This is a genomic window from Pseudomonas sp. P4795 (assembly GCF_048822895.1).
Classification (GTDB): domain Bacteria; phylum Pseudomonadota; class Gammaproteobacteria; order Pseudomonadales; family Pseudomonadaceae; genus Aquipseudomonas.
Map to the genome: position 1 here is coordinate 169428 of NZ_JBMFBT010000007.1, position 57671 is coordinate 227098.

General features: G+C 60.6%; 47 protein-coding genes (2 of these 47 cut by a window edge). 24 read left to right on the top strand and 23 right to left on the bottom strand.

Going from position 1 to position 57671, the window contains the following annotated elements:
• Both gmd and ACOI8A_RS20995 read right to left on the bottom strand, forming a co-directional pair.
• On the bottom strand, positions 1 to 236 hold the beginning of the coding sequence (gene gmd / locus ACOI8A_RS20990; RefSeq protein ID WP_420649372.1) for a GDP-mannose 4,6-dehydratase. The gene continues 736 nt to the left of window position 1, outside the view; the window shows 236 of its 972 coding nt (coding positions 1-236); it begins with the start codon at positions 234 to 236; the stop codon falls past the left edge of the window.
• Positions 233 to 1147: a GDP-mannose 4,6-dehydratase gene (locus ACOI8A_RS20995; RefSeq protein WP_420649371.1), complete on the bottom strand. Its 915-nt coding sequence runs from the start codon at positions 1145 to 1147 to the stop codon at positions 233 to 235. Before ACOI8A_RS20995 ends, gmd begins: the two co-directional genes overlap by 4 nt.
• Before the next feature lie 427 nt (positions 1148 to 1574).
• Here ACOI8A_RS20995 and ACOI8A_RS21000 point away from each other — a divergent pair, with 427 nt between their 5' ends.
• The 6 genes from ACOI8A_RS21000 to ACOI8A_RS21025 are packed head-to-tail and all read left to right on the top strand — an operon-like array spanning position 1575 to position 9504.
• On the top strand, positions 1575 to 3134 hold the full coding sequence (locus ACOI8A_RS21000) for a glycosyltransferase (protein WP_420649370.1): 1560 nt from the start codon (positions 1575 to 1577) through the stop codon (positions 3132 to 3134).
• Positions 3128 to 4432, top strand: coding sequence for a glycosyltransferase (locus tag ACOI8A_RS21005; protein ID WP_420649369.1), 1305 nt, complete (start codon positions 3128 to 3130; stop codon positions 4430 to 4432). The genes ACOI8A_RS21000 and ACOI8A_RS21005 overlap by 7 nt, the downstream gene beginning before the upstream one ends.
• On the top strand, positions 4429 to 5340 hold the full coding sequence (locus ACOI8A_RS21010; protein WP_420651326.1) for a class I SAM-dependent methyltransferase: 912 nt from the start codon (positions 4429 to 4431) through the stop codon (positions 5338 to 5340). Before ACOI8A_RS21005 ends, ACOI8A_RS21010 begins: the two co-directional genes overlap by 4 nt.
• The gene (locus tag ACOI8A_RS21015; protein ID WP_420649367.1) at positions 5334 to 6149 is read left to right on the top strand and encodes a class I SAM-dependent methyltransferase; all 816 of its coding nucleotides are present in this window, start codon (positions 5334 to 5336) and stop codon (positions 6147 to 6149) included. The genes ACOI8A_RS21010 and ACOI8A_RS21015 overlap by 7 nt, the downstream gene beginning before the upstream one ends.
• A 51-nt stretch (positions 6150 to 6200) precedes the next feature.
• Positions 6201 to 7397, top strand: a complete 1197-nt coding sequence (locus ACOI8A_RS21020; RefSeq protein WP_420649366.1) for a DUF3142 domain-containing protein — start codon at positions 6201 to 6203, stop codon at positions 7395 to 7397.
• The gene (locus ACOI8A_RS21025) at positions 7384 to 9504 is read left to right on the top strand and encodes a hypothetical protein (RefSeq protein ID WP_420649365.1); all 2121 of its coding nucleotides are present in this window, start codon (positions 7384 to 7386) and stop codon (positions 9502 to 9504) included. Before ACOI8A_RS21020 ends, ACOI8A_RS21025 begins: the two co-directional genes overlap by 14 nt.
• Here ACOI8A_RS21025 and ACOI8A_RS21030 read toward each other — a convergent pair.
• Complete coding sequence (locus tag ACOI8A_RS21030; RefSeq protein ID WP_420649364.1) at positions 9501 to 10130, bottom strand: LysE family translocator; 630 nt, start codon at positions 10128 to 10130, stop codon at positions 9501 to 9503. The two genes, ACOI8A_RS21025 and ACOI8A_RS21030, sit on opposite strands and share 4 nt — an antisense overlap.
• A 144-nt stretch (positions 10131 to 10274) precedes the next feature.
• Between ACOI8A_RS21030 and ACOI8A_RS21035 the strand changes: the two genes are divergently transcribed.
• The 6 genes from ACOI8A_RS21035 to cfaB all read left to right on the top strand — a co-directional run bounded on the left by ACOI8A_RS21035 (position 10275) and on the right by cfaB (position 18186).
• Positions 10275 to 10748, top strand: coding sequence for an Lrp/AsnC family transcriptional regulator (locus ACOI8A_RS21035; RefSeq protein WP_420649363.1), 474 nt, complete (start codon positions 10275 to 10277; stop codon positions 10746 to 10748).
• A 151-nt stretch (positions 10749 to 10899) separates the two neighbouring features.
• Positions 10900 to 12858, top strand: coding sequence for an SPFH domain-containing protein (locus ACOI8A_RS21040; RefSeq protein ID WP_420649362.1), 1959 nt, complete (start codon positions 10900 to 10902; stop codon positions 12856 to 12858).
• Positions 12855 to 13895 (top strand): protease modulator HflC, encoded by a 1041-nt coding sequence (gene hflC / locus ACOI8A_RS21045; protein WP_420649361.1) that lies wholly within the window; start codon positions 12855 to 12857, stop codon positions 13893 to 13895. Before ACOI8A_RS21040 ends, hflC begins: the two co-directional genes overlap by 4 nt.
• Entirely contained in the window at positions 13892 to 14950 is a 1059-nt protein-coding gene (gene hflK, locus ACOI8A_RS21050) for a protease modulator HflK (RefSeq protein ID WP_420649360.1), read from the top strand. The genes hflC and hflK overlap by 4 nt, the downstream gene beginning before the upstream one ends.
• Positions 14947 to 16854: a heavy metal translocating P-type ATPase gene (locus tag ACOI8A_RS21055; RefSeq protein ID WP_420649359.1), complete on the top strand. Its 1908-nt coding sequence runs from the start codon at positions 14947 to 14949 to the stop codon at positions 16852 to 16854. The genes hflK and ACOI8A_RS21055 overlap by 4 nt, the downstream gene beginning before the upstream one ends.
• Before the next feature lie 144 nt (positions 16855 to 16998).
• The gene (gene cfaB, locus ACOI8A_RS21060; protein WP_420649358.1) at positions 16999 to 18186 is read left to right on the top strand and encodes a C17 cyclopropane fatty acid synthase CfaB; all 1188 of its coding nucleotides are present in this window, start codon (positions 16999 to 17001) and stop codon (positions 18184 to 18186) included.
• Positions 18187 to 18188: 2 nt separating this feature from the next.
• Here the strand turns inward: cfaB and cls are convergent, their stop codons facing one another.
• On the bottom strand, positions 18189 to 19628 hold the full coding sequence (gene cls / locus ACOI8A_RS21065; RefSeq protein WP_420651325.1) for a cardiolipin synthase: 1440 nt from the start codon (positions 19626 to 19628) through the stop codon (positions 18189 to 18191).
• A 145-nt stretch (positions 19629 to 19773) separates the two neighbouring features.
• Here cls and ACOI8A_RS21070 point away from each other — a divergent pair, with 145 nt between their 5' ends.
• Positions 19774 to 20292, top strand: coding sequence for a DUF3617 domain-containing protein (locus ACOI8A_RS21070; protein WP_420649356.1), 519 nt, complete (start codon positions 19774 to 19776; stop codon positions 20290 to 20292).
• A 64-nt stretch (positions 20293 to 20356) separates the two neighbouring features.
• On the opposite strand, the gene ACOI8A_RS21075 is transcribed toward ACOI8A_RS21070, so the two are convergent.
• The 6 genes from ACOI8A_RS21075 to folE2 are packed head-to-tail and all read right to left on the bottom strand — an operon-like array spanning position 20357 to position 25563.
• Complete coding sequence (locus ACOI8A_RS21075) at positions 20357 to 21688, bottom strand: dihydroorotase (RefSeq protein WP_420649355.1); 1332 nt, start codon at positions 21686 to 21688, stop codon at positions 20357 to 20359.
• 3 nt (positions 21689 to 21691) lie between these two features.
• Positions 21692 to 22252 carry a carbonate dehydratase gene (locus ACOI8A_RS21080; protein WP_420649354.1) on the bottom strand — a complete coding sequence of 187 codons (561 nt, stop codon included), beginning with the start codon at positions 22250 to 22252 and terminating at the stop codon, positions 21692 to 21694.
• Entirely contained in the window at positions 22249 to 23124 is an 876-nt protein-coding gene (locus ACOI8A_RS21085; RefSeq protein WP_420649353.1) for a metal ABC transporter substrate-binding protein, read from the bottom strand. The genes ACOI8A_RS21080 and ACOI8A_RS21085 overlap by 4 nt, the downstream gene beginning before the upstream one ends.
• Positions 23125 to 23135: 11 nt before the next feature.
• On the bottom strand, positions 23136 to 24002 hold the full coding sequence (locus ACOI8A_RS21090; RefSeq protein ID WP_420649352.1) for a metal ABC transporter permease: 867 nt from the start codon (positions 24000 to 24002) through the stop codon (positions 23136 to 23138).
• On the bottom strand, positions 24002 to 24670 hold the full coding sequence (locus ACOI8A_RS21095) for a metal ABC transporter ATP-binding protein (protein ID WP_420649351.1): 669 nt from the start codon (positions 24668 to 24670) through the stop codon (positions 24002 to 24004). The genes ACOI8A_RS21090 and ACOI8A_RS21095 overlap by 1 nt, the downstream gene beginning before the upstream one ends.
• A complete protein-coding gene (gene folE2 / locus ACOI8A_RS21100; RefSeq protein WP_420649350.1) occupies positions 24667 to 25563 on the bottom strand; it encodes a GTP cyclohydrolase FolE2 in 897 nt (298 codons plus the stop codon). The genes ACOI8A_RS21095 and folE2 overlap by 4 nt, the downstream gene beginning before the upstream one ends.
• Positions 25564 to 25707: 144 nt before the next feature.
• On the opposite strand from folE2, the gene zigA reads away from it, so the two are divergent.
• Together zigA and ACOI8A_RS21110 are read left to right on the top strand one after the other, a co-directional pair.
• Complete coding sequence (gene zigA / locus ACOI8A_RS21105; protein ID WP_420649349.1) at positions 25708 to 26913, top strand: zinc metallochaperone GTPase ZigA; 1206 nt, start codon at positions 25708 to 25710, stop codon at positions 26911 to 26913.
• On the top strand, positions 26913 to 27563 hold the full coding sequence (locus tag ACOI8A_RS21110) for a DUF1826 domain-containing protein (protein WP_420649348.1): 651 nt from the start codon (positions 26913 to 26915) through the stop codon (positions 27561 to 27563). The genes zigA and ACOI8A_RS21110 overlap by 1 nt, the downstream gene beginning before the upstream one ends.
• Positions 27564 to 27567: 4 nt before the next feature.
• Here ACOI8A_RS21110 and ACOI8A_RS21115 read toward each other — a convergent pair whose 3' ends face one another.
• Positions 27568 to 27924 (bottom strand): NADH:ubiquinone oxidoreductase, encoded by a 357-nt coding sequence (locus ACOI8A_RS21115; RefSeq protein WP_420649347.1) that lies wholly within the window; start codon positions 27922 to 27924, stop codon positions 27568 to 27570.
• A 25-nt stretch (positions 27925 to 27949) separates the two neighbouring features.
• Here ACOI8A_RS21115 and ACOI8A_RS21120 point away from each other — a divergent pair, with 25 nt between their 5' ends.
• Positions 27950 to 28921 carry a CobW family GTP-binding protein gene (locus ACOI8A_RS21120; RefSeq protein ID WP_420649346.1) on the top strand — a complete coding sequence of 324 codons (972 nt, stop codon included), beginning with the start codon at positions 27950 to 27952 and terminating at the stop codon, positions 28919 to 28921.
• A gap of 1 nt (position 28922) precedes the next feature.
• Here ACOI8A_RS21120 and ACOI8A_RS21125 read toward each other — a convergent pair whose 3' ends face one another.
• A complete protein-coding gene (locus ACOI8A_RS21125) occupies positions 28923 to 29336 on the bottom strand; it encodes a DUF3301 domain-containing protein (protein ID WP_420649345.1) in 414 nt (137 codons plus the stop codon).
• 117 nt (positions 29337 to 29453) lie between these two features.
• Here ACOI8A_RS21125 and pdxY point away from each other — a divergent pair, with 117 nt between their 5' ends.
• Positions 29454 to 30326 carry a pyridoxal kinase PdxY gene (gene pdxY / locus ACOI8A_RS21130; protein ID WP_420651323.1) on the top strand — a complete coding sequence of 291 codons (873 nt, stop codon included), beginning with the start codon at positions 29454 to 29456 and terminating at the stop codon, positions 30324 to 30326.
• Positions 30327 to 30417: 91 nt separating this feature from the next.
• On the opposite strand, the gene ACOI8A_RS21135 is transcribed toward pdxY, so the two are convergent.
• The gene (locus tag ACOI8A_RS21135; protein ID WP_420649343.1) at positions 30418 to 30900 is read right to left on the bottom strand and encodes an acyl-CoA thioesterase; all 483 of its coding nucleotides are present in this window, start codon (positions 30898 to 30900) and stop codon (positions 30418 to 30420) included.
• A gap of 282 nt (positions 30901 to 31182) precedes the next feature.
• Between ACOI8A_RS21135 and ACOI8A_RS21140 the strand changes: the two genes are divergently transcribed.
• Complete coding sequence (locus ACOI8A_RS21140) at positions 31183 to 32946, top strand: cation:proton antiporter (RefSeq protein ID WP_420649342.1); 1764 nt, start codon at positions 31183 to 31185, stop codon at positions 32944 to 32946.
• Positions 32947 to 32968: 22 nt separating this feature from the next.
• Here ACOI8A_RS21140 and ACOI8A_RS21145 read toward each other — a convergent pair whose 3' ends face one another.
• From ACOI8A_RS21145 to uvrD, 3 genes are all read right to left on the bottom strand, one after another.
• Positions 32969 to 33376, bottom strand: coding sequence for an SMI1/KNR4 family protein (locus ACOI8A_RS21145; protein ID WP_003187120.1), 408 nt, complete (start codon positions 33374 to 33376; stop codon positions 32969 to 32971).
• A gap of 137 nt (positions 33377 to 33513) precedes the next feature.
• On the bottom strand, positions 33514 to 34386 hold the full coding sequence (locus ACOI8A_RS21150; protein ID WP_420649341.1) for a Tim44 domain-containing protein: 873 nt from the start codon (positions 34384 to 34386) through the stop codon (positions 33514 to 33516).
• A gap of 212 nt (positions 34387 to 34598) precedes the next feature.
• Positions 34599 to 36782: a DNA helicase II gene (gene uvrD, locus ACOI8A_RS21155; protein ID WP_420649340.1), complete on the bottom strand. Its 2184-nt coding sequence runs from the start codon at positions 36780 to 36782 to the stop codon at positions 34599 to 34601.
• Between the two features lie 259 nt (positions 36783 to 37041).
• On the opposite strand from uvrD, the gene ACOI8A_RS21160 reads away from it, so the two are divergent.
• The 3 genes from ACOI8A_RS21160 (at position 37042) to ACOI8A_RS21170 (ending at position 41357) form a co-directional block, all read left to right on the top strand.
• Entirely contained in the window at positions 37042 to 39915 is a 2874-nt protein-coding gene (locus ACOI8A_RS21160; protein ID WP_420649339.1) for a putative bifunctional diguanylate cyclase/phosphodiesterase, read from the top strand.
• 136 nt (positions 39916 to 40051) lie between these two features.
• Positions 40052 to 40918 carry a transcriptional regulator HexR gene (hexR, locus tag ACOI8A_RS21165; RefSeq protein WP_007954250.1) on the top strand — a complete coding sequence of 289 codons (867 nt, stop codon included), beginning with the start codon at positions 40052 to 40054 and terminating at the stop codon, positions 40916 to 40918.
• A gap of 235 nt (positions 40919 to 41153) precedes the next feature.
• On the top strand, positions 41154 to 41357 hold the full coding sequence (locus ACOI8A_RS21170; protein ID WP_420649338.1) for a PA3496 family putative envelope integrity protein: 204 nt from the start codon (positions 41154 to 41156) through the stop codon (positions 41355 to 41357).
• On the opposite strand, the gene ACOI8A_RS21175 is transcribed toward ACOI8A_RS21170, so the two are convergent.
• Positions 41299 to 42261: a LysR family transcriptional regulator gene (locus ACOI8A_RS21175; protein ID WP_420649337.1), complete on the bottom strand. Its 963-nt coding sequence runs from the start codon at positions 42259 to 42261 to the stop codon at positions 41299 to 41301. The genes ACOI8A_RS21170 and ACOI8A_RS21175 overlap by 59 nt on opposite strands.
• 190 nt (positions 42262 to 42451) lie before the next feature.
• Here ACOI8A_RS21175 and ACOI8A_RS21180 point away from each other — a divergent pair, with 190 nt between their 5' ends.
• Together ACOI8A_RS21180 and oadA are read left to right on the top strand one after the other, a co-directional pair.
• Positions 42452 to 43867 carry an acetyl-CoA carboxylase biotin carboxylase subunit gene (locus ACOI8A_RS21180; protein ID WP_420649336.1) on the top strand — a complete coding sequence of 472 codons (1416 nt, stop codon included), beginning with the start codon at positions 42452 to 42454 and terminating at the stop codon, positions 43865 to 43867.
• Between the two features lie 11 nt (positions 43868 to 43878).
• A complete protein-coding gene (oadA, locus tag ACOI8A_RS21185) occupies positions 43879 to 45687 on the top strand; it encodes a sodium-extruding oxaloacetate decarboxylase subunit alpha (RefSeq protein ID WP_420649335.1) in 1809 nt (602 codons plus the stop codon).
• Positions 45688 to 45793: 106 nt separating this feature from the next.
• Here the strand turns inward: oadA and ACOI8A_RS21190 are convergent, their stop codons facing one another.
• From ACOI8A_RS21190 to ACOI8A_RS21205, 4 genes are all read right to left on the bottom strand, one after another.
• Positions 45794 to 47728 carry an autotransporter outer membrane beta-barrel domain-containing protein gene (locus tag ACOI8A_RS21190; protein WP_420649334.1) on the bottom strand — a complete coding sequence of 645 codons (1935 nt, stop codon included), beginning with the start codon at positions 47726 to 47728 and terminating at the stop codon, positions 45794 to 45796.
• Between the two features lie 564 nt (positions 47729 to 48292).
• The gene (locus ACOI8A_RS21195) at positions 48293 to 48964 is read right to left on the bottom strand and encodes a GNAT family N-acetyltransferase (RefSeq protein ID WP_420649333.1); all 672 of its coding nucleotides are present in this window, start codon (positions 48962 to 48964) and stop codon (positions 48293 to 48295) included.
• Positions 48965 to 48976: 12 nt separating this feature from the next.
• Complete coding sequence (locus ACOI8A_RS21200; protein ID WP_420649332.1) at positions 48977 to 49423, bottom strand: GNAT family N-acetyltransferase; 447 nt, start codon at positions 49421 to 49423, stop codon at positions 48977 to 48979.
• 10 nt (positions 49424 to 49433) lie between these two features.
• A complete protein-coding gene (locus ACOI8A_RS21205; RefSeq protein WP_420649331.1) occupies positions 49434 to 50057 on the bottom strand; it encodes an FMN-binding negative transcriptional regulator in 624 nt (207 codons plus the stop codon).
• A gap of 92 nt (positions 50058 to 50149) precedes the next feature.
• Between ACOI8A_RS21205 and ACOI8A_RS21210 the strand changes: the two genes are divergently transcribed.
• A complete protein-coding gene (locus ACOI8A_RS21210) occupies positions 50150 to 51703 on the top strand; it encodes a PLP-dependent aminotransferase family protein (protein ID WP_420649330.1) in 1554 nt (517 codons plus the stop codon).
• On the opposite strand, the gene ACOI8A_RS21215 is transcribed toward ACOI8A_RS21210, so the two are convergent.
• Together ACOI8A_RS21215 and ACOI8A_RS21220 are read right to left on the bottom strand one after the other, a co-directional pair.
• A complete protein-coding gene (locus ACOI8A_RS21215; protein ID WP_420649329.1) occupies positions 51704 to 56281 on the bottom strand; it encodes a dermonecrotic toxin domain-containing protein in 4578 nt (1525 codons plus the stop codon).
• Positions 56278 to 57671, bottom strand: the end of a protein-coding gene (locus ACOI8A_RS21220; protein ID WP_420651322.1) for a hypothetical protein. 3193 nt of this gene lie beyond the right edge of the window; 1394 of the gene's 4587 nt are visible here — the last part of the coding sequence; the start codon falls outside the window, past its right edge — the gene reads right to left on this strand; the stop codon is at positions 56278 to 56280. The genes ACOI8A_RS21215 and ACOI8A_RS21220 overlap by 4 nt, the downstream gene beginning before the upstream one ends.

Sequence of the window (57671 nt, forward strand, 5' to 3'; positions counted from 1 at the left end):
TACACCTCGTCCGGCGCCGATTTGATTACCGCGCGCTGCACCGAGCAGGCATCGGCCATGTCGCCATCGAGGTAGGCGATATCGGCTTCAACGCCCATCTCGCGCAGGCGCCAGCGCGAATCGCTGCTGCGCCGTGCGACCAGACCGTGAACCTTATAGCCCTTGTCCAGCAGCAGTTTGGCCAGATACGCGCCGTCCTGACCGGTGATCCCTGTGATCAATGCACTTTTTGTCATTCTTGTAATACTCGCTTCTCCCAGTCGGACAGGATCGCCCGCAGGGATTGTTGTGTTGTGATTTCAGGCGTCCATCCTGTGGTTTCGCTGAGTTTTTGATGGCTTGCGCAAACGCGACGCTGATCCGCGCGCCGCATGCGCGCCGGATCCTGAACCAGTTTCATCTCGACCTCTGCCAGGTCGCCCATCTGTTCGATCAGGCTGCGAATGCTCTGCTCGCGCCCGGAACAGATGTTGTAGATCTGCCCTGGCATGCCGTTTTCCAGCAGCGCGAAATAAGCTGAGATCACGTCGCTGACATCGAGGAAGTCGCGCGTCACGTCAATGTCGCCAACTTCCAGCTGCGGCGCTTGCAGACCGTGCTTGATGCGGTTGATCTGCCGTGCGGCGCTGGCGATGACGAAGCTGTCTTTCTGCCCCGGGCCGATATGGTTGAACGGCCGCGCCACCAAGGCCCGCAACCCTTCGCTCAAACCCCATTGCAGACAGAGGAATTCGGCCGACAGTTTGCTCACCGCGTACGGGTTGCGCGGGCAGGGTGGTTGGTGTTCGGTGATGGGCAACGCGGATTCCGCGACCTGACCGTAGACATCGCCAGAGCTGACGTACAGGAACGTTCCCTTGAAGCCACGCGCCTTGAGCGCTTGCAACAGATTGAGGGTGCCGAGCAGGTTGATGTCGAAGGTGCGCGCCGGATCACGGAAGGCTTCGGGGACGAATGTCTGGCCGGCCAGGTGAATGACGGCATCAAGCAGTTGTGGCCATAGGTCGATGAGGCTGTCCGGTTTTGTCAGGTCGTAGGCTGATGCGGCAGGCAGCAGTTGCCACGACGCGTCTTGCGCGTTGAGACGTGACTGGATGTGTTGTCCCACGAACCCACTGAGGCCCGTGATGAACAGACTTTTTTTCAAACAGCGACCCCTTGGTCTTTGACTTTCACCTATTCCCACAGGCTTACCAGAAATGTCTGACAGAACGTAGGAAAAACCGGGCAGAACGGCAGGTGAAGTCTTTGTTGTAGTTGTTTGGCTGCCAATCTGTGCCAATTGCGCAGCAATTTCAACAGGACAAATCGTGACTGGTCAGTTCTCGTCAGAGTAGCTGGATTTTTCTCGTCGGGCGGTTCACGGAACCGCAACGGATGTGTTTAGAATGCCCCTCGTCGCGATTCTTCAAGGTTCTGCAGAGGAATCGCACGACAGGGTAAAACCGACCACTAAAACAAGAACAGAGACGTGCCCCGAAGACGCAGGACGAGCACCGCTGATGGCGGTTCGATCCGACGCTCGGCCGTCATAGCGTGAGGCTGCCGGGATGGCGGTTTCAGCGTGGGATGCCATGAACTTCATTCTTTATTCGGACGTCAACGACCGTTCCATCAGCCAGAGTCTCGGACGTCCGGAATACAGTTACTACTTCGTGCTCAAGGCCTATCGGCCGGTGCTGGAAAGCCTCGGGCGCGTGCACGTTGTGTCGTCTGCTGGCGAGGTTGATCCGCTCTATCGGCAACTGGTCGCTGCTGGCGAAGACAGCGTATTCCTGTCGTTCACCCCGCCGCAGAATACCCCTTCCGCTCTCGAGTGCCCGACGATCTGCGTGATTGCCTGGGAATTCGATTCGATCCCCGATGAGTCCTGGGACAACGATCCGCGTCACGACTGGACGCAGATGCTCGCGCGCCAGGGCCGGGCCATCACGCTGTCGAGCCATACCGCACGCGCCATTCGCCGAGCCATGGGTGAAGATTTTCCGGTGCTGGTGTTGCCCACTCCATTGTGGGAAAACTTCGCCGCCATTCGCGAGCAACACCTCAGTATGCCGATCAATTCCGGCGCGGCCCTGGCGATCAAGGGCTGCATTTTCGACAGTCGCACGTTGGGGCTGTGCGCCGATGACCTGCTGCCCAAACCGCTGACGCCCGAGCAACTGGCCGAAATCGAAGCGCAACGACCGCCGCCGCTTACCCTCAAGCGTCGCTGGGTGATTGCCCGTCATTATTTGCGCCTGTGGGCGCTGAATCCTCCTCAGGCTGAGCCGGTTGAGCGGGTGACTTTTCTGCATCACTGGTACTGGGAAGGACTGCGCGATCTGTTCCCGGACAAGGCCCACGCCTGGCTCGAACAACGGCTGCCAGCCATCGCCGGGCCGCATGCCGTGACCGTGGCCGAGCCGGCTCCGCTGGATTTGCCGGACACTTCTGCGGTGGTCGAAACCACGGTCGACGGTGTGGTCTACGTCAGCGTGTTCAACCCCAGGGATGGCCGCAAGAACTGGCACCATCTGGTCACCGCGTTCTGCTGGGCCTTTCGCGAAACGCCTGATGCGACGCTGGTGCTGAAAATCACCCAAAGCGATTTGTCCTCGTATTACAGCGAGCTGATGACGCTGCTCGCGCAGTTGTCGCCGTTCGCCTGCCGGGTGCTGGTGTTGCACGGTTATCTGGACGATGCGCAATACGCCCGGCTCTACGCCGCCGCCAGTTTCTACGTGAACGCCTCGCGCTGCGAAGGGCTGTGCCTGCCATTGATGGAGTTCATGTCCAGCGGCAAACCGGTGATCGCCCCCAATCACACGGCGATGGAAGACTACATTGACGACTCGGTGGCGTTCGTCGTCGAGTCCAGCGAAGAACTGACCATCTGGCCGCAGGACACGCGCATCATTTACCGCACCTTGCGTCACCGGCCGGACTGGAACTCGCTGAAAAACGCCTACGAAAACAGCTACCACATGGCCAAAGACCAGCCGCAGGATTACCGGCGCATGTCCATCGCGGCTGTCGAACGCATGCACGAATACTGCGCGTTTGCCCCAGTGCAGCGGCGCATGGCAGATTTTTTCGGCCTCGTGCCTGAGGGCGTCGACGTCGGCCCCGTGACGGATACCACCGCATGCTGATCATCATTCATTCGGAAACCAACCAGCACACCATCGCGCAGAATCTCGGGCGCTCGGAGTACAGCTATTACTTCGTGCTCAAGGAATATCGACCGGTGCTCGAACGTCTCGGCCGGGTGATCGAAGTGACTGATCCGGCGCGTGAGGTCGACACGCTGTATCTGGAGTGTCTGGCGCGCGGCGAGCCGTGCGTGTTCCTGTCGTTCTCGCCGCCGCACCGCACGCCGATCCATCTGGCCTGCCCGACACTGCCGGTGTTCGCCTGGGAGTTCAGCACGATTCCCAACGAGCCATTTGCCGGCGAGCCGCGCAATGATTGGCGCGCGGTGTTGCAGGCCTGCGGAGCGGCGATCACCCATTCCAGTTACACGGTCAACGCGGTGCGCGCGGCGATGGGCGCGGATTATCCGATTGTCGCGGTGCCGGCGCCGGTGTGGGATCGCTTCGCGGCGCGTGGTGCGCAGTTGCAAGGCCAGCCTTCGACGGGGTCGGTGCGTTTGAAGATCAAAGGACTGGTGGCTGACAGTCGCCAGCTCGACCTCGACGCCTTCGGCCCAGAGCATTTGCGACGTGGCACAGGCATTGATTTCGAGGCACCGGTCAGTGAGCAGGAGTTGGTATTGGACGGCGTGGTGTACACCTCGGTGTTCAATCCGGGTGATGGCCGCAAGAACTGGGAAGACATGCTCAGCGCGTTTTGCGTGACCTTTCGTGACGTCGAGGACGCCACGCTGGTACTCAAGCTCACTCATCACGATGCTGAAGAAGCGCTTGGCGACATTCTTCATCATCTGTACAAAAATCAGTCTTACCGCTGCCGCATCGTGCTGATTTACGGCTATCTCGCCGACGCCGATTACGAGCGGCTGGTGCAGGCCACGCGGTACGTGGTCAACACGTCCTATGGTGAAGGTCAGTGTCTGCCGCTGATGGAATTCATGTCCTGCGGCAAGCCGGCGGTGGCGCCGCGTACTACGGCGATGATCGATTATCTGAGCGCAGGCAATGCGTTCGTGGTCGATTCCTCCGATGAACTCACGGCCTGGCCGCACGACCCGCGCAAGGCGTTTCGCACGCTGCGCTACATGACCAATTGGGCGTCGGTGTGCAGCGCTTATCGCGCCAGCTACGAGGTCGCGAAAAACCAGCCGCAACGCTATGCGCAGATGTCTGAGCAAGCGGTGTCGAGCCTGCAAGCATTTTGCAGTCAGGCCGTGGCTGAGCAGCGTCTGGGTGATTTTTTCGCGCAACTGTTCGAGCACCGTGCGTTGAGTGCCGCGCAAGTGCCTGCCTCATGATCCGCGCTTTGCTCCGACGCCTGTTGCCCGCTGCGCCACCTGCGCCGACGCCGACTCCTGAGCCGCTAACCGAGCGCGTTTCGCCGCGGGATATCGGCCTGCTCGACGCCGTCCTTGATGGCTGGTTTCGCGGCGATACAGGTGAGTTACTCAAGGGTTTTGCCATCGGCGCCGACGACACTTTGCTTGATGTCGGTTGCGGCGAAGGCGTGGCCACACTGTTTGCCGTACGTCAGGGCGCTTCGGTGATTTTTACCGACAGCGAACTCGACAAAGTGCGCGAACTCGCCCGGCAGGTTGATGCGCAATCGACCAAGGCCAATCTCGGGTTAGTCAGCAACAGCCTGCCGTTGCCGCTGGCCGATGGCTGCGCGAGCAAAGTGGTGTGCATGGAAGTGCTCGAGCACATCGATGATCCCGAACCGTTCATGGCCGAGCTGGTGCGCATGGGCCAGCCCGGTGCGCAGTATCTGCTGAGCGTGCCGGCACCGGTCGGCGAGCATTTGCAAAAGGGCATCGCCCCGGCCAGTTATTACCAGTCACCCAATCATGTGCAGATTTTCACGGCGGAGCGCTTCGCGGCGCTGGTCGAGGACGCGGGTCTGGTGATCGAGCATCGTCAGGTCAACGGCTTCTTCTGGGTGATGGGGATGATTTTTTTCTGGGCCAGCGAGCGTGCGGCCGGACGTGATCTGGACGGTGCGGTACGCGACCGGATTCAGGCGCCGTATCCGCCATTGATGGAAAGTTGGGCGCGCACCTGGCACGACCTGCTGTCGCAACCCGACGGCCCGGCAATCAAGCAGGTGCTCGACCAACTGATGCCCAAGAGTCAGGTGATCATCGCTCGCAAACCGCATGCTGCTTCGCCATCCGCCGAGCCTATTTCTGGAGCCACCCCATGCTGAGACTGTTGAAGAAACTCACGGCGCCGACGCCTGCACCGGCAGCCGCGCCGGTAGCGCCCGCAATCAACGCGTTCGACCTCGGTTTGCGCGACGCGATGCTCAGCGGCTGGTTCAACCATGCCACCGGCGAGCTATACAAAGGCTTCCCGGTGACGGCCGAGGACACGGTGCTGGACGTTGGCTGCGGTGACGGCGGCAACATGCAGTTCTGCGGCATGCGCGGCGCGAAGCTGATCGTCGCCGATATCGACGCCAGCAAAATCGATGCGGCCCGCCAGCGGTTGGGCGAAACCACGGCGCAAAGTGTCGAGTGCCATGTGACGGACGGCAACCCACTGCCGATCGCCGATGCCACGGCGACGCGGGTGGTGTCCACCGAAGTCCTCGAACACGTCGATGATCCGGCGCAGTTCCTTGCCGAGCTGGTACGCGTCGGGCAACCGGGCGCGTTGTACTTGCTGAGCGTGCCGCATCCAAGTTCCGAGGATCTGCAAAAGGGCATCGCTGCGCCGGCGTATTTCGAGAAGCCGAATCACATCCGCGTGATCACTGAAGAACAGTTCAAGGCGCTGGTCAGCGAGTCCGGTCTGGAGATCATCAGCCACAGCCAGTACGGGTTTTACTGGTCGATGTGGATGTTGCTGTTCTGGGATGCCAAGGTCGATCTGCACAACCCGGATCACCCGCTGCTCAACCATTGGGCCGAGACCTGGCAGGCAGTGCTCGACTCGCCGCGTGGGGCGCAGATCAAAGAAGCGCTGGACGGGGTGGTGGCGAAAAGTCAGGTGATTATCGCGCGCAAGCCGTAACAACTTTTTTGTGTACCCTTGCAGCCTTGTGATGACGGGGTTGGCAAAGGTATGCGCTTTCTCGTGGGTTTTTCGGGCCTGCTGGCAGCTGTGTTTCTGCTGGTTGGTTGCGAGCGGCAGGACGCAGCGCCGCTCGACCAGCAACTCTACATCTGGCAACGCCAGTGGACGCCGGCCCACGAGCCTGCGCTCAAGGACAGCCGCGGCGATTTTTCGACGTTGCGCGTGTTGGCGTTGCAGGCCTTCCCGCGTGCCGGATGGAGCCGTGCGCGAATCAATGCGCAACTGCTCAAGGACGATGGCCGCCCGCTGATTGCAGTGATCCGTCTCGACGGTCAGCTCAAGTCATTGGATCAGGATCAGGTTACTGCGCAGATCCTTCAGGTTATTGATGACTGGCAACAGCAGGGCCTGACCCTGGCCGGGGTGGAGATTGACCACGATGCCGGGAATGCGCGGCTGCCGGCCTACAGCGAATTCCTTGCACATCTGCGTTCTGCGTTGCCCGCATCGTTGCCGTTGAGCATCACCGCACTGCCGGCGTGGCTCGACAGTGCGCAACTGCCAGCCTTGTTGGCCACGGTCGACAGCAGCGTGCTGCAGGTGCACGCGGTCAGTGATCCACGGCGCGGACTGTTCGATCCGCAGCAAGCGCAGCGTTGGGCAAAAGCCTGGGCGCGAGTCACGCAAAAACCCTTTTATCTCGCTTTGCCCGCGTATGGCGTGGCGCTGCTGCCGGACGACGGCGGGGCGCCCGTGGTGGAAAGTGAAGTGCCGGTCGGGCAGGGCGGGGAGCGGCGGGAGTTGCTTGCCGATCCGTTGCAACTGAGCCAACTCGCCCAGGCGTTGCGTGACGATCGTCCGTCGCATCTGGCGGGGCTGATCTGGTTCCGCCTGCCGCTGGCGCATGATCGCCGGGCGTGGAGTCTGACCACGTTGCGCGCGGTGTCCAGAGGCGATGCGTTGACCAGCCATTTCGCTGTGACGATCACCGCGCAAGGCGATCTGTACGACATCAGCCTGGGCAATCAGGGCAATCTCGACGCGCCCTGGCCCGCGCGATTGAGCGTGGCAGTCAGTGGCTGTGAGGGGGCGGATGCACTGGCCGGTTATACGTTGCAACAAAGCCCGGATCTGCTTACCTTCACGCGCCTGAACGACGGTCGGTTGCCGGCGGGTAAGCAGCGCGCCATCGGTTGGGCGCGTTGTGCACATATTGATCAAGGAGCTTCGCATGTTGACCCGTAACTGGCCCCGCCATCTGCTTTGTCTGAGCCTCAGCCTGCCGCTGGGTTCGGCGCTGGCCTGCGGCCCGGATTTCCCGGCGCGCCTGCTCGATAACCGTGGGCAGACCATGTCGGAGCTGCCTGCGGGCAATTTCAACTTCGAGATCAATCGTCTCGGCAAGTCCATCGCAGGGCTGAAGAATCTGACTCCCGACGCTGACAGTCCGGGTACGCTCTACGCCGAACCGAGCGACCCCGCCGAGCAACGCGACAAAGCGGAAATGTCCGGCCTGAGCGGGCCGCAGCAAGCGTTGGTCCAGAGCCTGCGCGGCTTGAGCGATGCGCGGGAAGCCTTTGCTCAGGGCAGCAATCTGCCAGCGGAAATCCGTCTGTACGTGGCCGGTGCGGTGGCGTTCAACGCAGGCGATCAGCAACTGGCGGTCGAGTATTTCCGCCAACTGCTGGCGCTGCCGGCCGAACAGCGACCACTGCGCAGCACATGGGCGGCGTATTCCGCAGGGCGCGCGCTGTATGCCATGAGTGCCGAGGCGAACGATCGGCTGGAACCGCTGGAAGAGGCTATTGCTGCGTTCCGTCAGGCACGGCAACTGAGCATCGACGGTTTCAGCGATCCGTTGGGGCTGGGCGTTGCCAGCCTCGGTGAAGAAGCGCGGGCAGAGCGCTTCGCCGGGGGCTGGGATCGCGCCATCGAACTGTATGCGGCGCAGAGCGTGCATGGCTCGATGGTCGGATATACCTCGTTGAAGCAGTTGGCCAACGAATTGGCAGAAATGCCCGAGCCAGAATTGGCGAAGTTGATGCAGCATGAAGGCGTGCAGAAACTGTTGACGGCGTACTTGGTCAGTCGGCTGGGCTGGTCATATGGCGAAGAACCGCCGAGCGAGAAAAAACTCGTCAAGCTGCTGCAAAACAGCACGCGCGGCAGCCTCGACAATGCCGATCGCCTGGCCGCGATGAATTATCGCCAAGGCGATTACGCCAGTGCCAAGGGCTTTCTCGAGCACGCCGGGGACAGCGGCCTGGCGTGGTGGCTGCGCGCCAAACTGGCAGTGCGTGACGGCGACAAAAGCGCTGCCGCAGCGGCCTACGCCAAGGCAGCGCAGGCGTTCCCGCAGGGTGAATCCTGGGGTGAGCAACGCACTTCCAACTGGGAGTTGGAGTCGGTCCGGCCCAAATGCCGGGTTGAGGCGGAGAGCGCCATTCTTGCGCTGCAACGAGGCGAGTACATACAAGCCTTCGATCAGCTTTATCGCAGCCAGAGCATGTACTGGCTCGACGCGGCGACAGTCGCCGAGCGCGTGCTGACCCTTGATGAGCTCAAGCAGTACGTCGATACGCGGGTGCCAGCGGTACGGACTGAGGAAGCAGAGGCTGTGCAATCGGCAACCAGGCTGCGCAATCTGCTCGGCCGCCGTTTGCTGCGCGAAGGGCAGTATGCCGAGGCGGTCGGTTATTTCGACAGTGAAGGCCTGCAGAGCACAGCCAGGCAGTACGGCGACTTGCGTCGCGCGGCGGACAACGCATGGTGGCCGACCAAACGTGCCAGCGCATTGTTCAACGCGGCGGTCATTGCGCGGGAGTCGGGCATCGATATTCTCAGTTACGAGATGGACCCGGATTACGCGCTTCTGGGCGGCAGCTATCAGCTGCAAACCACGGAGCTGGAAGTCGGGCCGCTAGTCAGCGAAGCCGAAGTACAACGGCAGAAAGCCAGTGAAGCGCAGCCGGATCAGCGTTATCACTATCGATTTGTCGCCACGGCGCTGGCCAATCGTGCGGCCGATAACTTGCCGCATTCCAGCCAGGCGTTCGCCGCCGTGCTGTGCACGGCTGTCAGCTGGAACAGCAGCCTTGAGGATCAGAGCGCGCTGTATCGCCGTTACGTCAACGAAGGTGCCTTCGTCTGGTGGGCTGAAGATTTCGGCCGGCAGTGCGAAAGTCCCGACTTCGCCAACGCCGACAAACGCTACGTGACGCAAGTGACGGACTCGGTACGCTCGACACTGCGTCCGTACAAGTGGCCAGTGCAGATCGCAGCCTTCGTCGTTGTGGCCGGCATTGCCTTCATGCTGTTCAACCGTCGCCAGCGCAAGCTCCGCAAAGCCTAAGCCTGCTGCACAAAAGTCAGGCGAACTGCGAAGCCGATCAACAAACTGCCGAACAGCCATTGCTGCAGGCGCTGGGCGGTCGGGTTGTGATGCAACCAGCGACCCAGCGCCGCGCCGGTCACGGCGTAGGCGCTGTCGAACAACAGCCCGATGCCGACCAGCATGGCGCCGAGCACAGCGAACTGCGTCAGCACCGGCGCGCCGTCGGCGACGATGAATTGCGGCAGCAACACCGAGCAGAACAGCAGCGGTTTGGGATTCAGCAGGTTGGTCAGCAAACCTCGGCGAATCGCCTCGCGCCATTGCGCGTTACGCTCAGGTACGGCGCTGGCGTTGATTTCCGGCACCAGCGTGCTGCGCAGGCACTGAATGCCGATCCACAACAGATACGCCGCACCCGCCAGACGCACCACATCAAATGTCCACGGCGCAGCCTTGAACAGCGCCGCCAGCCCCAACGCCGCCAACGCCACATGACACGCCCGCGCCACCGCCAAGCCTGTCGCGGTGGCCAATGCCGCGCCTCGACCCTCGCGGGCGCCGGTCTGCAACAGCAGGATCATGTCCGGGCCGGGCAACAGATAAACCACCGCCAATGCCAGGAAAAACAGCCAGAGATTTGTCATGTTGCGCGCCTTTCGTTGTCGATTCGGTCGTTTCAGTCTATGGCCGAAGGGCGGGGCAGGTGCGTGCGTAGTCAGCTTCAAAAAGCCTTCAGGTTGGCATAATCTGCTGATTTTCTCCTTTGTCACCATCAGGATCTGCCAAGCATGAAACTCGACGCCTTCGACCGCAAGATTCTCGCCGCACTGCAACGTGACGGCCGCCTGAGCAACGTGCAACTGGCGGACGAGATCGGCTTGTCTGCCTCGCCGTGCCTGCGCCGGGTACGCATGCTGGAGGAGGCGGGAGTGATTCGCGGCTATCAGGCTAATCTGGATCGCGATGAAGTCGGGCTGGGGCTGACGGTGTTTGTCGGGGTGAAAGTCGAACGGCACAACGATGAACAGGCCGAGGCGTTTTACCGCGCGGTGACGGCGCTGCCGGAAGTGATCTCGGCGTTTCTGGTGTCTGGCGAATCGGATTTTCTGCTGCAAGTGGTGGTGCCGGATCTGCGCGCGTATGACCGCTTTCTCAGCGGTTGTCTGTTGAAGCTGCCGGGCGTGAGTGACATCCGCAGCAACTTCGCGATTCACACGGTGAAAGCGCCGGGTGCGTTGCCGCTGGAGCATCTGCCGACCTGAAGCTGTTCTGCCCCCGCCCCGAATATTCGCGCAACGCTTCAGGCAAGCGACAGGTTTCGCGTCCCTGAATAGCGCAAATGAATACAAATATTTCACGACTTTCGTTATATCGTAACGCTATGTGCGATGTACCAAGGGTTGTCGGGGGAATATGCAAGTCGATCTGGAGCTGGAAGGCACGCAAGTGACCGGTCTGCCGCGCTTTCAACAAGCAGCGGCGCAGGGCCGCTGGTTGCGGCGATGGGTTCTCGGGCTGGGTGGATCGGCCGGGGCCGGGTGGGTGCTGGCGTTTTTTGCCGGGCTGTTTGCGCCGCAGTCGCTGTGGCCTGCGCTGCTGGTCAACCAGAGTGCAGCGTTGCTGATACTGGTTGCCGGAATGCAGTCTGCTCGATGGGTAACCGAGTGGCGCGCGCGGGTGCTCAATCCGGTGGCGGCGGTGCTGGTTGCGCAAGAGCCATCTGCGCCGCAGGGTTGGTACGAACGGCTGCTCGATCGCATGAGTCAGCGCACTCTGCATCTGCTCGGGCAGATTGGCGCGGCGACGTTGTGGCTGGGTGCCTGGGCACTGTTGATCCTCTTCAGTATCGAGCAGGTATGGAATCTTGCGCTGCCAGCTGCTGCCGTGGGTTTGTCGGCGACGGTGGGTGCTGCGATTGCGCTGTTGCTGGCGTTCGGTTTGCTGGTGCTGGAGCGGCAACTGGCGCAGGAAAATCCGACGCAGTGGCCCGAAGCCGGAACGCTGGCGCAACTCACGCGCGTGGCAATCATCAGTCTGGTGCTCGGCGCGGTGTGTCTGCTGTTCGCCAGTGACAGCGCTGTTTGGCCAGTGCGCCTTGCGGTATTGATCGGCATATTGCCGGGGTTGGTCGCGCTGGAGTTTCTGCTGCGCGCTGTGCTGTCGCTGTTCAGTCCACGCCGTGATCAACTTGAACCAACCTTGCTGGCGCGTAGTTTCGTCGCCGATTTGCTGCGTTGGCCGCCACAGCCGTTGCTCGCTTTACAGCACGAATTGCACAACCGCTTCGGCATCGATCTACGGCAGATCTGGGCCTTCAGCTATATGCGCCGGGCGTTTTTGCCGGTGCTGGCGTTGGTGGCGGCGGTCGGTTGGCTGCTCACCGGCATTCACGAAATTTCGCTGCAAAGCCGGGGTATTTACGAGCGCTTCGGCAAACCGGTGCAAGTGTTCGGCCCGGGTTTGCACGCCGGTCTGCCGTGGCCGTTAGGGCGCGTACTTAACGTGGAAAACGGCGTGGTGCATGAACTCGCGACCAGCGTTGGCGAGAACCCTGCGCCGGTGCAACTCGACCCTGCGGAAGGTCCCGCGCCGCTGAGCGCCAACCGCTTGTGGGATGCCAGCCACGTCAACGATAAATCCCAGGTAATCGCCAGCAGCCGCGGCGATCAGCAGAGTTTCCAGATCGTGAACATGGATGTGCGCTTCGTTTACCGCATCGGCCTGACCGATCAGGCCGCACTGGCGGCGACTTACAACACTGCCGATGTGCCGACGTTGATCCGCAGTACTGCGAGCCGAATCCTGGTGCACGACTTTGCCTCGCGCACCCTCGACGGTTTGCTCGGTCAGGACCGGGTAGGGTTGGGCGAAGAGATCGGCCGGGCAGTGCAAAGTGATCTGCAAAAACTCGACAGCGGCGTGGAAATTCTTGCCACCGTGGTCGAAGCGATTCATCCGCCGGCCGGTGCGGCCAATGCCTATCACAGCGTGCAAGCGGCGCAGATTGGCGCACAAGCGCTGATCTCGCGTGAGCGCGGCGCGGCTGCGCAAGCCAGTAATCAGGCACTACTGCAAGCCCGCCTCGCGCAGGATCAGGCCAGCGCCAACGCTCGTGAAACCAAGGCCACGGCGCGCGCGGCGGATCTGAAATTCAGCGCCGAGCAAAAGGCCTATGCGAGCGCCGGTCAGGCGTTTGTGCTGGAGCAATATCTCAGTCAGCTCAGCCAAGGCTTGAGCAACGCCAAGTTGCTGATACTCGACCATCGACTCGGCGGCAGCAGCAATGCGCCGACCATCGACCTGCGTACGTTCACGCTGCCGGCTGACCCGACGCCGGCGCGCACCACCGCTCAACCAGGAGTCGCCCATTGAGCCAGTCGCACACTCACGATCACCATGACCACAGCGGCCACGATCATGCTCATGGCGGCGCACATCACGGCCATCATCATCACCATCACGGCGCGCCGGAAGAAGCCGGGCCGTTTCCTTGGCGGCGCATGGGTTGGGCCGCGTTGCTGGTCGCGTTCGCTATCGCCGCGGCCAGTCTGGTGCAAGTGCGATCCGGAGAAGCAACCGTCATCACGCGTTTCGGTAATCCGTCGCGCGTACTGCTCGAACCAGGTTTGAGCTGGCGCTGGCCAGCGCCGTTCGAAGCGGCGATCCCGGTTGATCTGCGCCTGCGCACCACCTCAAGCGGTTTGCAGGATGTCGGCACCCGCGACGGTTTGCGCATCATCGTTCAGGCTTACGTGGCGTGGCAGGTGCAGGGCGATCCGCAGAATGTGCAGCGCTTCATGCGTGCGGTGCAGAATCAACCGGATGAAGCAGCGCGGCAGATTCGCACCTTTGTTGGCTCGGCACTGGAAACCACCGCCAGCAGTTTTGATCTGGCGAATCTGGTGAACACCGATGCCAGTAAAGTGCTCATTGCCGATTTCGAAGCGCAGCTGCGTGAGCAAATCGATCAGCAATTGCTCGCCACTTACGGCGTGCGCGTGGTGCAAGTTGGCATAGAACGATTGACCTTGCCGTCGGTGACGCTCACTGCAACGGTCGACCGGATGCGCGCCGAGCGTGAAACCATTGCCACCGAACGCACCGCCATCGGCAAACGTGAAGCAGCGCAAATCCGTTCTGCTGCCGAGCGCGATGCGCGAATTGTGCAGGCGGATGCCACAGTGAAAGCGGCGGAAATCGAAGCGCAATCACGAGTCGAAGCTGCGCAAATTTACGGTCGCGCTTACGCCGGTTCGCCGCAGCTGTATAACTTGCTGCGCTCGCTGGATACGCTCGGCACCATCGTTACTCCGGATACCAAATTGATCTTGCGCACCGACGCCGCACCGTTCCGCGTGCTGGTCGATGGTCCGCCGAATCTCGACAGCAAACCCGGATCGCAGCCATGAGTGAAGTTCCACGTGGAACAAACTCGCTAAATAGTCCGTGGATTCAGGCCGGACGTCTGGCGTTTTGGGCGTTGTACGCGGTGACGATTCTGGCGGCATTGGCCTGGGCATTCTCCAATGTTCGGCAAATCGACCCGCAGAATCGCGCGGTGGTTTTGCACTTCGGCGCACTGGATCGCATTCAAAACGCCGGTCTGTTACTGGCATGGCCACAGCCGTTCGAACAAGTGGTTCTGCTACCAGCGGCAGACCGCGTCATCGAACGCCGAGTGGAAAACCTGCTGCGCAGCGACGTCGCTTTGCAGGCTGATCGCGTTGCAACTTTCGCCACTCCGCTGGGCGATGCATTGGCCGGATCTGGTTATTTATTAACCGGCGATGCTGGAGTGGTAGAGCTGGATGTGCGGGTGTTTTACAAGGTCACCGACCCGTACGACTTCGTGCTGCAAAGCGATCACGTGTTGCCGGCGCTGGATCGACTGGTCACGCGCAGTGCGGTTGCCCTGACCGCCGCGCGCGATCTGGACACCATTCTCGTCGCGCGACCAGAACTGATCGGCACTGACAATCAGGCTGCCGAACGACGCGAGCGACTGCGCGGTGATCTGGTGCAAGGCATCAACAAACGTCTGGCCGAATTGAAGGCCAGCGGGCAAGGCATCGGCATCGAAGTGGCGCGAGTCGATGTGCAATCGAGCCTGCCGGAAGCGGCGATCAGCGCTTTCAATGCGGTGCTCACCGCCAGTCAACAAGCCGACAAAGCGGTGGCCAATGCCCGTACGGATGCCGAAAAAGCCACTCAATCTGCCAACGAACGAGCTGACCGCACGCTGCAAGTCGCCCACGCGCAGGCAGGTGAACGCTTAGCCCAAGCCTCGGCTGACACGGCCACAGTGCTGGGACTGGCCAAGGCGCAACAGCAAGGCACCGATCCGCAAATGCTCCTGCGTTTGTACCGCGAGCGTATGCCGAAGATTCTCGGCCAGGCCGGATCGGTAACTACGGTCAATCCGAAAGACGATTCCCGCCTGATCATTCAGGGAGCCAGTAAATGAGCGCGACCACCGCTGCACCGAGCCTGTTGTCCTCGGCCGAACAACGCCGCGCCGCGCGCCAGTTGACGTTGGCCATGCTCGCTCTCGGCTTGCTCGGTTTGGGATTGATCTGGCGTTGGCTGGTGCCCGAGCAAACCGGCGTCAGTCAGTTACTGCTGGGCTGTGCTTCCTTATTAGTCGCGGTACCGGTGATGCGCTCGGCGTGGTACAGCCTGCGTTATCCGAGTTTGCATGGCATCACCGATCAGTTGATCGCGCTGGCCATGCTCGGGGCTTGGGCGACCGGCGATCTGCTGACGGCGGCGCTGCTGCCGATCATCATGATCTTCGGCCATGTGCTGGAAGAGCGCAGTGTGATCGGCTCGCAGGAGGCGATTCACGCACTGGGCCAATTGACCCGCAGCCACGCGCGTAAAGTTCAGGCCGACGGCTCGATCATCGAAGTCGACAACGGCACGCTCAAGGCTGGCGACAAGGTTGAAGTCCGCGCCGGTGATCGCGTACCCGCCGACGGTCGCGTGCTCTCGGGTCAGGCGAGTCTCGACACGGCTTCGATTACCGGCGAGTCGGTGCCGGTCGAGGCGGGCGTCGGCATGGCGGTGTTCGGCGGGGCGATCAATCTTGATGGTTTGTTGCGCATTGAAGTGACGCGCACCGGCGATGAGTCGACGCTGGGTAAAGTCATCGCGCTGATGCAGAACGCTGAGCGCTCGAAGCCACCAATCACTCGGCTGCTTGAGCGTTATGCCGGCAGCTACATGGTGCTGGTGTTGCTGCTGGCGGCGGTCACCTGGTTCATTACCAATGACGCGCAAGCGATGCTCGCGGTGTTGGTGGCGGCATGTCCATGCGCGTTGGTGTTATCGGCGCCGGCCACGGCGATTGCCGGCGTTGCGGTTGCGGCGCGGCATGGAATCCTGATCCGCAGCTCGGCGTTTCTGGAAGAGCTGGCCGACCTGACTTCACTGGTGGTCGACAAGACCGGGACCCTGACTTACGGGACTTTGCGTTTGCAGTCGATCGACGCCGCGGGTGCGGATGAACATTCGGTGAAGGCGCTGGCCGCCAGTCTCGGTGCCGCCAGCAGTCATCCGGTCAGCCGGTCGCTGGCGGGATTAGTCAGCGCCGAAGAGGTTCTGCCGCTGACTGATATTCACGAACGCCAGGGCCTCGGTGTAGTGGCGATGACTGCACAGGGTGAAGCGGCTTTGGGCCGTCCCGAGTTGTTCGCGCAACTCGGCATTGTCACCACAGCAGTTCCCGAACACGACGGACCGATTGCCGGTCTGGCGCTGAACGGCGAATTCCTTGCGTGGCTATTGCTGGCCGACACGGTAAAACCGGAAGCCAGATTTGCCTTGAACGAGTTGCGCGAACTGGGCCTTGGGCGGCAACTGCTGTTGACCGGCGACCGCCAGAGCGTCGCGCAGACACTGGCCCGGGATGTCGGCCTGCATGAAGTCGAAGCCCAAGCGTTGCCTGAAGACAAACTCAACCGCGTACTCAAGGAAATCGATAACGGCTTCCGGCCGATGGTGGTCGGTGACGGCATCAACGATTCGCTGGCGCTCAAGGCCGGCGTAGTCGGCGTGGCCATGGGTGCGGGCGGTGCGGATATCGCGCTGGCGTCGGCCGACATCGTGTTGATCGGCAGCGACCTGCGCCGGCTCGGTACGTGTGTGCGCCTCAGTCGCCAGTGCCGACGTACTTTGCAGGTCAACGTGATCATCGGTCTTGGCTGGACGCTGGCCATCGTTGTGTTCGCTGCGTTCGGCTGGCTCGGCGCTGCGGGGGCGATGATCGCGGCGTTGTTGCACAACCTGAGCACGCTGCTGGTGCTGGGCAATGCCGGGCGTTTGTTGCGTTTTCAGGAACCGCTGCTAAAGCTTAAACAGCAGAACTGATCGTTTCGTGCACCCTGATGCAAGGATCCGGAGGCTGTTGCAGCCTGCGCGGCTGATCGATCGCGGCGATCAAATCGATAGCCAGCTATTTTTCAAGGATGGTCTACCCTCAGATCAGACGTCTGAAACAAGGGGGGATATTCCATGCTCGCGCAACTTCCACCGGCCTTGCAGAATCTGCAGCTACCGCTTCGCCTGCGACTCTGGGACGGCCACGAATTCAATCTGGGGCCGGCGCCCAGCGTCACCATCGTGGTCAAGGATCCACAGATGGTCAGCCAACTCACCCGTCCAAGTCTGGACGCGCTGGGGGCAGCGTTCGTCGAGGGTAAGCTCGAACTTGAGGGTTCGATCAGCGAAGTCATTCGGGTCTGTGACGAGTTGAGCCAAGTGCTGCTCGGCACCGATGATGGCAGCCAGCCTGTGCGCGCGGCGCACGACAAGGAAACCGACGCCAAAGCCATTTCCTATCACTACGACCTGTCCAACGCGTTTTATCAACTGTGGCTGGACAGCGACATGGCGTATTCCTGCGCGTATTTTGAAACCGGCAGCGAATCCCTTGAACAGGCGCAGCAGGCCAAATTTCGCCACCTGTGCCGCAAGCTGCGCTTGCAGCCAGGCGAGTATCTGCTGGATGTCGGTTGTGGCTGGGGCGGACTGGCGCGCTATGCCGCGCGCGAATTCGGCGCCAAAGTGTTCGGTATCACCCTGAGCAAAGAGCAACTGGAACTGGCGCGTGAGCGGGTCAAGGAAGAAGGTCTGGACGATCTGGTCGAGCTGCAACTGCTCGATTATCGCGATCTGCCGCAGGACGGACGCTTCGACAAAGTGGTCAGCGTCGGTATGTTCGAACACGTCGGCCACGCCAATCTTGCCGAGTACTGCAAAACCCTGTTCGGCGCGGTGAAGGAGGGTGGCCTGGTGATGAACCACGGCATCACCGCCAAGCACATTGATGGCCGCCCGGTCGGACGGGGCGCCGGGGAGTTCATCGAGAAATACGTGTTCCCCAATGGCGAGCTGCCGCACCTGTCGATGATCTCGGCTGAGATCAGTGATGCAGGCCTGGAGATTGTCGACGTCGAAAGCCTGCGCCTGCATTACGCGCGCACGCTGGATCACTGGAGCGAGCGGCTGGAGGACAATCTCGAAGCCGCCGGCAAGTTGGTTCCCGATCAGGCGCTGCGCATCTGGCGTTTGTACCTGGCCGGTTGTGCGTATGCATTTGCTCGCGGCTGGATCAATCTGCACCAGATTCTCGCGGTCAAAGCGCACGCCGACGGTAGCCACGAACTGCCGTGGACCCGCGACGATATCTATAACCCTTAGCGTCAGAGAATCGGTGAAATCAACCGGGCGATCCGCATTCCGAGTTGTTGCAGGCGGTGCAGTTCCCGGCTTTCGTCTTTGGCAATTTCGCAGGCCTGGTCAAAGTCGGCGTTGAGCATTTGTTCCACGCTGGCGGCGAACTCGCTGTCGACCGTCAACAGCATCACTTCGAAATTCAGCCGGAATGAGCGGTTGTCCAGATTGGCGCTGCCGATGGCGCTGATTTCGCTGTCGATCAACACCACCTTCTGATGCAGGAAACCTGGCTCGTAGCGAAACACCCGCACGCCGGCGCGCACGGCTTCGAACGCATACAGGCTGGACGCCGCGTAGACAATGCGGTGATCGGGCCGCGACGGCAGCAGCAAGCGCACATCAACCCCGCGCAGGACTGCCAGACGCATCGCGGCGAATACCGCTTCGTCTGGAATGAAGTAGGGGCTAGTGATCCACACCCGCTCGTTGGCCGCGTGGATTGCTTCGACGAAGAACAGTGAACAGGTTTCGTAGGCATCCGCCGGGCCGCTGGCGAGCAATTGGCAGAGCACGCCATCCTCCGGGTAAGCGTCCGGCAGGATCAGCGGCGGCAGCGTGCGTGCAGCCCAGAACCAGTCCTCGGCGAATGACTCCTGCATGCACGCCACCACCGGGCCGCGCACTTGTACATGAGTGTCGCGCCACGGTGCCAGCGGCGGCTTTTCGCCGAGGTATTCGTCGCCAACGTTATGCCCGCCGACGAAGCCGATCAGACCGTCGACCACGACGATCTTGCGGTGATTGCGGAAATTCACCTGGAAGCGATTGAGCCAGCCGCTGCGAGTGGCGAAGGCTTTGACCTCGACACCGCCGTCGCGCAGGCTTTGCACATAGCTTTTGGGCAGGGCGTGGCTGCCGATACCGTCGTAGAGCAGATGGATCGCCACGCCTTCTGCTGCTTTCTTCAGCAACAGATCGCGCAGCCGCTGGCCGAGACGGTCGTCATGAATGATGAAGAACTGGATCAGCACGGCTTCGCGCGCGGAATTGATGGCGGCGAAAATCGCCTCGAATGTGGCGGTGCCATTTATCAACAACTGCACTTCATTGTTGGCCAGACACGGCATGCGCCCGAGTTTCGGCATCGCACGCAAGGATGCGTAGGCGCTGGATGCGCGGGCGGCGAGGGCTTCTTCCACCCACGGTCGCCAGTTGAGTTCAGAGATCGCCTGACGCATGTGCTCGTTGGCCTGGCGTCGTGCCTTGATGTAGCCATCAAAGGTGCTGCGGCCAAACACCAGATAAGGAATGAGCGTGAAGTAAGGAATGAAAACCAGGGACAGCGCCCAGGCAATCGAGCCTTGCGCGGTGCGTACGGTCAGCACCGCATGAATCGCGGCGATTGAACCCAGGGTATGTATAAGGGCGATCAGATAACCGAAAATGTGCGGTCCAAAATAATCCATGGGGCAACCTTGCTCCGGAAGATGCAATGCTTAACAGACCATGTTCCTTGGCGATTGTCGCTATTTAGTTTCTGCTGGCAAAGCCCGGCATGAACCGAAACAATTGGCCGACGTCTAACGGCCACTACTGATCAGGAGTTACTCGATGAACGTTCGTCTGCTGGGTTTGGCGCTGGGCCTGGGTTTGGCTTTGCCGGTGATTGCTCAGGCGCAGATGTTGCAGCCGGGGTTGTGGGAAATGACATCGAGCAACGTCAAAGTCGATGATCAGCCGATGGATGTGCAATCGATCCTCGGCCAGCTGCAAGGGCAGATGACCCCGCAGCAGCGCGCGGCGCTGGAGAAGCAGGGCATCAATATCGGCGGTAAAGGCATTCGTGCCTGCCTGACACAACAGCAGGTCGCCACTGATGATATTCCGCTGGCAGACCCGCAATCGGGCTGCAAACAGCAGATCACCGACCGTACCGGCAACCAGTGGAAATTCCGCTTCAGTTGCCCGAAAGCTCAGGGTACCGGCGTGGCGACTTTCCTCAGCGACCGTGAATTCACCACCGTGGCCAACGGCACGTTCAATGCGATTGGTATCCAGCAGAAGGGCAGTCTGGAAACGCGTGCGGTGTGGTTGGGTCAGGATTGCGGCACGGTTAAACCCCGAGCCTGACAAAGCATCGCCAGCAGGCTGGCTCCCACAGGGATGCAGCCTGCTGGTGATAACACATCTATGGTTAGCGCATAAACCGCAATGGTAAGCCCTGACATCCATCGTTGACCCGGTTGCCATCCCAGGCAATCTGCCCCGACACCAGCGTCGTCGTCACTCGATGTCGAAAGCTGCGTCCAGCAAACGGCGTCCACCCGCACTGCGACAGAATCGGCTGTCGATCCACTTCCAGCATCTGCGGCCGCACCAACACCAGATCCGCCCAATAACCTTCGCGCAAATACCCTCGATCCGGAATCGCAAACAGATCCGCCACGCGGTGACTGGTCTTTGCCACTAACGTAGTGATCGGCAATGCACCGTCTGCCACCAATTCCAAGAGCGCCGGCATCGCCTGCTGCACGAGTGGCAAACCGGACGGTGCCTGATCATATGGCCGCTGCTTTTCCGCCCAGGTATGCGGCGCGTGATCGCTGCCGATTACGTCAAGCCGATTGCCGAGCAGTGCCTGGCGCAACGCATCGCGATCAGCCTGGGACTTGATCGCCGGATTGCATTTGATCTGATTGCCGAGGGCCGGGTAATCACGGTCATCGAACAGCAGGTGATGCAGGCAGACTTCGGCGGTGATGCGTTTCTGCGCCAGCGGTTGGTCCTCGAACAACTGTAGTTCGCGCGCAGTGGTCAGGTGCAAAACATGCAGGCGCGTGCCATGACGCTTGGCCAGATCCACCGCCAGCGATGAAGAGCGGTAGCAGGTTTCGGCATTGCGGATCAGCGCGTGAGCGGCGGCAGGCAGATGGGCGCCGAACAACTCGCGCAGGTTCGCGGCATTGGCATCGATGCTTGGCGTGTGTTCACAGTGGGCCAGCAGAATCGTCGGCACCTCGGCGAACAGTCGCTCCAAGGTCTTGGGATCGTCCACCAGCATGTTGCCGGTGGAGGCGCCCATGAACACTTTGACCCCGGCCACTTCGCACGGATTGAGCGCGGCGACGATATCGAGATTGTCGTGGCTGACACCAAAGTGAAAGCCGTAATTCGCCACCGAGCTCATCGCCGCGCGCCGCTTTTTATCGGCCAGCGCATCAAGTGTGAGCGTCGCGGGATTGGTGTTGGGCATGTCCATGAAACTGGTGATGCCACCGGCCACCGCCGCGCGGGATTCGGTGTAGATGCTGCCTTTGGCCGGAGCGCCCGGTTCACGAAAATGCACCTGGTCATCGATTATTCCCGGCAGCAGCCACTGGCCGTCGGCATCGATTTCCAGCGTTGCGTTTTCACCCTCGATGCTGCGCGCGATCTTGACGATTCGGCCGTTGCTGAGCAACAGATCGCCATCGAATTCGCGTCCTTCATTAACCAGCCGCGCATTGCGAATCAACACACTGCTCATGGTTCAGAACTCGTTCTGCAAGGCTTTGTAGCCGCGCACCAGATCGACGTTGGTGCGCGCCACGTCCTCGGAAAACTCCGAAGCGCTGACGCTCACCGGCGGGAATTGCGAAAGGTCGGTGCCCGGGCCGATGCGGGTGGTGGAGGGCACGTAGAACGCGTCCGGCAAATCGCGGCCATCGACCACCGAGTTGTGCCGCACCACGCAACCGTTGCCGACCACGCAATTGAACAACACGCTGTTGAAACCGATGAACACCCGGTCGCCGACCACGCACGGGCCATGCACGATCGAGCGATGGGCGATGGAGCTGAACTCGCCGATGGTCACTGCCGCGCCGGATTTGGAGTGGATCACCACGCCGTCCTGAATGTTCGAATTGGCACCGATGGTGATCGGCTGCATGTCGCCCGTGGCATCCACTTCGTCAGCGCGGATTACCGCATACGGACCGACGAATACGTTTTCACCGATGACGACTTTGCCGCAGATGATCGCGGTTTTATCAACGTAGGCAGACTCGGCAATCTGCGGCAAATCGCCGGAAGGATTTTTGCGGATCATGGCTGGCTCAGTGCTTGGTAAAGTGTGTTGAGGTTGTATTCGAACAGGCCGGTAAACGTGCTGGCCGGGCCGCTGGCGGCGAGTGCATCCGAATACAGCGTGCCGCCAATGTGCGCGCCACTTTCCTCGGCAATCTGTTTGAGCAGGCGCGCGTCCTTGATGTTTTCCATGAACACCGCTTTGACTTTGGCCTGACGAATCTGCCTGATCAGCGCGGCAACTTCGCTGGCGGATGGCTCGCGTTCGGTGGAGAGACCTTGCGGCGCCATGAAGTCGATTCCATACGCCTGACCGAGATAACCGAAGGCATCGTGGCTGGTGACGATCTTGCGATTGCCCGGCGGCAGTGAACCGAGTTTGGTTTTGGCCTCGGCGAGCAGGGCGTAGATCTGTTTCAGATAGGCTTGGCTGTTGCGCTGGTAGTCGGCTTTGTTCGCCGGGTCAGCGGCGATCAGCGCTTTGGTGATGTTGGCGACATACAGCTCGGCATTCGCCAGGTTGTGCCAGGCGTGCGGGTCGGGAACGGTTTCGCCGTCCTCATCCAGCGCGCGTGGAATCACGCCTCGGCTGGCATTGATCACCGTGGCTTTGGTCTCGGTACTGGTCACCAGTCGATCCAGCCACGGCTCGAATCCGAGTCCGTTTTTAATGATCAGCCCGGCTTTGAGCAAGGCTTTGGCATCGTCCGGCGTCGGCTCGTAGGTGTGGGCGTCGGCATCTGCACCGACCATGTTGGTGATCTGAACATGCTCACCACCGACCTGTTGCACCATGTCGCCAAGGATGCTGAAGCTGGTGACCACCGGTAATTTTTCCGCCGCCGATAACGACATCGACAGCATCAGGCTGAATAGCACGAGTAGAGCGCGCATCGGGAGACACCTCATTGGGATGTGAGCAAAGGCGGGCGGCGCAGCAAACCGTGCACCGGGCCGAACACTACGGACAGCAGATATGCGACGCCCGCCACCAGCACGATGGCCGGGCCGCTGGGCAGTGAGTAGTAGAACGACAGCAGCAGTCCGAGCCATACCGAGAGGCTGCCGATCAATGCGGCGATGGCGATCAGCGTCGGCAAATGGCGACTCCAGAAGCGTGATGCGGCGGCGGGCAACATCATCAATCCGACCACCATCAATGCACCGATGGCTTGAAAGCCGATCACCAGATTGAGCACCACCAAGGTCAGAAACACGCCGTGGGCAAGCGGCCCGAGGCGGCTCACAGTGCGCAGGAAAAGTGGGTCGAGGGTGTCGAGCAGCAGTGGTTTGTAGATCAGCGCCATGGCGATCAGGCTGAGTGCCGAGACCCATAACATGCCGGTGAGCGTCGGGCCGTCGACGGCCAATGCCGAGCCGAACAGCAGATGCAGAAGATCCAGGCGCTTGCCGGCGATGCCGAGAATCAACACGCCGCTGGCGAGGGAGATCGGATAGATCGCGGCTAGGCTGGCGTCTTCGCGCAGGCCAGTGCGGCGGGTGATCCATGCGGCAATTCCGGCCATGCTTAGCCCGGCGCCGAGGCCTCCAAGGGTCAGCGCAGGCAGGCTCAGTCCGGCGAACCAGAAGCCGAGCGCGGCGCCAGGCAGGATGCCATGGGCTACGGCATCGCCGATCAGACTCATGCGCCGCAGTATCAAAAACACCCCGAGCGGGGCTGTGCTGCAAGCCAGAACCAGACCGCCGATCAGGGCGCGGCGCATGAATACAAAGTCCTGGAACGGTTGCCAGAAATGCGCGATAGCCTGCATCAGGCAACCTGCGTGTGAGGAGTTTGCTGGATCAGTTCGGCGCTGTTGCCGAACACGCAGCCGCTGCTTTTAATCAGTAGGGTTTGCGGTATGTGTTGGCGCACGGCGGCGAGGTCGTGGCAGACCACGACCAAGGTCCGACCTAGTTCGTGCCATGTGTGCAGGTGGTGCCAGAGTAAAGCCTGACCGAGTTCATCAAGTGCCGCGTGTGGTTCGTCGAGCAACAGCACAGGCGTATCAGCCAGACTCAGACGGGCGAGCAGGGCGCGTTGCAGTTCACCGCCGGAGAGCGCCATCAACGGACGTCGTTCGAGGCCGCTCAGGTGCCAGGCATCGAGTGCCTGCGCCAGACGTTGTGCTCGAAGTTGTGTCGAAAGTCTGCGGCCCCAGAATCCGGCGGCTACCAGTTCTTCAAGACTGATCGGGAATTGACGATCCAGATGCTGTTGTTGCGGCAGGAATGACACACCGCTTTGTCTCGGCACGCTTAAGGCGACTTTTCCGGACAATGGTTTCTGCAAACCGGCGATGACTTTGAGCAGGCTGCTTTTGCCGCTGCCATTGACGCCAACGATGGCGGTGAGGCTGCCACTCTCCAATTGCAGATTCAGGGGTGGGGTTAGCGGTTGGCCGGGCGCACCCCAGCTCAGACCTTGGCAGCGGATCATGCTTGCTCCCGCCGCCAATGCGTTTCGGCAACTGCGTCATGGGCGTGCAGGCTTTCGGCGTGGATCACTCGTACTTGGAATTCTCTGATTCCGGGTGAGCGTCGCAACGCCAGGTTCAGCCTTCGCGCGGCGTCTTCGCAGAACATCAGGTTCTGGCCGTTGGCGAGGGCGAAGGCTTGTTCATCGGCGCGCTTAACTGCGGTCTGCACGGCGGTGCCTAGCGCGGCTTCGGCGTCGTTGATGATTGCAGTCAGCGGCAGTTCATCGACGAAATCTTCTAGGTGCACATGGATTTGCGCAGTGCTGCGTTGGCTGTGAGGGGTGGCGACGATGCCCTGAGTCGAGCCGAGCCAAGCCAAAACATCCGCGTGCTCCAGCGACTGGTTGGCGAAATCGTCGACGAATTGCTGTTGAATAAGTTGTCTGGCTAACGCCGCTGAGCAGGGGCAAGTCGAGGAATATTCCACGCCAAGTGTGAGTTCCACGTGGAACATCTGGTTTTTCAGACTGGCTGCGATGCTGACGGGATAGGCTTTCCATCCGCTCAGAGGACTGATCAGAGCAGGACGTTTCAGCAGCAAACTTGTGTGAATGTTGAGGTAGGCGTTACTCGACAGATCCGTATGTGTATCGAGAAAGCGCTGCAAAACTCCGCGCAACAGTCCCGGCGTGAGATTGCGCTGTTCCAGTTTCTCCAGCGCCAGATACAAGCGCGACATGTGAATTCCGCGCGCTTCGCCGTTATCGAGACTGACGCCTGCATCGACCTTGGCAGCTAAACGCTGGCCTTCGATTAAAACAGGCAAGGCGATGCCATGCATTCCCACCCATTCAAGGGGCAACGCTTGGCGAGCAGCTTGCGCGGCGATATCCGGCAGCGTCAGCGCATTCATGATTTGGTCCGTTGTGATGATTGAATTTGATGTTACATTATAACAATACAATCAACGACCGATTTTTCATGAACAAGCTTTCATCGACGCAAGCGCTGGTTGAGCGGGCGTTGATTTGGCGACTGCCTGATGAGGATTACCCCCGTGTCTACCCCACTTCCAGTGACCGTTTTATCCGGCTTTCTCGGCGCCGGAAAAAGTACACTTCTGAATTACGTACTACGTAATCGCGACAATCTGCGCGTAGCTGTAATCGTCAACGATATGAGCGAGATCAACATCGATGGCAGCGAAGTTCAGCGTGATGTCAGCCTGAATCGTGCAGAAGAGAAACTGGTCGAGATGAGTAACGGCTGTATCTGCTGTACGTTACGCGAGGATTTGCTGGAGGAGGTCAGCAAGCTCGCCGGCGAAGGACGTTTCGACTATCTGCTGATTGAGTCGACCGGCATCGCCGAACCCATGCTAGTCGCCGAGACCTTCACTTTCCGTGATGAGCACGGCCAGAGTCTGGCCGACATCGCCCGTCTCGACACCATGGTCACCGTGGTCGACGGCATGAACTTCCTGCTCGACTACCAGGCAGCGGAAAGTCTCGCGTCTCGCGGGGAAACACTCGGTGAAGAAGACGAGCGCTCCATTACCGATCTGCTGATCGAGCAAATCGAGTTCGCCGACGTCCTGCTCATCAGCAAGATCGACCTGATCAGCAGCCGGGAGAGGGAAGAGCTCACCGCTATCCTCAAACGCCTTAACGCCCACGCCGAAATCATCTCGATGGTCATGGGCGAAGTGCCGCTGGAGAAAATCCTCAATACCGGCCGCTTCGACTTCGAAAAGGCAGCCCAGGCACCGGGCTGGTTGCAGGAGCTACGCGGTGAGCATGTCGCGGAAACTGACGAATACGGCATCGCGTCATTTGCTTACCGCGCACGCCGACCATTTCACCCGCAGCGTTTTTTCAGTTTCATCGACCGCCCGTGGCTGAATGGCAAACTGCTGCGTTCGAAAGGCTTCTTCTGGCTCGCGAGTAAACCGCAGGATGCCGGCAGCTGGTCGCAGGCCGGCGGCTTGATGCGTCATGGTTTTGCCGGACGCTGGTGGCGCTTCGTGCCCAAAGAGCAATGGCCGCAAGACGAGGAAAACACCGCGGCGATCATGCAAAACTGGACAGCCAGTGTCGGAGATTGTCGCCAGGAGCTGGTGTTCATCGGCCAGAACATAGATTTCCTGCAACTCACATCGGAATTGGACAGCTGCCTGCTGACCGATGAGGAAATGGCGCTCGGCACCCAGGGCTGGCAAGCGCTGCCCGACCCATTCGGCCCTTGGCATGAGGAGGCTGCCTGATGCTCGCCCTGAAACCGCTGCAATCCACAACGCGCCATCAGCATCACGGCCGAGGCCCCCAAGCCTTGGCGCAAATCCTTGAAGATGAAGTGAATCTCGCGGTCTGGCAGCGTCAATTGCCGTTGCACATCAGCGATTTCGCCAACCTGCTACTGTCGCTCAACCAACCCTACGCCGAGTCGCTGCACCTGGAATTGGCTGATGAAGACGCTGAGCCGGATCTGACGAGTCTGGTCACCGGATTGCGCGAGCTTGAAGGCTACGAAGGTTTTATCGCGGATCTGAAATGGTTGGTCAGCGCCTTCGCTTGTCTGCTCGGTGCGCGACGCATCGGGTTGCGCCTGCGGGTCTTGGATGCGGCGATGTGTCCGCGCTTCCACGTCGACCATGTACCGGTGCGGCTGATCACCACCTATGCCGGCATCGGCAGCGAGTGGCTGAAAGAAGGCGCGATGGATCGCCGGCAACTGGGAAAACCGTTGAGCGAACCGCAGGAAAAATCGCTGATTCAACAACTGGCCAGCGGTGAAGTGGCGTTGCTCAAAGGCGAAAAATGGAGCGGCAACGAAGGTTTCGGTCTGATCCACCGCTCGCCACAACCAGCGCCGGGCGAAAGGCGGCTGATACTCACCCTCGATTGGCTCGGCTAACGCCTCAAGGCTTGAGCCATTTGCCCTGGCTTTGCGCCTCGCAGTACGGCTGCAAATACGCCGCGTCGGTGGCCACGCCGTAATAGTGGATATCCTGGCGATAAGGCATATTGGCGACTTGCGCGTTGCTGCACACGCCGAAAGCCCCGGTCGGGCATTGGTCGACGTACTGCACGTCGACTTTCTGCCCGGCCAATGTGGGTTTGCAGAAGCCGTCGCTGAAGAGTTTTTCCGGGATGCTGCGATTGTGCTGGCAGACTTTCACGTCGAGTCGCTCGGCCTGGCTGTGCACCACGCAGGCTTGCGCCAAGGCCTCGCCCGACATCAGTGCCAACAGCAACGACCATCCCATCCACCGCATCTTCAACCTCCAGAAAGCCTCAATCATGTTGCAGAACATTCCCACCCACGTCATCGCCGGGCCATTGGGCGCCGGCAAGACCAGCCTGATCCGCCAGCTCATGGCGCAGCGCCCGGCTGGCGAGCGCTGGGCGGTGCTGATCAACGAGTTCGGCCAGATCGGCCTCGACGCCGCACTGCTGACAAGCGACGCCGATGGTATCGCACTGGGCGAAGTGGCCGGGGGGTGTTTGTGTTGCGTGAATGGTGCGCCGTTTCAGATCGGGCTTGGACGCTTGTTGCGCAAGGCCAGGCCGGATCGGCTGTTCATTGAGCCGTCCGGGCTGGGGCATCCGGCGCAATTGCTCAGGCAATTGAATGAGGCGCCATGGCTAGGCGTATTGGCAGTGCAGCCGTGTGTGCTGGTGCTGGACGCCCAAGCGCTGGCGGCGGGAAAACCGTTGCCGGCAGCGCAGAAGCAGGCGCTGGCCAGTGCCGGTTTGCTGCTGCTGAACAAGGCAGAAAATCTCGATCAGAACGCCCGCGAGCAGATCGCCAGGCAGTTACCACCCAGCAAGTTGATCTGGACGCAGCAGGCCGAACTGGCATTGAGCGAGTTGCCGGGACTGGCAGTGCAGGGCGTCAAGCGTGTGGATAACTTCGTAATGCCCACAGGATTGGCGCAGATACCAGCGGTCTGGAGTGAGCAAACCCTGCCGATTTGCCTGAGTCACTCACAACAGGATGGCTGGAGTGTCGGTTGGCGCTGGCCCCCAAGTCAGGTGTTCGACGAAACGCGTGTCGCCGATTGGCTGAAAAGCCTGAGCTGGCGCCGCGCGAAACTGGTTATCCACACCCCGCAGGGTTGGGTTTCAGCGAATGTTTTAGACAATGATGACTTGGATTGGCAGCCCAGTGAATGGCGACGAGACTCGCGAATTGAACTGATTTTCAGCGGTCCCCAGGACGTCAAGCAATTGCAGGCGCAACTCTCAACCTGCCGGATTCAGGCCTCCTAGCTCAAGGCTTCCACTTGGTGTGTTCCTGCCGCCACTGACTCAGCTCGATCACCTGCGCCCGCGGCTTGGCCACTTCCACCACCGGCGGTGTGTCATCAAACGGCGCCGGGTAGGGCGCCAGTTCGATTTGTGCACTGTGCGCACCAAACTGGGTGATGGTGCCGTTATGCCGGGTTTCGCCGGTCACCGTGAATTCGAAGTTGTACACACGGGCCAGTCGCCGCCGCCCGCGCGCATCCTTGATAAAGCCTATCTTCCTCAGCGCCACGTTACCGTCGAGCAACTCGACGCCAACGTTCACGCAATGCTGTTTGACCCGCTCCAGCGCCCGCTCGCGCAAGCCGTGGTTGTGCCAAAGCCATGCGCCAGCCATGGCGAACAGCATGAACACGAAAATATTTTCCAGGGTCAGCATCAACAAGGAACTCCAATAGATGACGTCAGCTTAACTGCGTCGCCGGTCTGTCGTACAGGCTGCGTTTCGTCGCATACTGCGCGGCTTGAATTTCAATCGTTTTACGGAAAAACCCGAATGAAACGTACGCCTCATCTGCTCGCCATCCAGTCCCACGTGGTCTTCGGCCACGCCGGTAACAGCGCGGCGGTTTTTCCCATGCAGCGGGTCGGGGTCAACGTCTGGCCGCTGAACACTGTGCAGTTTTCCAACCACACCCAATATGGTCAGTGGGCAGGCGAAGTGTTGCCGCCGCAACAGATTGGCGAACTGGTCGAAGGCATTGCCGCGATTGGTGAGCTGGGTAATTGCGATGCGGTGCTGTCCGGTTATCTCGGCAGCGCGGCGCAGGGGCGGGCGATTCTCGGCGGTGTGGCGCGCATCAAGGCGATCAATCCCAAGGCCTTGTATCTTTGCGACCCGGTGATGGGCCATCCGGAGAAGGGTTGCAGCGTGCCGGCTGAGGTCAGTGATTTTCTGCTGGAGGAAGCGGCGGCGGTGGCGGATTTCATGTGCCCGAACCAGTTGGAGCTGGACAGCTTCTCCGGGCGCAAACCGCAGTCGCTGTTCGATTGCCTGGCCATGGCGCGCGCATTGCTGGCGCGCGGGCCGAAAGCGGTGCTGGTCAAGCATTTGGACTACCCGGGCAAACCGGCGGATGGTTTTGAAATGCTGCTGGTGACCGCCGAGGGCAGTTGGCATCTGCGGCGTCCGCTGCTGGCGTTCCCGCGTCAGCCGGTGGGCGTGGGCGATCTGACGTCCGGGCTGTTTCTGGCGCGGGTGCTGCTCGGTGACAGCCTGTTGGCGGCGTTCGAATTCACCGCTGCGGCAGTGCATGAAGTGCTGCTGGAGACTCAGGCGTGCGCCAGTTATGAGTTGCAGCTGATTCGGGCGCAGGATCGGATTGCGCATCCACGGGTGAAGTTCGAGGCGACGGCGATCAGTTTGTAAGCCGTTAAAGCTCGCAGCGTGCCGCAGCTCCTACAGGGTTTCACATTCCCATGTAGGAGCTGCCGAAGGCTGCGATCTTTTGCTTTTAATCTCAGGCGTCGCCCTTGATCTCCTGGTAACGCTTTTCCAGTTCCTGGCGAATCTGCCGACGCTGCTGCGCCTGCATATAACGACGCTTGTCTTCACTGTTCTGCGGCTGTAGCGGTGGCACCACGGCAGGTTTGCGCTGGTCATCCACCGCCACCATGGTGAAAAAGCAGCTGTTGGTGTGGCGCACCGAGCGCTCGCGGATGTTCTCGGTCACCACTTTGATCCCGACTTCCATCGAGGTGTTGCCGGTGTAGTTCACCGACGCGAGAAAGGTCACCAATTCGCCGACATGGATCGGCTCGCGGAAAATCACCTGATCCACCGACAGGGTCACCACATAGCGACCGGCATAACGGCTCGCGCAGGCGTAGGCCACTTCGTCGAGGTATTTGAGCAGGGTACCGCCGTGGACATTGCCAGAAAAATTGGCCATGTCGGGGGTCATCAGCACCGTCATCGACAGCTGGGCGTTTCCGGGTTCCATAACGTTCTCACGGGTCAAGGCAGGATTACGGGAAGAACACCTCTGCGGGTGCCTGGTCGCTTTTTCAAAACCACCGTTATCGGGACGCCAAGCGACTGGCTGCCGTCACGCCGGGATCGATCTGTTTCCATATATTGCACCGCCTTTCAGCTGGAAGTCGCGGTGTTACCCTGCGAAAGCCCAGCCCAAGGGCAATTCCTACATCAAAAGCGGATTTTTACTCGGCTCGCCCGGACTCTTCTGACGTCTGCTGGGCGCCTCGTCACTCAAGGAGCCTACGCCATGCATGCGATCAGCTTTATCCAGGATCTGGCAGTGATCATGTTGATCGCAGGCGTGGTGACGGTGTTGTTCCACCGTTTCAAACAGCCCGTGGTGCTCGGCTATATCGTCGCCGGCTTCATCATCGGCCCGCACACCCCGCCGTTCGGCTTGATCCACGACGAAGAAACCATCAAGACCCTCGCCGAGCTGGGGGTGATCTTCCTGATGTTCTGTCTCGGCCTGGAGTTCAGCCTGCGCAAGCTGTTCAAGGTCGGGGCCACGGCGTTTATCGCGGCGTTCCTCGAAATCGTGCTGATGATCTGGATCGGCTACGAAATCGGTCGCTGGTTCGACTGGAACACCATGGATTCGCTGTTCCTCGGCGCGATCCTCGCGATCTCCTCGACCACCATCATCGTCAAAGCGCTTAACGATCTGAAGATGAAAAACGAGCGGTTCGCGCAGTTGATCTTCGGCGTGCTGATCGTCGAAGACATCCTCGGCATCGGCATCATCGCCTTGCTGTCGAGCATTGCCGTCAGTGGCACGGTGAGTTCCGGCGAAGTGTTCTCTACGGTCGGCAAACTGTCGCTGTTCATGATCGTCGCGCTGGTGATCGGCATCCTGCTGGTGCCGCGATTGCTGGCCTATGTGGCGAAATTCGAAAGCAACGAGATGCTGCTGATCACCGTCCTCGGCCTGTGTTTCGGCTTCTGCCTGCTGGTGGTCAAACTCGAATACAGCATGGTGCTCGGCGCGTTTCTGATTGGCGCGATCATGGCCGAGTCGCGGCAACTGCTGAAGATCGAGCGCTTGATCGAGCCGGTGCGTGATTTGTTCAGCGCAATCTTCTTCGTCGCCATCGGCCTGATGCTCGATCCGCTGATCCTGTTGCAATATGCATGGCCGATCGCCGTGATCACCGTAGCCGTAGTGCTCGGCAAGATGGTGTCCTGCGGGCTCGGTGCGTTTATCGCGGGGAACGACGGACGCACCTCACTGCGCGTCGGCATGGGTCTTTCGCAGATTGGCGAATTTTCTTTCATCATCGCTGCACTGGGCATGACCCTGCAGGTCACCAGCAACTTTCTTTATCCCGTGGCCGTGGCTGTTTCGGTGATTACCACGCTGCTCACGCCATACCTGATCCGCGCGGCTGATCCGCTATCAATCAAGCTGTCGGCGGCGATGCCGCAGCGTTTGGGACGGGTGCTGAGTATGTATGGCGAATGGCTGCGCAGCATTCAGCCACAGGGCGAGGGCGCGATGCTCGCATCGATCATCCGGCGGATTCTGTTGCAGGTCGGGGTCAATCTGGCGCTGGTGATCGCGATTTTCTTCTCGGGCGCGTTCTTCGCCGAGCGTATTTCGACTTACCTGCAAGACTGGATTGGTGATCCGAGCTGGCAGAAAGCGTTGATCTGGGGTGGGGCGCTGCTGCTGTCGTTGCCGTTCTTGATCGCGGCCTACCGCAAGCTTAAAGCGCTGTCGATGCTGCTGGCGGAGATGGGCGTGAAACCGGAGATGGCCGGGCGTCACACACAGCGAGTGCGTCGGGTGATCGCCGAAGTGATCCCGATTCTCTCGCTGCTGGTGATTTTCCTGCTGTTGGCAGCCTTGTCGGCCAGTATCTTGCCGACCAACAAGTTGCTGATGCTGATCGCCGTGGTCGCGGCCGCCGTGGCGGCGCTGCTGTGGCGCTGGTTCATCCGCGTGCACACGCGGATGCAGGTGGCCTTGCTGGAGACGCTCGACAACCACAAAGAGCCGTCGGGGCACTGACCATCCGAGGGCGTTTGGCCGATCAGCTTTCCAGCCAGACGTCCCGCGCCCAATGCCAGACCGATTCCCAGGTTTCTTCGGCAATCAGTTCTTCTTCGGCCTGCCACAACACCACGGTGCCGTCTTCTTCGACGCAGTAGTAATCGTCGCCGTCCTGGCAGATCGGGATCAGACTGCGATCAACCCCGGCGTCCCATGCATTGGCGGCCACGTCCGGCAGATAGGTATGCGATTGCGGATCGGTGACGGTCACCGGCTCCAGGCTGCCGTAGACCACGTCGCTGACGGTCAGCAAAAATTCTCTGAAGACAAACGGGATGTCGATGAATAGCTGTTCTTCGATTTCTACCAGCAGATCTTCGTCTGGCAGCTCCAAGGGGACCGGTACCGGTTCGTTGGCTTCACGCAGTTGTTCGATGATTTCTTCCACGTCCGGGATCCTCTTGCTTGTATGGCGCGGTTTATATGGGGCGGTTTATACAGTAGCTCGCTATAGATGCAACCGCGAAATAGAAAACCCCAGCCGAGGCTGGGGTTTTCGTTACAACATACTTAACGCAGAGGGTATCAGCCGTTCTGGCGGATACCGGCGACCAGCCAAGGCTGGTTCTCGCCTTGTGGACGTTCCATGTTCCAGCTTTCGCTGAACACTTCGCCCTGGTCGAAACGCGAGGTTTTCGACACGCCGCTGAAGGTCAGGGTGGCGATGGTCTTGTCCGCACGGTCATCCACGCCGTCCAGTTGTACCTGGAGGTTGTCGATGTAGGTGGACTGGAAGCCGTCGCCCAGATCTGCACGCTCGCGCTTGAGGAACTCAAGCAGTTGCGGGGTTACGAACTCGGCAATCTTGTCCATTTCGTTGGCGTCCCAGTGCTGCTGCAGCGACTGGAAGTGGTTACGGGCGGCTTCGATAAAGCGCTGCTCGTTGAACCACGCCGGTGCATTAATTACCGGACGGGCGGCAGCCGGTGCAGCCGAACCACCAAAGATCGAACCCATTGCGGCAGGCTTCTGCTCGAAGGTTTCACGCTGCATCGGCGCGCCGGCCGGAGCCAGATGCTCCTGCTGCTTGCGGCGACGGGCGGCAATGAAGCGGAAGATCACAAACGCGATCAAGGCCATGATCAGGATGTCGAAAATCTGCATGCCCTGGAAACCGTCGCCCATGAACATGGACGCAAGCAGGCCACCAGCGGCGATGCCGGCCAGAGGACCGAGCCAGCGCGAAGCACCGCCGGCCTTGGCCGCAGCGCCAGCGGCACCGGCAGCACCAGCGGTCGCAGCTGCGCCGCCCGCGGCAGAAGAAGGAGCCATTTGGCTGGTCTGGTGCGTCGGCGCAGCGCCGGCGCTTTTGCCACCACCAAAGCGCTTTGCATTGGCATCAAGGCTCATCGTCAGGCCGATACACAACGCCATGGCGATGCTAAGAAAACGTTTCATACGGAATTCCCGTTTAGTGAGACATGCGCGTCATGTTGCACAGCTGAAGTGTTACTGGCTAGCGACAGAGTGTTTCGGGCTTTTGCCTGACAGGTGAGGTTCAGCTTCGGACAGCGCAATAGGACCTGTTAACTTTGGTCTGTAGGAAGGAGGAATAAGTTCTGTAGGAATAGATGTGTGGGAGCGAGCCGGCTCGCTCCCACAACCCAGGCTTAAATGGCTTCGAGCTTCGCGTAGCCGAGCATCAGCCACTTGCTGCCTTCGCCGAAGTTGACCTGCACTCGAGCCTGAGCGCCGGCGCCTTCGAAGTTGAGAATCACGCCTTCGCCAAAGATCGAATGGCGCACGGCCTGACCAAGGCTGAATCCCGTCTCCGGAATCTCGCTGCCAGCAAACAGATTGCTGCCGCTCATCGACTGGTTGCCGCCGAACGGTCGACTGACGCTGTTCGACAGGCGCACTTCCTGAATCAGACCTTTCGGCACCTCGCGTACGAAACGCGAGACCTTGTTGTAAGTCTCGCTGCCGTACAGACGTCGGGTTTCGGCGTAGGTCATCACCAGATTCTGCATCGCCCGGGTGATGCCGACATACGCCAGGCGCCGTTCTTCCTCGAGACGCCCCGGTTCTTCCAGGCTCATCTTGTGCGGGAACAGGCCTTCTTCCATGCCCACCAGGAACACGTAAGGGAATTCCAGACCTTTGGCGCTGTGCAGCGTCATCAGTTGAATGCTGTCTTCGTGCTCGTCGGCCTGGGTATCGCCGGCCTCCAGTGAAGCGTGGCCGAGGAATGCCGCGAGTGGCGTCAGCTCTTCGTCTTCTTCGGTGTTCTCGAAGTTGCGCGCAGCGCTGACCAGTTCCTCAAGGTTTTCTACCCGAGCCTGGCCTTTCTCGCCTTTTTCCGCTTCGTGATAGGCGATCAGGCCGGATTGCTCGATGACCGTCTGGGTCATCAAGTGCAACGGCATCTCGGCGCACTTGGCGGCGAGGTTCTCGATCAGTTCGATAAACCCGCCCAACGCACCGGCCGCACGCCCGGTCAGGCCTTTGTTGGCGACCAGTTGGCGCATGGCTTCCCACATCGACACATCGGCGTGGCGCGCGTGCTCGCGGATCGCCTCGACGGTTTTCTCGCCAATGCCACGGGCCGGAACGTTAATCACTCGTTCCAGCGCCGCATCGTTGCCGCGACCCTCAAGCAAACGCAGGTAGGCCATGGCGTTCTTGATTTCTGCACGTTCGAAGAAGCGCTGGCCGCCATAGATGCGGTACGGAATCCGCTCACGCAGCAAGGCTTCTTCCAGAACGCGCGATTGGGCGTTGGATCGGTACAAAATCGCGATATCGCTGCGCGCGAGGCCGGTTTTCAGCGCGCTTTCGATGGTTTCGACAACGTAGCGTGCTTCATCGTGTTCGTTGAACGCGGCATACAGATTGATTGCTTCGCCGTCGCCACCGTCAGTCCAGAGCTCTTTGCCGAGGCGCCCGGTGTTGTTGGCGATCAGCGCGTTGGCGGCCTTGAGGATGCCGGCGGTGGAGCGGTAGTTCTGCTCCAGACGAATGGTTTCGGCATCCGGGAAGTCGGCAGAATACTGGTGAATGTTCTCGATTTTCGCGCCGCGCCAGCCGTAGATCGACTGGTCGTCGTCGCCGACCACCATCAGGCTGTCGCCACCCTGCGCCAGCAGACGCAACCAGGCGTACTGCACGGCGTTGGTGTCCTGGAACTCGTCCACCAGAACGTGGCGGAAGCGCTTCTGATAATGCGCCAGCAGGCCCGGGTGGTCGCGCCACAGGTCGAGGGCGCGCAGCAGCAGTTCGGAGAAGTCGATCACGCCAGCGCGCAGGCACGCGGCCTCGTAGGCCTCATAAATGCTGCGCATGGTCGCCAGAAACAGATCGCCGCTGGCCTGAATGTGTTGCGGACGCAGACCTTCGTCTTTCTGCCCGTTGATGAACCATTGCGCCTGACGCGCCGGCCAGCGTTGCTCGTCCAGACCCAGCTCGCGGATCACCCGCTTGACCAGCCGTTGCTGGTCGTCGCTGTCGAGAATCTGGAAAGTCTGGCTCAGCCCGGCTTCCTGCCAGTGCGCCCGCAGCAAGCGGTGCGCCAGGCCGTGGAAGGTACCGACCCACATGCCGGCCGGGTTGATACCCATCAACTGCTCGATGCGGTGGCGCATCTCGGCAGCGGCCTTGTTGGTGAAAGTCACCGACAGGACGGAGTGGGGCGAGGCGTTCTCGACCTGGATCAACCAGGCGATACGGTGCACCAGCACTCGGGTTTTACCGGAACCAGCACCGGCCAGGACCAACTGACGACCCACGGAGGCAGCTACGGCCTGGCGTTGGGCATCGTTGAGGGAGTTCAGCAGAAGGGAGAGATCATCGCGCATCGGGGCATTCTAGGGTGCGCCGCCAGCCCGGGCAAACCGAGCTTTGCATTAGCCGATGAAAGTGCTGCCGATGACGACCGGTCAGTCACCGGCTACAGGCGTTGCCCCGCCTCGCCTCGGGACTTTTGAGGAGGGTAAAAGGCCGAAAAGTCTGGCTGAAATTCTGCTCGCGAGCAGTGTGGCAAGTGAATCGGCTTGTGTATGCTCCGTCCACGTTTCCGGGCGCATGCCCACATCTATAAGAACAAGAACGTTGCCTATGACCCTCAGCTCAGACCTGTCGGGCCCCTCCGTGGAACCCCGGGTTATCCGCAAACACTACGCCACCGAGATGGCGGTCGAGCGCACGCGCCTGCTTTATCAGGGTTCGCTGCTGCCGACGCTGTTCATGTTGATCAATGGTCTGGTCTGCGCCGGTTTGCTCTGGAGCCCGCAGCGTTACTTCGTGGTCAGCGTCTGGCTGGTGTGGCTGCTGTCATTGGTGGCGTTGCGGGTAATTCAGGTCGCGGCGTTCGATTCGGCGATCCCTGACCGTCAGGCCCAGCCGATCTGGCGGCGGATGTTTCTGCTCGGTTCGACCATGACCGGCCTGACTCTGGCCGGCGCCGGCATCGCTCTGGTGCCCGCCGACAACTTCATCGAGCAAGCCTGGGTGTTCGGCCTGATTGGCGCGGCGACGCTATCGGCCAGCGTTGCTTACGCGGTGAGTCTTCCGGCGTTTCTGTCCTTTACCTTGCCGTGTCTGCTGCCGGCCATCGGCTTTCTGTTCTGGGGCGGCGACGATCAGGCGCGCGGCTGGGGTTGGCTCGGGCTGATTCTGTTGGGTTCACTGAGCGTGGTGGCGTGGCAGGTTCATCGTCTGATCGATCGCGGCTTGCTGCGGCGCTTTCAGACTCAGCACCTGATCGAACATTTGCAGCAGGCACAAACCCGCAGCGGACAGCTCAATCAGGAACTGGCCAGAGAAATCGACCACCGGCGTTGCGTCGAGGGCAAATTGCGCGAGGCGCAAGTCGAACTGGAAGCGCGCGTCGCTCAGCGCAGCCTGGAACTGGACGCCGCCAATCAGGCCCTGAGCAAAAGCGAAGCGCGGCTGGCGCTGGCGTTGAAAGCCAGTGAGTTGGGCTTGTGGGACTGGAACCTGCAAACCGATGAAGTGCATCACACGCAGCTTCAGGAACTGTTCGGCCTCGCCCCTGAGTACGTCACGGCACTGCTCAGGGATCTCAAGCCGCGGCTGCACCCGGATGACTTGCCGTTGCTCAAGTACGCCTTGATCGAGCATCTGAAAGGTCGCACCGAGGACTATCAGATCGAATACCGCGTGCGTCATGGCGATGGCCATTGGGTGTGGATTGAAGACCGTGGCCGCGCGGTTGAGCGCAGCGACAGCGGACGGGTGATCCGCATGGTCGGCACCCGCCGCGACATCAGCGTGAGCAAAAGCCTGGAGGTGCAGCAGCAACTGGCGGCAACCGTGTTTGAAGCGGCCAGCGAAGGCATCGTGATTCTTGATCCGAACTACTCGCTGATTGCGATCAATCAGGCGTTCAGCCGGGTCACCGGTTACGACATCGACGACATGCTCGGGCGCAATGTGGTCGAGTTGCCGTGCAGTCGCGACGCGCGTCGACATTACGCGGCCATTCGCCAGGCGTTGGAGCAGCACGGCAGTTGGCAAGGTGAGCTGGTGGAAACCCGCAAGAACGGCGAGTTGTACCCGCAGTGGCTGCAACTGAATGTCGTGCGTGATCGCCGGGGAAGTGTCAGTCATATCGTCGGCTTCTTCGCCGATCTGTCCGCGCGTCGCGAATCTGAAGAGCGTATGCGCTACCTGACGCACTACGACGAACTCACGGGACTGGCCAACCGCTCGCTGTTCCGCGACCGCCTGCACGAAGCGCATCAACGCGTGCGGCAGGGCGGACGCCGCAGTCTGGCTTTGCTGCACATCAACCTGGATCGCTTCAAGCTGCTCAACGATAGCCTCGGCCATGAAATTGCCGATCAGTTGCTGCAAAAAATGTCGCGGCGCCTGGTCATCGCCTTGCCGGAAGCCGACACCATCGCCCGCCTGTCCGGCGACGAGTTTGCGGTGTTGTTCGATGCTTATGGCAGCCTGTCGAGTCTGGCGCGGGTCGCTACACGGCTTTCGACCAAACTGCGCTTGCCGCTGATCATCGACGGACATGAGTTGGTGGTCAGCGCCTCGATGGGCATCAGCATGCTGCCGGACAACGCCCGGGAAATCTCCGCGCTGGTCAGTCAGTCGAACATGGCCATGCAACACGCCAAACATTTGGGCGGCAACAACTTCCAGTTCTACACCGAAAGCCTGCAAGCCAGCACCCTTGAGCGTCTGCAGCTGGAAAACCAGCTGCGCAAAGCCATCGAGGAACAGCAGCTGCACGTCTTCTATCAACCCAAGCTTTGCCTGGAGACGGGACGGCTGAACGCCGCCGAAGCACTGGTGCGCTGGGATCATCCGACCATTGGCCGAGTGCCGCCGGGGGATTTCATCGGCTTGGCTGAGGAAACCGGGTTGATCGGGCCGATTGGCGAGTTCGTGCTGCGCCAGGCCTGTTTGCAGGCGTGTGAATGGCAGCGGCAAGGGCTGGCGCCGATTCGGGTCTCGGTGAATCTGTCGGGGCACCAGTTGCGCCAAGGCAAACTGGTCAGTCTGGTGCGCCAAGTGCTCGAAGAAACCGGCCTCGCGCCGCACTACCTCGAACTCGAACTCACCGAAAGTCAGCTACTCGACAGCGTTGAACACATCATCGCCACGTTCCAGCAACTGCGTGATCTTGGGGTGAAGTTGGCCATCGACGACTTCGGCACCGGCTATTCGTCGCTGAGTTATCTGAAGCGGATTCCGGTGGACTACGTGAAGATCGATCAGGCGTTTATTCGCGGACTGGGGGAGGGCAGCGAGGACGCGGCTATTACTCGCGCGATCATTGCGATGGCGCATGGCTTGTCGCTGAAAGTCGTGGCTGAAGGCGTCGAACGGCCGGAGCAGCTGGAGTTTTTGCGGGCTGAGGGCTGTGATGAGGTGCAGGGTTATTTGATCAGCCGTCCGGTCGAGGCGACGACTCTGGCCGAGTTACTACGCGGGCAGGAAAAACCGGCGTAAAGGGCTACATACAGAGGACGACGCCTGATCCGGGGGCATCCAGATACGCATTGAGCAGGCAAAATGCCGATTCATGTAGTATAACTACAAGCTTGCTACATCCCCGGCATCTGCCCCATAACAAGAGTCCAGTCCTTTGAATCTGCTGCAACATATTGCCCAGTCACGTCACCTGTTACGCAAGTCGGAGCTCAAGGTCGCCGACCACGTGCTGCTTGACCCTGCGGCGGTGATGCACAGTTCCATGGCCGACCTGGCGCACAGCGTCGGTATCAGCGAACCAACCATCGTGCGCTTCTGTCGCGCCATCGGTTGTTCGGGTTTTCAGGATCTGAAACTCAAGCTCGCGCAGAGCCTCGCGGCCGGCGCCAGTTTTGGTCAGTTCGCCATTCATGAAGACGATTCCGTCGCCGACTACAGCCTGAAGATTTTCGACACCACCTTGCACACGCTGATGGAGGTTCGCGAGAAGCTCGATCCGCTGGAGTTGCAGCGCGCGGTGACGTTGATGTCGCAGGCGCAGCGCGTCGAGTTCTACGGCTTTGGTGCGTCGGGCGCGGTGGCGGCGGATGCGCAGCACAAGTTCTTCCGTTTGCTGCTGACGGCGGCGGCGTATTCCGATCCGCACATGCAGGCGATGTCGGCTGTGACGTTGAAGCCGACGGATGTGGCGATCTGCATTTCGCAGTCCGGTCGATCCAAAGATCTGCTCATTACCGCCAATCTGGTGCGGGAGAGCGGTGCTTCGTTGATTACGCTGTGCCCGAGCCAGACGCCGTTGGCCGAGCTTTCGACGGTCAATCTGGCGATCGATGTGCATGAAGACACTGAAATCTATACGCCGCTGACATCGCGGATTGCTCACCTTGTAGTGATCGACGTGTTGGCAATGGGCGTGGCGATGGCGCGTGGGCCGAGCCTGGTCAACCACCTCAAGAGCGTCAAACGCAGCCTGCGCAGCTTGCGCCTGTCGCCCAAATCGGTGAAAGCGCTGGACGACTGACCCTGGAGTGCGGGGCTGTTGTGGCGAGGGGATTTATCCCCGTTCGGCTGCGAAGCAGTCGCAAGATCTTCGTAAGCGGAGTCGTACTTCCGAGATTGGGGGCCGCTGCGCAGCCCAACGGGGATAAATCCCCTCGCCACAGGGAAGAATTCATCCCACTGTCATCGGCCCGCAGCCAAACCGTCATCCCCCGCGCCTATCGTGAAACTCCCGTAAACGCCTTGGGAGACTCGAAATGGCTCAGCCTTACGAAGAACGCAACAGCGCCGCGAAAACCCGTCGTCAGCAGGAAGACCAGCGTCGCATGGAGTTTCGCCGCGCTATCGAAGATCGCGCCGAACAGCGCCTGCTGCTCGCCGAAATCGACGATTTTGCCGAGATCAATCACTGGCAGGCAGCACCGGCAGTTTCCCGGCGAAACGCTCAACCAGCGCGCTGATCTGCACGCGCTCGGCGCGGATAAACGCCAGGAAGGCGTGTGCTACCGGTGACAGGCGTTTGGCTTTGGCCTGCACCAGGCACCAGCTACGGAGCAATGGAAGTTCTTCGACCGGCAGCTCGACCAGCGCGCCGGTCGCCAGCTCAAGGTTCAGGGCGTGGCGCGTCAACAGCGCCAGGCCCAGACCCGCCAGCACGCATTCACGCTGAGCCTCGGCCGACGCCACTTCCTGGGTCTGCGTGAAGTGCACGCGCTTCTCTTTGAAGTATTCCTCGCAAGCCATGCGTGTGCCTGAACCGGCTTCGCGAATCAGCAGCGTGTAAGGCTCCAGATCCTGCAAGCGCAGCGGCCCCATGTGCGACAGCGGATGATCCGGCGGCGCAACCGCCACAATCGGATTGTTGAGGAACGGCAGGAATTCAAGGCCCATGTCCTGCGGCACCATCGACATGATTACCAGATCATCGCGGTTGTCCGAGAGACGGCGAATCACCTGGCCGCGGTTGACAACGGTCAGTTGCAGATTCACTTCGGGATGCTGGCGCTTGAAGGCAGCAAACAAGTGTGGCACGAAGTACTTGGCGCTGGATTCCACCGCCAGTTTCAGCTGGCCCTGCAACGAACCCTGCATGTCCGACAGCTGCATATCGAGGTTTTCCAGCCGTCCGAAAATGTCCCGACTAGCGCGCTGAAGCGCCTCGGCCGCCTCGGTCATGTAGAGTTTTTTGCCGACATAATCGAATAACGGCTGGCCTATCAGCTCTTCAAGCTGCCGAATCTGTAGGCTGACGGCCGGTTGTGTGAGCGACATTTCCTCAGCTGCACGGCTGTAGGAACGTAAATCACACACTTCATTGAAGATCTGCAATTGACGCAATGTCATACGCATCAATGACTTACGCATTGTATAAACACTCTGGCCGCAGGCTGATGCGCTGACTATAAGTCTTTACTTATGGCTGACCCAATTTTTATTCATTTTTGTTAATCCCTTATGAGCGCTAGTGTGGGGGCGCGACCAGATTGAAACATTTGGTCACGCGTCGACCTGGGACTAGCAGGTCGTGATGCCACCGGCTCAAGGGAACCTCCAAGTGATAAAAAAGATCCTGATCGCCAACCGTGGTGAGATTGCCGTACGAATCGTACGAGCCTGCGCCGAAATGGGTATCCGCTCGGTCGCAATCTACTCGGACGCCGACCGTCACGCGCTGCATGTGAAGCGTGCGGACGAGGCCCACAGCATTGGCGCCGAGCCATTGGCCGGTTACCTCAATCCGCGCAAGCTGGTGAACCTGGCGGTGGAAACCGGCTGCGATGCGCTGCACCCCGGCTACGGTTTTCTTTCGGAAAACCCGGAACTGGCGGATATCTGCGCCGAACGCGGAATCAAATTCATCGGCCCGTCGGCAGAAGTCATCCGCCGCATGGGCGACAAGACTGAAGCGCGCCGCAGCATGATCAAGGCCGGTGTGCCAGTGACGCCGGGCACCGAGGGCAACGTGGCGGACATCGCCGAAGCCCTGACCGAAGGCGACCGCATCGGTTACCCGGTGATGCTCAAGGCCACCTCCGGTGGTGGCGGTCGCGGTATCCGTCGCTGCAACAGCCGCGAAGAACTCGAACAGAATTTCCCCCGCGTCATTTCCGAAGCGACCAAGGCCTTTGGTTCGGCGGAAGTGTTCCTGGAAAAGTGCATCGTCAATCCGAAACACATCGAAGCGCAGATCCTCGGCGACAGCTTCGGCAACGTCGTGCACCTGTTCGAGCGTGATTGCTCGATCCAGCGCCGCAACCAGAAGCTGATCGAAATCGCCCCGAGCCCGCAATTGACTCCGGAACAGCGCGCCTACATCGGCGACCTGTCGGTGCGTGCGGCCAAGGCTGTGGGTTACGAGAATGCCGGCACCGTGGAGTTCCTGCTCGCCGAGGGCGAGGTGTACTTCATGGAGATGAACACCCGGGTGCAGGTGGAACACACGATCACCGAAGAAATCACCGGCATCGATATCGTCCGTGAACAGATTCGTATTGCCTCGGGCCTGCCACTGTCGGTGAAGCAGGAAGACATTCAGCACCGCGGATTTGCCCTGCAATTCCGCATCAACGCTGAAGATCCGAAGAACAATTTCCTGCCGAGCTTCGGCAAGATCACCCGTTATTACGCACCCGGCGGCCCCGGCGTGCGCACCGACACGGCGATCTACACCGGCTACACCATCCCGCCGTTCTACGACTCGATGTGCCTGAAACTGGTGGTCTGGGCGCTGACCTGGGAAGAGGCGATGGACCGTGGCTTGCGCGCCCTCGACGACATGCGTCTGCAAGGCGTGAAGACCACCGCCGCGTACTATCAGGAAATCCTGCGCAACCCGGAATTCCGTAGCGGCCAGTTCAATACCAGCTTCGTTGAAAGCCATCCTGAACTGACCAACTACTCGATCAAGCGCAAACCCGAAGAGCTGGCCCTGGCCATCGCCGCCGCCATCGCCGCCCACGCAGGCCTGTGAGGAATACAACAATGTCCAAGAAGATCTTTGTCACCGATACCATCCTGCGTGACGCCCATCAATCGCTGCTCGCCACCCGCATGCGCACCGAAGACATGCTGCCGATCTGCGACAAGCTCGATAAAGTCGGCTACTGGTCGCTGGAATGCTGGGGCGGTGCGACGTTCGACGCCTGCGTACGTTTTCTCAAAGAAGACCCGTGGGAGCGTCTGCGCCAGTTGCGCGCGGCGCTGCCTAACACTCGACTGCAAATGCTCCTGCGCGGACAGAACCTGCTGGGCTACCGCCACTACAGCGACGACGTGGTCAAAGCGTTCGTGGCCAAGGCAGCGGTCAACGGCATCGACGTGTTCCGCATTTTCGACGCGATGAACGACGTGCGTAACCTGCGCGTGGCCATCGAAGCGGTGAAAGCGGCGGGCAAACATGCCCAGGGCACCATTGCCTACACCACCAGTCCGGTGCACACCATCGACGCGTTTGTGGCGCAAGCCAAGCAGATGGAAGCCATGGGTTGCGACTCGGTTGCGATCAAGGACATGGCCGGCCTGCTGACCCCTTACGCCACTGGTGAACTGGTTCGAGCATTGAAAAGCGAGCAGTCGCTGCCGGTGTTCATCCATTCGCATGACACCGCGGGTCTCGCGACCATGTGTCAACTCAAGGCCATTGAAAACGGCGCCGATCACATCGACACCGCGATCTCCAGCTTCGCCTCCGGCACCAGCCACCCGGGCACTGAATCGATGGTCGCCGCCCTTAAAGGCAGCGAGTACGACACCGGCCTGAATCTGGAACTGCTGCAAGAGATCGGCCTGTACTTCTACGCCGTACGCAAGAAGTACCACCAGTTCGAAAGCGAATTCACCGCCGTCGACACCCGCGTTCAAGTCAACCAGGTGCCGGGCGGGATGATCTCCAACCTCGCCAACCAGTTGAAAGAGCAGGGCGCTCTGAATCGCATGGCTGAAGTGCTGGCAGAGATCCCGCGCGTGCGTGAAGACCTCGGCTTCCCGCCGCTGGTGACTCCGACGTCGCAGATCGTCGGCACCCAGGCGTTCTTCAACGTACTGGCCGGCGAGCGCTACAAGACCATCACCAACGAAGTGAAGCTTTATCTGCAGGGCGGCTACGGCAAGGCTCCGGGCGTGGTCAACGAGAAGCTGCGTCGCCAGGCGATCGGCAGCGAAGAAGTGATCGACGTGCGTCCGGCTGATCTGCTCAAGCCGGAAATGACCAAGCTGCGTGCCGATATCGGCGCACTGGCCAAGTCCGAAGAAGACGTGCTGACCTACGCGATGTTCCCGGACATCGGCCGCAAATTCCTCGAAGAACGCGCTGCCGGCACCCTGACGCCGGAAGTGCTGTTGCCGATTCCCGAGGCCGGGGCAGTGGCCTCGGCGGGCGGCGAGGGTGTGCCGACCGAGTTCGTCATTGACGTCCACGGTGAAACCTACCGCGTCGACATCACTGGTGTCGGCGTCAAAGCTGAAGGCAAGCGTCACTTCTACCTGTCCATCGACGGCATGCCGGAAGAAGTGGTGTTCGAACCGCTCAACGAATTCGTCGGTGGCGGCAGCAGCAAGCGCAAGCAAGCCTCGGCTCCCGGCCACGTCAGCACCACCATGCCCGGCAATATCGTCGATGTGCTGGTCAAGGAAGGCGACTCCGTCAAGGCTGGCCAGTCGGTGCTGATCACCGAAGCGATGAAGATGGAAACCGAAGTCCAGGCGGCCATCGCCGGTAAGGTCACCGCGATTCATGTGGCCAAGGGTGACCGAGTGAATCCGGGCGAAATTCTGATCGAGATCGAAGGCTGAGATACACGCCTCGATACAACGTTTAAACCTCGGGGGGCATGTGCTCCCCTTTTTTTTGCGCGCAATTCAGCGGGTGGGGCGCAAGCGCCCCGCCCTGGTATGTCGATCAGAACGCCATGCGCCACTGGCCGGTTACGCCGTGATTGCGGCTGTCGGTGCCGATCTCGCCAGACAGGCCGACGCCCAATGTGTGGCTGTTGGAGACCGCCAGGTCAAGCCCGGTGTCGAGCATCAGACTGTCGCGATCCAGCTCTGCGCCGTAAACGGTGTAGTCGCGGCCGCCCTTGTCCAGACGTTGCCGAGTGCTGGTGTAGGTATCGCCATAAACGTGTTTCCACCCTGCGCTGAATCGCGGGGTCAGGCGCATGCCGTTGTTCAGCGTACTGACGCTTGCCATGCGCAGGCCGAGGGTGCTGTTCATGTTGCTCTGGGCCTGACCATGCACTTTGAGCGCCGCATCCCCGCCTTTCTCGGTGTAGCCGTCGCGTTGATAGCGCTGAAAACCAACACTCGCGAACGGTTCGATGAGGGTGTCTGCGCGGCCCAGGTTGTAGCCCATTTCGGCGAAGGCCTGCTGGGTGCTCGCCTCATAACTGGCTTTGAGGCGATTGCTGAAACGGTCGAACTCGACTTTGCGTTTGGTCCGGCCTTCATGGCTGCCCCAGTTCGCGCCAAGCCTCATTGAGACTGGACCGCTTTGACGCAAGGCGTATGCGCCCAAGTGCCAACTGTTCAGGTCGCCGTCCAGTTCACGGCTGTCCATGCGCGTATTTGAGTTTCCGCCGAGCAATCCCAGACGCCACTCCTCATCGACACGCCAGTCCGCACCCAGCAGAAGGCCCTTGGTGGAATGCTGCATCGGCTCAAAATCGCGATCGAGTTTGCCGCCGTGGCCGAGGGCCTGCAGCCAGACTCTGCCAGTTTCAGCACTCCCGGCTGCACGACGTGGTGAATTTCCCTGTGGGTTCTGGACATCGTTTAGCTGGTGCATGGCCGACAACATGCTGGCGCTTACCGGGGTTACGCTGCTCAGGGTTGCCTTGGACAGGTTGGCATTACCGCTGCCGGCCAGTTGTTCCAGGGCGATGGGGGCGATGGATTTGTTGGTGGCGAGTAATGCCGCGACAGCCGTGTTGGTCGGGGCGGCTGGAACGGAGCTGGCGGCTGAGAAGGGTTGGATGGCTGAGTTGGACGGCGCGAGGGCCTTCGCAGTTGAAGGCATTTCCTGGGGCTGCGCCAACGCCTGTTGCGGCAGTGCTTGCGGTTCCTCGATGCTCTGAGCGAGCGCGCTGGCGTTTTCCGTGGCGGCGGCTTCCTCTAAACGCACCGCGTTGCGGGCGTAGGTCAAATCTACTCGTTTCGGATCGTCGTAATCGAGGGTCGGTGTCATGTAGGCCAGATTATTCTCGACCGTACCGAACCGTCCCTCGACATTGCCAGCCTCGAGAATGGTGTGCTGGCTACTCTGCGGGTACTCGCCGGCAGTGACCAGTTTCAGGGTCGCATCTCCAAGGCTGGCTGTACCGGCGACGACGATGGTGGGACTGTCACCGGTGGCGTCGACGGAGTACGCCAGAACAGCAGAGTTCGACAGCCTCAGATCGCCCTTGATCTTGGGCGCTCCGTACACCTCATCCACCGAAAAGCGTCCCTGAATATTCAGACCGCCGACTTCGCCGTTGCCTGCGAAATGGCCGTTCTCCTGCACGTCGACGGTGCCGGCAATGTTTCCCGAGTGGGTGAGATCGCCACCGGGCAGCACGATCACGCCGCGCTCGATCATGCCTTTGTTGATCAGAATGCCTTCAGTCACTGCGTTGCCGAGGATGGTTCCTTCGTTTGTCAGTTGGGCTTTGGAGTGGACCAGTACACCGCTGGTGAAATCTGCGGGGCCTTTGCGCGTCCAGTCACCTTGCTTGACCTCCAGCCCCAGGAAGTTACGCGACTCGCCAAGCTTTCCGCCCTTGGGTCCATCGAGCTGTAAAAGGTTGTCGCCACCGCCACCGTCAATCACTCCAGAAAAGCCGGCTCGAGATTTCACGCTAACCAGATCCTTCGCTTCACCCGTTTTCAGTAAGAAACCGTCGACGACCTTTGTCGCGCTCTTGATCTCATGAGGGACCTTATCAGGGTCATTGATAACGGTATCGAACGCCGATCTCAGTTGCAAAGGCAGCTCTGAGGCCAGCGTTATCTCTTGCGCCAATGAGATTCCCGCATAGCCAAGCGTCAGTGTGATCGCGACAGCCAGTTGGTGAAGTCGGTATGTATGTCGAGCAAGCATCGGTTCAACCTCCGTGTTTTCGAAGGTTGAACTTTAAGAGGAGAGCCATGGGCGCCGATGTCAGGCCGTTCTGCCAAACCTGAGGGGTTCGGCGACTGGATCGGGAGGAAAGCAGCTCGTTAGTTTCAAAAATCCGCTTTTACTTCGATGAAGCGCTGCCTTTGCCTACAGCCCCCGCTGAAATATCGATTGGCGAATTGCCGGAAACTTGCTATTGGCTGCCGGACAAACGGGCAGATCAAAAGATCGCAGCCTGCGGCAGCTCCTACATTCATCTCGTGTAGGAGCTGACGAAGGCTGCGATCTTTTGCTTTTACGTAGTCAGGCGCGGCACTCAACCAACCCTTTCACCTGCCCCGACGCCGTCTGATTCTCATCGCTCAGCCACTGCTCAAACCCTGCCGCAATCGCAGGCCACTCCGAGTCCAGAATCGAGTACCACGCGGTATCGCGGTTCTGGCCTTTGACCACCATGTGCTGGCGGAACACGCCTTCGAAGCTGAAACCCAGACGTTCGGCGGCATATTTGGAGCGGGCGTTGGCGTTGTTGCATTTCCACTCAAGGCGACGGTAGCCCATGGCGAAGGATTCCTTGGCCAGCAGATAAACCGCTTCGGTGCTTTTCGGCGAGCGCTGCATCGGCGCGCCGAAAGTCACGTGGCCGATTTCGATGCGGCCGTGCGCCGGCACGATCGACATCAGGCTGAGGAGCCCTTGCACCTGGCCGCTGGCGCGGTCGATCACGCTGAAGAAATACGGGTCGCTGTTGGCCGCGTGGTTGTTCAGCCAGTCGTTGAAGACGCTGCGTTCCGGGAACGGGCCGTAGGGCAAGTAATCCCAGAGTTTCGGGTCGGCGCCGGGGCCTTGCAAAGCGTTGAACAAGTCGTCGCCGTGGCGCGTCGGGTCGAGTTTTTCCAGGCGGATGAAGCGGCCTTCGAGCAGGGTGGCCGAGGGCGGCGGGGCGCCTTTCCAGTCGGCGGGAGAAATTGTCATGTGCAGCACTCCTTAAATGGCTTTGCGAAACTGGATGAAACCCGGGCGCTCGGCGATGCGCTCGTAGAGCTGGATCGCGGTGGTGTTGGTTTCGTGGGTCAGCCAGTGCACCTTGCAGCAACCGTCGGCCTTGGCCGTGGCGTAAACGTGTTCGATCAGCAGGCGCCCGACGCCGGTGCCGCGAGTTTGCGCTTCGACCAGCAGGTCTTGCAGGTAGCAGGAGTTTTCGATGCTCCAGTTCGAGCGATGGTAGATGTAATGCACCATGCCTAGCGCTTTGCCGTCGGCCCAGGCGAGCGCGGCGTGGGTCGGTTCGCTTGGGTCAAGAAAGCGTTGCCAGGTGCTCTGTGTAACCGGTTCAGGCAGCTCGGTGTTGTAGAAACGCAGGTAAGCCTGCCACAGCGGTAGCCAGGCGGCGTAGTCGTCGGCCGTGACCTGGCGGATATCGATCTGACTCATGCTGGTTTCCTTAACGCATCAAACGGGAGAGGGTTTGGTCGGTGAGATCGGGGCTGGCGGCCAGCCCTTCGCGCACGCCGGCGATGTCTTCGGCACTGCGGTTCTGGCTGAGCTTGCGCTTGCCTTCGAGGCGCTCGATGGGGATCGCAAAGCCGACAATGGCCTTGAGCATGCCGTCGATGTAATCGGCGGGCGCGTCGGCCACTGACCATGGTTGGGCGCGACCGGCCTCATGGCGGTCGGTGAGGGTGCTGACGATGTCGAGCAGTCGCCCGCCATCGCTGAAGGTTTCGGCGTGGCCGTAGGCATGTACGGCGACGTAGTTCCAGGTCGGCACGACTTTGCCGTGCTCGGCCTTGCTCGGATAAAAGCCCGGGCTGACGTAGGCGTCGGGGCCGGTAAAAATCAGCATGGCTTCGGCGCCGTCGCGCAGGTCCTTCCACTGTGGATTGGCCTTGGCCAGATGCCCGTAGAGCGTGCCGTTCTGGCCTTGTTCACAGTGCAGCAGTACCGGCACATGGCTGGCTTGCAGGCCTTGCTCACCGTGGGTGACGAGAATGGCGAGGCGGCTGGCGAGGATCAGTTCGTGCAGTTGGGACAACTCATCGATAGCAAAAGCGCGCGGCGTATACATGCAGAAATTTCCCTTGGCGAATGGCCCCATCCTAGGCAGGCTATTGGTCTGTTGTAAGAGCCATTGATGACCAATTTCATAGGTCCATTGTCATGCCCGATTCGTCCACGCTGTCGATGCCATTCAATCCGGCGGGTATCGAACTCGACCGCCGCAAAGGCCTTAGTCTGCAGCTCTATCAAGCGTTGCGCCTGCGTGTGCTGGACGGTCGCCTCGTTAGCGGCACGCGACTGCCTGCCAGTCGTGATCTGGCGGCAGCGCTGAGTATTTCGCGCAACAGCGTCGTCCGTGCCTACGACCAACTGTATGCCGAGGGCTTCATCGAAGGACGGGTTGGTGACGGGACTTATGTCGCTCAGTTGCCGCAATCGGGACTCGCGGCAAAAAAACTATCCACAAAACTGTCCACAGGCTTTTCAACAGGCTTACCCACAGCCTTATCCACAATTTCGGCTAATTCCACTGGGATTCCATCCAGTAAAGTTATCCACAGTGGTGCGTTGCAGCGTCTCGAAAACAACCATTTATCGACGCCGCCGACGGGGCCACCGCGCGCATTTCGCGTCGGCATTCCGGCCTTCGATCTGTTCCCGTTCGACGTCTGGGCCAAGCTCAACGCGGGGTTCTGGCGCAAACCGGATTTGCAGCAGCTGTGTTACGGCGATCCGGCCGGTGATGCGCGGCTGCGCGGACTGATCGCGGCCTATTTGCGCAGTTCGCGCGGGATGCAGTGTTCGGCTGAGCAAATTGTGATCACCAGTGGCGCACAGCAGGGAATAAGCCTTTGTGCACAGCTGCTTGTCGAGCCCGGCGCAGGTGTGGCAATCGAGAACCCCGGCTATCGCGCGGCCGGTCATGCATTCGCGGTCGCGGGTGGGCGATTGCGCGCAATTGCGGTGGACGAGGAGGGCATTGATTGCGCCGCGCTGGCCGCCGCCGAGGATTGCCGGGTGGCCTATGTCACGCCGTCTCACCAGTACCCGACTGGCGTGGTGATGAGTCTGGCGCGGCGTCTGGAATTACTCGCGTGGGCCGAGCGCACGCAAGGCTGGATCGTCGAGGACGACTACGACGGCGAATATCGCTACACCGGCGCACCTTTGGCGCCGCTGGCCGCGCTGGATCGCCAAGGCCGTGTGCTGTACGTCGGGACGTTTGGCAAAGTCGCGTTCCCGGCGCTGCGTCTGGGCTATCTGGTGCTGCCGCCGGGGTTGGTGCAAGCGTTTTCCCAGCGGCGTGCGGTGGATGTCCGGCATTCGGAAGTGAGCACTCAGGCAGTGATGGCCGAATTCATGGCCGCCGGGCACTTCCAGCGACACATTCGGCGCATGCGCCGGGCGGCGCTGAGCCGCCGTAATGCCTTGCTCAGCGGTTGGCCGCAAGATCTGGCCGGCGTCGGCAACTTGCCGGCGGTGTCTGCCGGGTTGCACCTGACGGTGCAAGTCGACAGCGTCGCCCGCGAGCAACAGTTGATCGCGCAAGCCGCCAGCGTCGATGTGGAGATCAATGGTTTGAGCAGTTACTGGTTGCCAGATTCGACAACCCCAGTTGATCAGCGCGCCGGTCTGGTGCTGGGCTTTGCCGCGGTGCCGGAGCCGGCGATCGAGTCGGCTCTGACACGCTTGCGTGAGGTCTGGCGCGGATAGTCAGGGTTTCGCCGCGTGCGGTTTTAGAAACAGGTCGCGCACCTGCGGGTCGACGATCCGCCGTAGCGCATTGTCCACGGCGTCGAAGCTGTTGAGTGTCTGGCGTGTCTTCGCATCGAGTGTCAGCAGATACGCATCGGCGAATTTCAGATGAGCAGCCGTGTACGCATCGTCCGCGTCGGTCATGTGGTCGTAGTGGAAGTGCGCCACCCACAACGGCTTGCCGCCATTGGCCTGGTCGAGAATCCGGTACTCCTGAAAGTAATCCCCGCGATGACGGGTGCGAATACGTCCGCGTTCGTCCTTGACCACCTCGACCTGTGCATTGCTCTGCAACCAATGGAAATACGCTTCCCGAGGTTTACGTTGTTTGAGCATTGCCGCGTAGGTGGTGATGCCATCGGCATGGGTGCGAGTCGCGCCTTCGCGCAAATCGTCGCTGAGGGACGCAATGGGCAGTGGATCCGCTTTGCTCACGCTTCGTCTGGCGATTGCCATGTCGACGTCACTCGCGGTCTGCTTCAGCCGCGCGACTTGCTGTTCGAACAGGTCGCGAATATCGGCAGGGATGCGCCCTGGTCGCCGGGCATCTTCGCGGGTCTTGCGGTTGAAGTCGTCGATGTGCAGATTGAGCTCCATCGCTGCTGAAATCAGCTCTATGTCATCGCTAGGCGCGGTTGGTTTGGGCCGTTGCGAGGGGAGTTTGACGAACGCAGCCTTTTCGTCCGAATCGCTGCTCTGAGAGCCTGAAGAATTTTCGCCGGTGTCCGGGCGCGGGCGGCTTTTGCTGACTTTGACCCGAGGCTGTGAAGTGGAAGGCTGCGGTTCAGGCTTGACGGGTGCGGGCAGTTGCTCCTGCTCGGGCAATTCGGCGATCAGGCGTTCGCGCGCCAGGGCGTGGAATTCGTCGATCAGCGTGCGGACCCGGTCGAGCCGCGCTTGAATGAACATCTTGGGGTGCGCGGCGGGCAGTTGGACGATGCGCTCGTCGAGGCTGGCGAACAGATCGTTCCACTGTGACAACTGCTCGATGCGCCCGGCTTGCCCGGCGGAGCCCACAGCGGTTTTGCTCAGCAGGATCAGCTCATGGGCGGCGTCTGCAGCATTGGCGGTGATGATGCCGATCGCCTCACGCGCGGCGAGCATCGCGGGGCCAGGTTGCTCGTTGACCGAGCGTTCATAGGACATGCCGATTTCATTGGCTTTGAGATCGAGCGGACCGAAGTCCGGCAGTAGACCGATCAGTTTTGCCGCGACCATTTTGGCTTTACCCGAGTGGCTGCTCAGCACCTGCGCGGAGCGATAGAGCGTCTCCAGAGTGCCAATCATCGCGTCACTCAGCGGTATCGCCGCATTGGCAATCTCGATGTGCTCGCTGCGAGGAATAGCAATCTGCCGGGTCGTGCTGTCGATGAGCTTTTGTGTCGCATTGGCGTACATGCGCATTTTCACCCGCAGCCACGACCCCAGGCAGCGATGCTGCTCAGCCGTCAGGCGCATCAGTTGTGACTGGTGCAGCAACGCAGCGCCTCCCGCGTTGTGCCAGATATCCAGTTGCTCGAGCGCTGCGGTGTAGTCGCTGCCGAGCTTCATTGCCAGATCCAGATAGCGTGTGGCGGGTGGCGTAAATCCAGCTTCAGTGGTAACGCTCGGCAGGGACACGAGGGCGTGCAGGAGTTGGCGTTTTTCTTCTGGCTCGCGTTGGGCAAATTGCTCCAGTGCGGTCCAGGCGCTATTCATCCGTTGTTCCTTGGCGCGCCGCAGAGCCTCGATCCGGCCCTTGGGCATGCCGCCGCGCAAGCGCAACTTCGGGTCCCAGTGCCAGCGCCCGGCAGTGCTGTCGTATTTGATCGACATGCCGCTGCGCAACGGATTGCCCGGATCGACGATGTACACCAGCGTTTCCTCAATTGCCGCCACCTGGAACCAGCGGCTGCCGACCGGGGTGCAGGTTTTACCGTCGAGCGTGTAGAGATGGGTGACTGGAGATGCACTTTTTCCACTGAGATCCGGCAAAGGTATCTTGAAGCTGTCGAGCATGGCCAGAAAGCGCGCGCTGGAATCGGGCCGCAGCAAGGTCCCGGGTTCGAGCTGTGTGAGATGGCCGACGGGCAGATCGCCGACGATGGCTACCGGGTCGAGCGTGACGGCAGGTGTGACCGTTGGTGAAGGCAGAGCCGGATGGTCGGCCAGATCTTCGGTTTCAGGCGATAGCTCGACAATCTCCTGGACGGCTTTCAGGTGCGGCAGCAACGAGCGGTTGCGCCGTGCGACAGCGTGTTGCGTGAGAATCATGCCCAACGTCAGCAGCACGTCGGCAGTGGATTGCCAGACCACGAGGTTATCGTCGCGCTCGTGGGCATCGATGGCCTGCTGGATCTGCGTGATGGTCTGCCAGACCCAGACAGCGGTGCCCGCCGCGCCGCTCATGAAGTTTGCGGCCACGTTGAACAGCGCCCAGCCGCTGTCTGCCGCCAACGCCCAGCGCCGCTCGCTATTGGACTGCGACTGACGGTCGGCAAGTTCGACCAGGGCCTGACTGTTGGCGCTGTACAGCGCTGCAAGGATGTCACCGGTGAGGGGCGCGTTGGCGAGGTCGATCGGGCCGGTTAGATCCAGGTGCATGAACGGCTCGACGGCCAACTGCGTGACGATCCAGGGCGAGGGCAGGCCCGTCGAGAAAACGTACTGCGAGTACTCGAAGCTCAGTGCTGCGCTGCCCAGCCAGGCAAGTACCGAATTACGTAATTCGCCCGGCTGGTACAACGCGTACATCAGGTTTTGCAGGGAGGCGAACTGCATCAACGGCATGTCGAGCATCGGCCGGTACAGCAAGCAGGGACCTTGACGGTGGTCTCGCGGACAGATGACGAACATGTTGGTGACGGTGTCCACGCGCCCGCTCATTCGCCGACGCGGAGCGAAGGCCAGCGGCCGGATGGTCACCGGATGTTCGGCATCCGGCTGTTTGCTGGTGATCGAATCCATCAATTGGCAGACGTAGCCGTAACCCCGCTCATCGACGCCGCCCTGCCGTTTGAGTTTGTATTCAAGTGCCAGTAACGGCAGCAGCGTCGGCAGTTGGCGCAGGTAGCGGGTCTTTTGCCTGGCTGCGCGGACCGCATCGTCAATGAGGGTACGTTTGATCAGTTGCGGGTATTGGCCTCCGATGTCGACTTCCTGCGCCTTGGCGGTCAGAAAATCGACTGTCAGCCAGCCCGGTACCGCACGTGCATCGGTGAAGGCAACGGTGGCTTGATACGGCGCAGCATTCTGCAGGGCGAATTCACCGAGGGTTTCGCGCACCCGGTCAAACGGATTGGGCAGGGTGAAGCCGGCCGTTTCCAAGCTGTTGGTTACCGTGATCCGCAAGTGTTCCAGCGGCAGATCGGCAGCACCTTCGGCGGTTTTATCGGCGATGATCGCCTCGCGCATTTTCTCTTCGGCGTACGGCTTGATCAGGGGGATGTCATCATCAGTGTTGTCCGCGTCTTCGCGCAATGTCCCCAAGTCGGCGATGCAGGCGCTGTAGGCTTGCAGGTCATGGATGGAGCCAGCGTGCAGCCAGCCGGGAATGGCCTGCTCCAGCTGCTCGACGCGCGCTCGTTCAATCGGGTTGAAGCGGGCACGGTTCTGCTGGCCGGAACCGGCACGGGCAGCAATGGACTGACTGCCGGGATCCAGTGCTTGAATGGCCCCCAACTGATTGGCCACCAGCGCCTGGGAGACGGCGTCGAAAACATTCCCCGCGGGTTCGATCAGGCGCCATTTGAAGGATCGGCCGGACAGCTCGGGGTCCAGCCTCCCGGGCAGGGACTCGCCCAGCGCTGTCAGTGAGTCGAATGACTCATAGCCATCGGCGACGGTAAACATCAGGAACCGCTCGCGCTCCTTCACCGTCGCCGTCAACACCAGCGCCCCGGCGATGAGCAGGTGCACGGTGTCGCTGCCATCCATCAGGTCGATGTCCAGCAGGCAGGCGCGCGGCCCGGCGAAATCGCTGCTTTTCGGGCGTTCGGCCTTGTCAGGGTGTTGCGCAACAAATCGCGCCAGTGCGCAGTCGTCGGCATCCCAGCCGCTGGCCGATTGCACGTCCGCGGCCGCGCACAACAAGTCGGACAGTTCCTGCCAGCGCGGTTGTTTGCTCGCCGACTGATTCCAGTAATCGAGTTGGCGCTGCTGATATTCAAGGAACAGGAACGGTGCGTGATCGTTCATCAGTGCGGTGACTTCATCCATGCTGACCGCCAGATGAATCGGCGGATTCGCTTTGGGCGTGAGCGTCAGAAAGTGCTCGCCTTCAATGTAATCGGCGGTGGTCTTGAGCACGCTGTGCTGGATGAAGGCATGGGTCAGTGACTGCAAGTCGAAAGCCTGGGTGTTCATCTGTGCTGCGCGCATGTCGCGCAAAGGTGTCGCGAGCATCGTACGCTCCGGGTCGATGAGCAGTTCGGGGTAGCGTTTGAGCAACGCTTCCTGGAGCAGCGCTGTAGCGACCTGATGCAAAGAAAAGCCGCGACCGGTGAGTTCGACCAGGCGACTTTGTTTGAGCAGCGGCGCAGTGACGGACGGGGTCATGATTTTGTCCCGTGGGAGGAGGTGGACGGCGTGGCCGTTTCAGGTGTGAAAAACAGCGAAGCGGCCAGTGCGCGGCTGATCTCGCTGCGATAAATGGCGATCAGTTCCTGGGTGGCGCTGTCGCGATCGACCTGGCCGCCGAGCAGTCTTTGCGCCGCAGTTTTCAAATGCGCGGCGGTGAAGGACCCGGCGGGGGCGGTGGCATTGGCGTAGTGGAAGTGCGCGTACCACAACACCTTGCGGGTCTTGTGATCGAGCACTTCGTACTCATCCAGATAATCTCTGCCCGGCCCTTTGAGTCGACGTCTGGCGGTGGATCTGGCGATGTCGACTTCTCCTTTGCTCTTGAGCCATTCAACTCGCGCCGCAGTCGGCGGTTGTTCCTTGACCATGCGGATTCGGTTACTGCGGCCGGTGTCGTAAAGTTCGCTGGCGGCGCTGGTGAGGGCGTCGCGCAACGTCGTGGCCGTATCGCTTTGGTCTTCTGTGCGGTTGCTCGCCAGCAGTGCCTTGTCAATGGCCTTGACCACGTCGCCGAGGCGCGCGGCATGCTGGTTATAGATCTCCTGGATATCGGCCGGAATCCGTTGTGCACGGCTGACGTGCGCTTGCGTGCGGCGTTTGAAATCCGCGAGACCATCAAGCAGCGCCTGCCCGTTCGTGAGGCTGTCGGCCAGTGTGGCCGGAGTTTTTTTCGGCCCTGCGGACGCTGTAACTCTGCGCAGCCAGACCCCCGGGGTTTTCTGGTGAAAAGTGGCGATCACCTTGCCGGTCAGTGGCGCTTTCACGTCCACCAGATCAGTGTCCTGGCCGTCAGCACCTTGGCGCGACTCACCGACAACCGTGCCTTTGTAGCGGGTCTTGATGATTCTTTTTACGGGCGCCGCTGCAGGTTTCGATGGGCCGGGTGTCGGCTCGATCAGACGCCGCTCCTGCAACATCCGTGTCAGTTCAGCTACCGCGTCTTGACTGAATTCGGCTACGCGCACGCGTACATGCTCGAGCCGATCGGCAATGATCTGTTGCGGGTATTCGATCGCCAGATCGCTGAAGCGTTGATCGATGGTGGAAAACTGCTGCGCCAGATTGTCCATCGCCTCAGTGCGTTCGCTCAGGTTATGCAAACTCTCATCACCGCTCAGATCCAGCGCGCTGCGGATGTTGACGCTGGCGTCGTTGATCAACTGGTCGAGTGCGTTGCGTGCCTGTGCTACGGACTGTGTCGTTCCCTCTTGCAGGCACGTTTGCTCGGCCAGTGTGATCTGCAGCAATTTCAGATCATTGAGGCTGAACTGCGGCAGTTTTGCCTTGCGCTCACGGCTGATCTCGCATGCCTCCTTGCCGAGCAGACTGAGTTCTGCGAAGCATGCTTGCGCGAGCTCGAGTTTTT

What these genes read in the sequence shown, in the direction of transcription:
- ACOI8A_RS21000 (WP_420649370.1), top strand. Translation starts at nt 1,575, where the DNA reads ATGAACTTCATTCTTTATTCGGACGTCAACGACCGTTCCATCAGCCAG.
- ACOI8A_RS21150 (WP_420649341.1), bottom strand. Translation starts at nt 34,386, where the DNA reads ATGAAACGTTTTCTTAGCATCGCCATGGCGTTGTGTATCGGCCTGACG.
- uvrD (WP_420649340.1), bottom strand. Translation starts at nt 36,782, where the DNA reads ATGCGCGATGATCTCTCCCTTCTGCTGAACTCCCTCAACGATGCCCAA.
- ACOI8A_RS21210 (WP_420649330.1), top strand. Translation starts at nt 50,150, where the DNA reads ATGCCCGATTCGTCCACGCTGTCGATGCCATTCAATCCGGCGGGTATC.
- ACOI8A_RS21135 (WP_420649343.1), bottom strand. Translation starts at nt 30,900, where the DNA reads ATGGAACCCGGAAACGCCCAGCTGTCGATGACGGTGCTGATGACCCCC.
- cls (WP_420651325.1), bottom strand. Translation starts at nt 19,628, where the DNA reads ATGGATTATTTTGGACCGCACATTTTCGGTTATCTGATCGCCCTTATA.
- ACOI8A_RS21170 (WP_420649338.1), top strand. Translation starts at nt 41,154, where the DNA reads ATGGCTCAGCCTTACGAAGAACGCAACAGCGCCGCGAAAACCCGTCGT.
- ACOI8A_RS21070 (WP_420649356.1), top strand. Translation starts at nt 19,774, where the DNA reads ATGAACGTTCGTCTGCTGGGTTTGGCGCTGGGCCTGGGTTTGGCTTTG.
- ACOI8A_RS21030 (WP_420649364.1), bottom strand. Translation starts at nt 10,130, where the DNA reads ATGACAAATCTCTGGCTGTTTTTCCTGGCATTGGCGGTGGTTTATCTG.
- pdxY (WP_420651323.1), top strand. Translation starts at nt 29,454, where the DNA reads ATGAAACGTACGCCTCATCTGCTCGCCATCCAGTCCCACGTGGTCTTC.
- ACOI8A_RS21085 (WP_420649353.1), bottom strand. Translation starts at nt 23,124, where the DNA reads ATGCGCGCTCTACTCGTGCTATTCAGCCTGATGCTGTCGATGTCGTTA.
- ACOI8A_RS21160 (WP_420649339.1), top strand. Translation starts at nt 37,042, where the DNA reads ATGACCCTCAGCTCAGACCTGTCGGGCCCCTCCGTGGAACCCCGGGTT.
- folE2 (WP_420649350.1), bottom strand. Translation starts at nt 25,563, where the DNA reads ATGAATGCGCTGACGCTGCCGGATATCGCCGCGCAAGCTGCTCGCCAA.
- ACOI8A_RS21125 (WP_420649345.1), bottom strand. Translation starts at nt 29,336, where the DNA reads ATGCTGACCCTGGAAAATATTTTCGTGTTCATGCTGTTCGCCATGGCT.
- ACOI8A_RS21015 (WP_420649367.1), top strand. Translation starts at nt 5,334, where the DNA reads ATGCTGAGACTGTTGAAGAAACTCACGGCGCCGACGCCTGCACCGGCA.
- ACOI8A_RS21005 (WP_420649369.1), top strand. Translation starts at nt 3,128, where the DNA reads ATGCTGATCATCATTCATTCGGAAACCAACCAGCACACCATCGCGCAG.
- hflK (WP_420649360.1), top strand. Translation starts at nt 13,892, where the DNA reads ATGAGTGAAGTTCCACGTGGAACAAACTCGCTAAATAGTCCGTGGATT.
- ACOI8A_RS21195 (WP_420649333.1), bottom strand. Translation starts at nt 48,964, where the DNA reads ATGACAATTTCTCCCGCCGACTGGAAAGGCGCCCCGCCGCCCTCGGCC.
- ACOI8A_RS21175 (WP_420649337.1), bottom strand. Translation starts at nt 42,261, where the DNA reads ATGCGTAAGTCATTGATGCGTATGACATTGCGTCAATTGCAGATCTTC.
- ACOI8A_RS21115 (WP_420649347.1), bottom strand. Translation starts at nt 27,924, where the DNA reads ATGCGGTGGATGGGATGGTCGTTGCTGTTGGCACTGATGTCGGGCGAG.
- ACOI8A_RS21140 (WP_420649342.1), top strand. Translation starts at nt 31,183, where the DNA reads ATGCATGCGATCAGCTTTATCCAGGATCTGGCAGTGATCATGTTGATC.
- ACOI8A_RS21110 (WP_420649348.1), top strand. Translation starts at nt 26,913, where the DNA reads ATGCTCGCCCTGAAACCGCTGCAATCCACAACGCGCCATCAGCATCAC.
- ACOI8A_RS21020 (WP_420649366.1), top strand. Translation starts at nt 6,201, where the DNA reads ATGCGCTTTCTCGTGGGTTTTTCGGGCCTGCTGGCAGCTGTGTTTCTG.
- ACOI8A_RS21040 (WP_420649362.1), top strand. Translation starts at nt 10,900, where the DNA reads ATGCAAGTCGATCTGGAGCTGGAAGGCACGCAAGTGACCGGTCTGCCG.
- ACOI8A_RS21215 (WP_420649329.1), bottom strand. Translation starts at nt 56,281, where the DNA reads ATGACCCCGTCCGTCACTGCGCCGCTGCTCAAACAAAGTCGCCTGGTC.
- ACOI8A_RS21205 (WP_420649331.1), bottom strand. Translation starts at nt 50,057, where the DNA reads ATGTATACGCCGCGCGCTTTTGCTATCGATGAGTTGTCCCAACTGCAC.
- ACOI8A_RS21120 (WP_420649346.1), top strand. Translation starts at nt 27,950, where the DNA reads ATGTTGCAGAACATTCCCACCCACGTCATCGCCGGGCCATTGGGCGCC.
- oadA (WP_420649335.1), top strand. Translation starts at nt 43,879, where the DNA reads ATGTCCAAGAAGATCTTTGTCACCGATACCATCCTGCGTGACGCCCAT.
- ACOI8A_RS21010 (WP_420651326.1), top strand. Translation starts at nt 4,429, where the DNA reads ATGATCCGCGCTTTGCTCCGACGCCTGTTGCCCGCTGCGCCACCTGCG.
- ACOI8A_RS21095 (WP_420649351.1), bottom strand. Translation starts at nt 24,670, where the DNA reads ATGATCCGCTGCCAAGGTCTGAGCTGGGGTGCGCCCGGCCAACCGCTA.
- ACOI8A_RS21055 (WP_420649359.1), top strand. Translation starts at nt 14,947, where the DNA reads ATGAGCGCGACCACCGCTGCACCGAGCCTGTTGTCCTCGGCCGAACAA.
- ACOI8A_RS21080 (WP_420649354.1), bottom strand. Translation starts at nt 22,252, where the DNA reads ATGATCCGCAAAAATCCTTCCGGCGATTTGCCGCAGATTGCCGAGTCT.
- ACOI8A_RS21075 (WP_420649355.1), bottom strand. Translation starts at nt 21,688, where the DNA reads ATGAGCAGTGTGTTGATTCGCAATGCGCGGCTGGTTAATGAAGGACGC.
- ACOI8A_RS21090 (WP_420649352.1), bottom strand. Translation starts at nt 24,002, where the DNA reads ATGCAGGCTATCGCGCATTTCTGGCAACCGTTCCAGGACTTTGTATTC.
- cfaB (WP_420649358.1), top strand. Translation starts at nt 16,999, where the DNA reads ATGCTCGCGCAACTTCCACCGGCCTTGCAGAATCTGCAGCTACCGCTT.
- ACOI8A_RS21035 (WP_420649363.1), top strand. Translation starts at nt 10,275, where the DNA reads ATGAAACTCGACGCCTTCGACCGCAAGATTCTCGCCGCACTGCAACGT.
- ACOI8A_RS21025 (WP_420649365.1), top strand. Translation starts at nt 7,384, where the DNA reads ATGTTGACCCGTAACTGGCCCCGCCATCTGCTTTGTCTGAGCCTCAGC.
- ACOI8A_RS21200 (WP_420649332.1), bottom strand. Translation starts at nt 49,423, where the DNA reads ATGAGTCAGATCGATATCCGCCAGGTCACGGCCGACGACTACGCCGCC.